This window comes from Pseudomonas sp. PDM14 (genome assembly GCF_014851905.1).
In the GTDB taxonomy this organism is placed as follows: domain Bacteria; phylum Pseudomonadota; class Gammaproteobacteria; order Pseudomonadales; family Pseudomonadaceae; genus Aquipseudomonas.
The window spans coordinates 1-57671 of record NZ_JACVAQ010000001.1 but is presented as its reverse complement, the minus strand read 5'-3'; the positions used below and the strand labels follow the sequence as shown (position 1 = coordinate 57671).

Below are 57671 nucleotides of genomic sequence, written 5' to 3'. Positions count from 1 at the left end.
AGAATGGGAGATGCCGCCTGCCAGTTGCAGCATTTGGCCTTACGAGGAAGTGTACAAAGATGAAGTTAAGCTGCCACATGGTGGCTATGATCCAGTAAAGCGATTGGCTGCGGTACAAGCATTTTTCTCCAAGGTGGAGGTCGATCGTAGTTTGGTTTTTTACTATACCAGCTACGGTAATCCTTTTAGTGAGGAGGATAACAAGTGCTATGTGCTAGTTGGTGTCTCGCGGGTGAAGGCGTTAGGAGAGGAACTGCATTACGAAGGGTGCAGCCAGGAAACCATTGATCGATTTGGGGGCTTTGTATGGCAGCGGGTGGTGTCGAGTCACTACCCCGATCAGGGTTTTCGGATCCCTTATCACCGCTACATGGATAGACCGGAGGTCCTGGAACAGATTCTTGCAGTGCCGGCAAACCCACGAGTCTGTAAGTACGCAGCAAGGCATGTATCTGACGATGACGCCCTCATTCTGGTTGAGCAACTACTTGGAGTTGCTTGCCGTCTGCGCGAACTGGGTGACGATAGTGAAAACTGGGATAGCCGGATCAGCTGGCTGCAATCAGTGATTGCCGAGCTTTGGAAGGGGCGGGGGCTATATCCTGGGTTGCCGGCAGTGCTTGATGTCATCGGCTTTCAGGCCGCCATTCCTGGCTTCGTCAAGGCACAAGCCGAGGAGGCCATCGCAATCAAGGATGCTGTTTATGCCTTTCTAGATGGTACTTCCGAGACGCCTGAAGGGCTTGGCCTTAGCGGCGATGAAGCCCGTAAAGTCAAGCGAAAGTGGCAGCTAAGGACCGATGAGGAGCGAGCACTCTGTCGAGATCTACTACCCAGGTTCGGTTTGGATGGCACTCAGGTAAAGCGCTTGCTTGGAGAGGACCGAGCGACTTATGGCCTGCCTGCCAATTTGAGCGAGATCATCGATAACCCCTACATCCTTTGTGAGTCATTTATCGGCGATGGACCAGATGACACCATTGGCATCAGCAAGATCGAGCACGGAATTTTTCCATCCCCTGATATCGCGCCGGCATTCTTGTATGAGGTGGATGACTGGAGGCGTCTGCGTGCTTTCACGGTCGGTCAGTTGCTCATCAAGTCGACGCAAACATTCCTCGAGCTCACTCAGGTCTTGCATGACGTCAATCATGCACTGAGTTTCGTGCCTGAGTGGAAGAGACACCAGTTTACAGAGCGCTACTACGAGGTCGATAAGGAGTACATGCTTGGTGCTCTTGAGTTCCGGGAGCACGAAGGGCAACGCTACGTTTACCTGCGCTCAGCCTGGGAGGATGAGCAACTGGTTTCCAAGAGCCTGCGTGAGCTCAACAAGCGGGCCGATATCAGTTTTAAGGTCCCTCTTACTGAGGCGCATTGGGGCGATTATCTTCGCGATGACAGCAGCATCCTGAGCCGTATGGACTCCGGACAGTACCTGGAAGCGATTGATGGCCAGATTGCGGTCTGTCAGCAGATTTTTGTCAGGCCATTATGTGTGCTGGCCGGCTCTGCTGGGACCGGGAAAACAACCGTCATTCGCTCATTGATTCATGCTGTTGAAAGGGTCCACGGCAGTGGCGCATCTTTTCAGCTTTTGGCGCCAACAGGTAAGGCGGCAGATCGCATCCGTGAGAAAACAGGTAAGACTGCCTCAACCATCCACTCATTTCTGGCTCAGCGTGGCTGGTTGAATGACAACCTGACCTTCAAGCGGCAGGGAGGTATGCGAGAGGAGGGTATCGAGACTTACATCGTCGATGAATCCTCCATGCTGGATCTTACGCTGGTCGCCGCGTTATTCCGAGCCATCAATTGGAATTCGGTGAGGCGACTCATTCTGGTCGGTGATCCAAACCAACTGCCACCAATAGGTCGCGGCAAGGTGTTTGCGGATTTGATCGATTGGCTGGGTAAGGACTATCCCGAGTGCCTAGGGACTCTGCGCACCAATGTGCGGCAAATGGAAAACCGTCTCCAGAAGACGGGCACCGGAATTATTGACCTAGCCTCGATGTTCATTCTGCGTAACAGTTGTGGCGAGGAGGAGCACCAGAAGGCCAATGCCGAGCAGATACTTGCCCGGGTTCAAGAGGGAGGGAAGGTCGACGAGGATTTGCGGGTTATCTATTGGAGCGGCCAGCAGGATCTCGAGAAAAAGCTGGTGTCTAGTCTGCAATCAGATATGCAGGCTGATACGGGCCTGACGCTGAACAACGAGAGGCCATATGAGCTATGGCGAGCAGCTTTCAGGGATAAGGAAGGGGTAGATCGGCCTGAGCGCTCCCAGGTTATCTCGCCGTATCGCGGCGAATTTTTCGGTACTGATCATCTCAACGGGCTGCTTCAGGTCGCCAGTAAGGGGCGGCGGCCGGACCCGCATCGGTTGATTGATGGGGTCGCGCTGTTCGATAAGGTCATGCAAATCCGAAATCGTTCGCGCTCCAAGCCTCTTTGGGCTTGGGATACCAATGGGCGATTAAACAAACCAGTAGAGGTTTTCAACGGGGAGCTCGGGTTTGTCAAAGCTCATGCGTTAGATGGCAAAAGTGCGTTTGGTCCCTGGTTCCGAATAAAGCATTTTCAAGTCATTTTTTCCCGCAAGGAGAGCTTCTGGATTGGCTATGGGCGTTCTCTGGGAAAAACACCCGATGGAAAGTGGATTGGGGATGAGAAGGTGGAGGATAACCTGGAGCTTGCCTACGCCATTTCGGTGCACAAATCGCAAGGTAGCGAGTTTGAGCGTGTTTACTTCGTGCTACCTAAGAGTAAGCAGGCACTGCTTTCGCCTGAGTTGCTTTACACCGGCCTGACGCGTGCTAAGAAGCACTGCACTCTGCTAATCGAAGAAGACCTTTCCCCACTGCTCACTCTGCGTCGCCCTGAAGCATCGCATTTGGCAGTTATCAATTCCTCACTGTTTGACATGAGGCCTGTTTCGCAACTGCTTAGCAGAAAGCGTGACTGGTATGAGGAGGGCAAGATTCATCGGACGCTTGCCCAGTTCATGGTTCGATCGAAGTCAGAGGTCATCATCGCGAACATGCTGTTCGAGCGTGAAATTCCCTTCGAGTACGAACAGCCTCTATACGCTAAGGATGGGACGTTCTATCTGCCCGACTTCCTAGTTCATTGCCAGGGAGAGACATTCATCTGGGAGCACTGGGGAATGTTGAACGACGAAGGCTACCGCAACCATCGGGAAACTAAGCTTGAGTGGTATGAAAAGCATTTTCCTGGCCAGCTTGTTGAAACATTTGAAGGAGCAGACCTGAGCATTGAAGCGGATCGGTTGATTCGGAAAATTCAGGGAGCTCAGGAGTGAACATGCTGAATCCTGGTGACAAGGTCAGACTGAAAGTCAACCCGGCGCGGGTCGGTATTTTAGGTAACGAAACCGATGGCCCTACACACCGACAGCGGGTGTTGGTTACGTTTCTCGATGGCAGCGAGGATTTCGTTCTGCCATCGACGCTCGAAAAAGTAGAGAACAAGCCTTTGCGCCCCTACGAGTGTATTGAGCGGGGGCGGTTCAGTGGTGAGGATGACCTGCGGGCGGCGATTACCTTTCACCGCCTGAGCGGCAAGCTGGCCAACCTGATCTACAGCCTCAACACCACCAATACCCAGTTTTTGGCGTATCAGTTCAAGCCGGTGTTGCAGTTTCTCGATTCGCCCTGCAACGGCATTCTGATTGCGGATGAAGTGGGCCTGGGTAAAACCATTGAGGCAGGTTTGATCTGGACTGAGTTGCGCGCGCGATTGGATGCGAAGCGATTGTTGATCGTTTGCCCGGCAATGTTGCGGGAAAAGTGGCGTGACGAGCTGGCTAACCGTTTTGGCGTGCAGGCGGAGATGGTTGATGCGGGAGATTTACTGAAGAAGCTTCAAACAGTGCGGGAGCGACCACAGGATGGCTTCGCGGTAATCGCCAGCATGCAAGGGTTGCGCCCACCTCGTGGCTTCAATTCACCGGATCGAGTCAGTCAGCGCTCCGTTGCCAAATTGGCCAGGTTTCTCGAAGATGCAGAGGTGGACGAGCCGCTGCTGGATATGGTCGTGGTCGATGAGGCGCACTATCTGCGCAACAAAGGTACTCAGACCAACCTGTTGGGGCGATTACTTCGCCCGGTTGCCTCAAATCTGGTCATGCTTTCGGCCACACCGATCCAACTACGCAGTTCGGACTTATTCAATCTGCTTAATCTGATTGATGAAGATGCCTTCCCCTACGAGGAGAGCTTTCGCTACAGCCTTGAGGCTAATGCCCCTATCGTAAGGTTGCGTGATCGCGTGTTGGCTGGGCCGATAACCCGAGCGGATTTCATCGAAGGACTGGATGAGGCGCTTGATGCGCGTTTTTTTGAGGATAACGAACAGATCACCTACCTGCGGGAGCATGCCCCTAGCAACAAGCGGTTGGCCGATCCCAAAGGGCGGGCAGAGCTGGCCGACCAGTTAGATCGAATCAACCCGCTCAGTAAAGTGGTGACCCGTACCTTGAAACGGGATGTGCACGAAGGACGAGTAGTACGTGCGCCATACGCGATTCGCGCAACCATGAGTGGTAGTGAGTCGGTTTTTTACGAGCAGGTCACCGAGGCGATTCGCGGGTATTGCGTCACGCATGCTGTATCCACTGGCTTCATGCTGACTATTCCACAGCGACAGATGTCCAGCTGCATGGCGGCAGCCTGTCGAGCCTGGCAGAAAAAACATGCTGCTCTGGAGCAGGACGAACTTGAGGAGACCTTGTACGACTTACAGGGTGATCTACTAGAAGAAGAGGGGCCGCAGCCTGACGATATAGGGTCGCTGCTCTCGGCGTTGGTGGACATAGCCCGAGAGGTGGGCGATTACGAAACGCTGAGGCGCAACGATAGCAAGTACGCTGAGCTGCTGAAGAACCTGCGCAGCTACTGGGCTGACAATCCAGGCAAGAAGGTCGTCTTATTTGCTTTCTACCGGCAGACTCTGGCCTACCTTGCCGAACGTTTGCGTGAAGATGGCTATGTCTCTGTATTAGTCCAGGGAGGCATGGATAAACAGGAGGCTTTGACGCGTTTTCGCGAACCTCAGGGTCCCAGCATTTTGTTGTCTTCCGAAGTGGCTTCAGAGGGGGTCGACTTACAGTTCTCCAGCTTGGTCATCAACTACGACTTACCTTGGAACCCGATGCGCATTGAGCAGCGAATAGGTCGAATTGACCGTATCGGCCAGGAAGCTGAGCGGATCATGATCTGGAATTTTATGTATGCCGACACCATCGACGAGCGAGTCTATGATCGCCTGCTGGATAGACTGGATATCTTCACGCGCGCATTGGGAAGTATGGAGGGGATTCTCGGGGAGCAGATTCGGGAGCTTACTCAAGATCTGCTTACCCATAAGCTGACTCCGGAGGAGGAGAGTCAGCGCATCAACCAGGCCAGCCTTGCGATTGAGAACACCAATCGGCAGCAAGAGGAGCTCGAGGCTCAGGCGACTCAGTTGATTGCGCATAGCGACTTTATCCAGAACAAGGTTCGGGCTGCCAAGGAGTTGGGCCGGTACATCCGGGGGGAGGATTTACTCAGCTATGCACGCGATTTTCTGACCGAGCACTACCCCGGCTCGCGCCTTGTGCCGACAGATCGAGTCCCGATGGAGTATGACCTTGAGCTTTCGGTGCAGGCCCGAGTCGAGTTCGCTGAGTTCGTAGACCTGTATCGTCTGCAGGGGCGAAGCCAACTGTTGAGTCAACGTGCTAAACCGTTGTTCTTCGAGAACCGCCAGGGAAATCCCTCAAATGTATTCGAGCGAGTAACGCAGGATCATCCACTGATTCGATTTGTCACCGAGCGTCTGCGCCAGGCAGGCAAAAGCACGGCAAAGTTCCCGGTTTCAGCGATCGATCTTGCAGCCTTTGAGGTGCATGGTTTTGAGCCTGGGGTGTATGTTTTTGGCGTTTACCGCTGGACCGTTTCCGGTACCCGCGATATCGAACGATTGGAATATGTTGTTCGGCCTTTTCAGGGTGACTGTTTTGTCGACGGGGAACAGGCAGAGCACCTCGTTAACACGGCAGCACTCTGTGGGTGTCAGTGGTTGAGTGTCGCCAATGAGTTGGACACCGAAACTGCAGCTGCTTATTTCGATGCGTGCCGTGACCAGCTGGATGAGCGTTTTGATGACTTTCAAAGCGCCCAAGGCCGGGAGGATCGTGATCGGCTAAAGATGATGAAAAAGGCCCTTCAATCACATTTGGACAAGCAGGTAGAGCGACTCATAGCGACAATTCAATCGCACCGCTCTTCCGGTGAGGAACGACGCATGCGCATGATTCCTGCAGCCGAGGGGAAATTGAAAAAATTGCGCAACAGGATTCAAGAGCGCATTGCTGAGCTTGAGCTGAAGAGTGGCGGAAGCTCTGACAAAAATTTCGTGACAGGTGGTGTCATTCGGCTGCTTTGAGCGCAAGGGACTGACATATGCGCGTGACATTAGAAGAAAAATTCAAAGAGGCCTTCGCCAAGATAGGGCAAGAATTGCCTGCTAGACCTTTAACAACTCAATCGTCGGGGCGTAAGCCTGAGCGTGATGGGCGACACCAGCAGGCAGAAAACAAACTCTCGCGAGTTCAGGCACCGGCCGAAGTATTAACAGAACAGGCGCCCACGCCCCGACCAGGAGCTGCAGGGAAAAAGAAAAAGGTAGCGAAGACTAGGCCGCCTCTGTCGTCAAAGCGACCCAATGCAGCAGCTAAGCATATGAGCATTGACCTGAGTGTTTACCGCCAAGGCGTCAATCCTCGAGAGACCAGAACAGTCGGGACCAGCCCTGATTCCCATTATGAAATATCACTTAGTGCTGATTCTGCACCGTGCTGGAGTCACTCTGATGGATCGAGCGCACTGGAGTTGTTGAAACTTGAGCTAACGGGGCAACAGGTTCAGCCGACACCGAAGGAGGGAATTACTGCTCAGGAGGATCGAGTTTTGGTCCTCGGCCTGGATTTCGGTAGCTCCAGTGTGAAGGCGGTTATCGGTGACAGCGCTTTGGAAAAAGCATTTGCTGTGCCATTTCGCAATGCTCCTGGATTGTCGAGCTTTTTGCTGCCGTGCCGGGTTTACAAAGAAGGAGAAGCGTTTTCGCTTGAGGCTGGGGGGCGAGCATTGGCTGATCTCAAGTTGGCTTTCCTTGCCCACCCCTCGGTCGCTACGTACCAGCGGCGAGTTGTGGCGTTTCTTGCTCTAGTCATTCGAAGAGCGCGTGCCTGGCTATTTAGCGAAAAGGAAGCAGTTTACCGCTCGAGCAATATTGTCTGGCGAATGGCATTGGGATTCCCTACGGCCAACCACTTGGATCCTGAACAAACGAAGGGATATAGGCTATTGGGTACGGCGGCCTGGATACTGGCCGGTCGCTCAGAAGAAAAGATTGAGGACGTTGGGGTTACCGCTGCCATATGCCGTGCAGAGGCGCTTGATGCGGGTGAGCTCCCGTCCGATCAGGAAGATGTTGAGCTTTCAGTCGTCCCAGAAATCGCTGCGCAGATTTATGGCTATGTCGCATCGGAGCGGTTTGATCACAAGGCTGCCAACAACTTCATGATGGTGGACGTAGGCGCGGGGACTGTAGATGCTTCGCTTTTTCATGTTAAGCGAGGGCGCGGTAAATGGGACTTTGAGTTTTATACCGCGACAGTTGAGCCACTTGGCGCGGTCAACCTGCATCGAAATCGTCTGGACTGGTGGGCTCGTGCCATTGAGGAGCGCGCATCCAATCGCGAAGATCTTTTGGAGGCTATTACAGCTGCAAGAAAGGTGACAGATGTCGAGGAAGGCATACCTGAACAGCTTGAAGCTTATTTCTCTGCAGCTAAGGTCCAGTTTTCCGATCCTCGTCAACATTCAGATCGGCAGTTTTACGGGAAGGTGTTTACGCAAGTGGGGCATGAGACCTACTGGAAGGCCTCACGAGGCCACCTGACGCGGCAGCAGCTGACAGACCTCCCTGTTTATCTCTGCGGGGGAGGGAGTCGTATGCCGTTCTACGGTCAGTTGAGAGAGACGTTGAACAACCATCCCAGCCTGTACGAGTGGATGAGAGTGAAAGTTAGGCCGCTGACGTTGCCCAAGCGGCTTGAGGCTCCTGGGCTTGCGAGAAACGATTTCGACCGTTTGTCAGTGGCTTACGGCTTGAGCTTCCTTAATCTAGGGAAGGTTTTGAAATCGGTACCTAAGTCAGTGATTCCGGTTACCGTTTCAGACAGCTGGCGAGATAACTATATCGATAAGTAGGGAATATGGCACCGCTCATGTCTTGGCATTTCGGTATCGGAAAGAAGCGGTCTACTGAGCTCCAGCAGGCGGCTTGGGGCTGATTGAAAGAATCCACTCCAGCTTCTCGCCTAACACGCGCCAGGCCTCGGTTTTCTCTTTGGCGTAGTCGTGGTGCAGGTAATGCCGACGTACCTTGGAGCCACCCAACAGGTGGTTCTGACAACGGTCGATGATTTCCAGAGTCACGCCGAGCTCCTGCATCATGGTCGCGCCCGTGCGGCGCAGATCATGTGGGGTCCATTCACCTTTGGTTCCCTTGCTCAGTACCAGTGAGTCGTCGTGATGCCGGCCGGACAGAGGCTTGCTGCGGTTCTTGAATCGGCACTGCCGGTCTCCGATGAGCTTGCTGACAGTCTTGGTGTCGACGTGGCTTTGGCCGTCCTTGCTGGGGAAGCAGAACGGTGTATTGCCGGTCTCTTTCTGCAGCCGCTGGAACTGCGCGATGGAAAACGCTGACAGGAACACATGGTGATCCTGGCGCTTGCCTTTATGACCTTTGGTGGCTTCGGCTGGGATGAACCAGGTTCCTTTCTCCAGGTTCACGTAGCGCCACTCGGCCCTAAGCAGTTCACCGATACGGCAGAGGGTGCTCAGGCAGATCCACAGAGCGCACTGGACTCGCGTGTTGACCGGGCGAATGCCTGAATACTTATGGCCAGCAGGAAGCTCTTCGTAGTCTTTCTCCAGGCGTTCGAGGATGTCACGCAGTTCTCGAATCTCTTCAGGAGAGAGCAGTCGGTCCCGCTGTTCTTCGTAGTCATGGTCGAGCAGCTTATTAACGTCAATCAGGTCGGCAGGATTACCGTCAGCCATCAGGCCACGCCATGGCTTGCGTTTCTCGGCCCAGCGCAGCATCTGACCGATATCCTTGCTGCGGATTACGACGGTACGATTCAGACCGCGAGATTTTACTGATCGCAGGACGCCGAGCAGATCTTTCTCGGTCAGGTTGCGCAGCGGCTTCTTGCCAATCAGCGGCAGGACGTCCTTCTTGAAACTGCGGATCAGCTCGGCATTGCCGTCCTGGCGGGAGACGCCGTCACGTATCCACTCATCAAACAGGTCGGACACCGTCTTATTTTCTGCGGCTTGCCGTTCGGCCTCTGCGATGGTCGCAGCGATTGCGGCTTGAGCTTCGATCCTTGCTGCTTTTCGGGCTGCGGTTGGATCAACCCCTTTCGATGCTGTGGCTTTTACCTCATCACGCTCGGCGCGAATCTGAGCCAGAGACTTTTTTGGCCAGCTACCCAGGCGGTGGTCGCGTTTGACCCCGTCCAGTTTGAACTCATAGCGAAACAGGACTGTGACTCCGCGAATGCCGGCGCGGACTTTGGCGACCAGGCCGCCGTCCTCGCGAAGTGTCTTGCCATCGTCGGCTGCGGTTAGTGCCTCCAACTGTTTCGCTGTCAGCTTTGCCACTCTCTACCCCTTGCTTCATTCGGTTGGCTTCGAATTTTGCCCCACTTTTGCCCCACCGAATTTCATGGCTGGTGGTGGATGCTATTGGACACCATTGGATGCAAGATTAGCCTGTAAGTCGCGTATTTACTAGGTATATGCCTGTCCAGCAGTGTCCGATAGGATCTATGGGAATCCACTAAATAAGCGCATGGGGTGCAAGGGGTAGAGTGTTCGAATCACTCCGTCCCGACCAAAAAACCCTAAAAAATCCAGTCACTTAGCGGTGGCTGGATTTTTTTATGGGTGATGGTTCTTAAGCTGGTTGCATCTAGGGGTAAACAAAGGGGTAAACGCGAGTGCCTACAGGTGGATTTTTGCGGCATAGGGGGGGGGGGTGAAAGCCAGGCCTTCGAGCTGAACACCGGCGCGAACCGTTTTTGAATTTCTATTACTAAACTCACGGGTTTAGTTATCTAGCTAAAATGAATGACGAACGATGCGGAATTTCCGCATCCCGGGGAGTTCGCCATCATGGCCCGCCACACAGCCCACCGCGACCGCTCAGATTCTCCGCAGCGCAAATCCAACATGCTTGCAATGATGCAAGGCGGTCTGGCGTTGCCTGCTGGCTGTACCTTAGCTAACGACGAGGAGCGGGCACTATGGGGCATGTATACGCAAGCCCGTGCGCCGGATGACTGGCGAGAGTCCGACTTACCGAGCGTGCACAAAATCGTGAAACTAGAAATGCTGATACGGGCAGAAAGTCAGTTGCTGTATGAGGAGGGCACTGTATTGCTCGGAGCGACTGGCAGAATGGTGAAAAACCCACGCTTGGCCGCCCTAGTGTCGTTACAGCAATTGCAGCTGCACTTAGCGCGAGCACTAAAAATCCATGTCGTTGACAATCCATCAAGCATGGCTAGCCGTGCGCGTGATGCGAAACAGCTTTTCGCGGCCTCAGACCCATTATGCGAGCTTTTGAATGGACGGTAGTTTAGCCAGTGCAGGTAAACAGCTACTAAGGGCTGTTCCTGGCCAGTTCCTGCTCGCCACCAAAGACTGCGCCCGGCCGATGGTATTGAAAAAGTCCCGCTGCAATTTCGGCCCGCGAAGTTGCGCGGCTGGCGTTGAGATCGAGCCAATGCCGCCCCTGAACTATTCAGAAGGGTTTATTCACAGTGAGGCTTCGACACAATAGGGGCTGAGCAAGGAGGCATGGGTGGTAGTTCAAGGATAGTCGTTGGTAGGCCATAGAATTAAAGTGCAGTACATTTGCATCACACCAAGCTACGGACCACGTTATGAAACGTTTGAAGGACGAAACCCTGTCAATCCGAACTTCGGCTGAGATCAAACAACTGCTACGCAAGGCGGCAGAGCGGGAACATCGATCTGCCGCCTCGATGATTGAAGTTCTGATCCTGGACTACGCCCAGCAGCACAATTTGCAGCCAGATCAAGCCGGCCACACAACCACGCAGAGGAAAGCCTGAATGGCTGCCGCCAAGGAAGCGCAAGCACGTATCAAAATCAACAAGCTGCTAGAGGCGGCCGGCTGGCGCTTCCTCGATGAAGGCAAAAGCAAGGCCAATATCGCGCTGGAACCCAACGTTAAACTCGACCATACCCAGATCGACGAGCTGGGTGAAAACTTCGAATCCACCAAGAACGGCTTCGTTGATTTTCTGCTGCTCGATGACAAGGGCTTCCCACTGGTAGTGCTTGAAGCCAAGTCCGAGGGCAAGAGCCCTCTAGTCGGCAAGGAGCAGGCCCGCAAGTACGCCAAGTCGCTCAACTGCCGCTTCGTGATCCTATCGAACGGCAACCTGCACTACTTCTGGGATCTACAGCAAGGCAATCCGCATATCATCACGGCCTATCCGACACCGGATTCGCTCAAGAGCTACCAAAAATTCGAGCCAGACCAGCGCCGCCTGATAGTGGAGCCTTTGGGTCGGGATTACATCGTCCAAACCCAGATGCCCGGCTACGAAAAAGAAGCAGGGTGGCTGAGTGCGGATGAGCGGCCTACTTTCATCGCCAAGAATAAGCTCCGCTTCCTGCGCGATTACCAAAAAAAGGCACTAAATGCGATCCAGGATGCGGTAGCCGATAACCAGACGCGCTTCCTGTTCGAGATGGCCACTGGCACGGGCAAGACGCTGACCTCTGCTGCAGTCATCAAGCTGTTTCTGCGCACTGGCAACGCTCGCCGGGTTCTCTTCCTCGTGGATCGTCTTGAGCTTGAAGACCAGGCAGCCAAAGCCTTTAAGGACTACTTGAGGAACGACTACAGCACGGCCATCTACAAGGAGCGCAAAGACGATTGGCGCAAAGCTGAAATCGTGGTCACCACGGTGCAGTCCCTGCTGTTCAACAACAAGTACAAGCGGCTCTTCTCGCCTACCGATTTCGATTTGGTGATTTCCGATGAAGCTCACCGCTCCATCGGCGGCAATGCCCGCGCGGTATTCGAGTACTTCGTAGGCTACAAACTTGGCCTAACCGCGACACCGCGCGACTACCTGAAGAGCTTTGATGCCAGCAAGCCCAGCACACGTGATCCGCGTGAACAGGAACGCCGCCTACTGCTGGACACCTATCGCACCTTCGGCTGCGAGTCCGGCCAACCAACCTTCCGTTACTCGCTACTGGACGGGGTCAAGGATGGTTTCCTGATTAACCCCGTAGTAGTCGATGCCCGCACCGACATCACTACCAGACTGCTCTCCGAGCAGGGTTACGCCGTCATGGCACCTGTCAGTGACGAGGGTGAGCAAGAACAGAGCTTCGTCTCCAAGGATTTTGAAAAGAAGTTCTTCTCCGAAGCCACCAACCGCGTGTTCTGCGAGACACTTATCAAGAATGGCCTGCGTGATCCGGTGACGAATGAATTCGGCAAAGGCCTGGTGTTCGCGGTCAGCCAAACTCATGCGGCCAAGCTGACGCAACTCTTGAACGAGACCGCCGACAAGTTGTGGCCTGGCAAATACCAGTCGGACTTCGCCGTGCAGGTCACCTCCAGCGTGACTGACGCGCAGCAGTACACCATCAATTTCACCAACAACAAGCTGTTGGGATCAGCCAATTTCAACGAGCTCTACAAGACCAGCAAGGCGCGTATCTGCGTCACGGTCGGCATGATGACCACGGGCTACGACTGCCCAGACATTCTCAACCTGGCACTGATGCGTCCGGTCTACTCACCGTCCGATTTCGTGCAGATTAAGGGGCGCGGCACTCGCAAACACGACTTCCTCGAACAGCTCTTTGATGACGACCTCAAACCACTCATCGCCGAGCCAGTAAAGAAGCGCTTCAAGTTCTTCGATTTCTTCGCAAACTGCGAATACTTCGAAGAGAAGTTCGACTACGACGAGGTGCTCAAGCTACCCCCTCGCACGGGTGAAGACACCGGGGGTGGTGAGCCACCGCTACCGCCCAGCGGCCTCTACGAGCACACGGGTGCCGATACCCTCCATCAAGTCGCCGAGCAGTCTATTGGCTACGAGGGCATGAAGATCGACCGCATGTTCTTCGAGAAATTCGAGGATCAGGTCAAGGCCGATGTGGCCTTGCAGCAGCAGGTCGAAAACGAGCAATGGGGGCAGGCCATCGACTACGTGGTTGCCCATCTGTTCGACAAGCCCAACGAGTACTTCAATCTCGACAAATTGCGCCGTGCTGCCGGAGTGGATCGTCGCCTGAGTCTCAAAGAAATCCTGCAGAAGATTTTCGGCCTGATTCCCTATTTCAAGAGCAAAGATGAGTTGCTGGAGGATGAGTTTCAGGAGTTCCTGCTCGCCAACCAAAGCCGACTATCTGAAGACCAGGGTAGTGCGGTGCTGGCCATGAAGTACTTCTTCAAGGCGTACGCCTCTGATGCTGCGCTGCGCGCCATCATCGACGACAAGCGCTTCACCGAACTAAACGTCAATCCGGCCTTCGGCATTGGCGACCTGAAATCCGTGCCACCCGAATGGCGCGAAGGCATCCCGGAGTACGTCAAAGACTACGTACCCCTGAACCAATTCATGTAATTACTGAGCAGACCGACCACTATGCTGGACACCGATACCAAGCGCCGCATCGACTCCTGTCGCGACATCCTCGTCGGCAAGGTGCCCGATCCGAAGAGCCAGGTCGAGCAGATCACCATTGCGCTGATCTACAAGTTCATGGACGACATGGACGCACAATCGGAAGAGTTCGGCGGCAAGCGCAGCTTCTTCGCCAATAGCTTCGAGAAGTACAGCTGGAGCAAGCTGTTAGCTCCAAGTATGGGAGGCCAAGACACACTGAACCTCTACTCCGAGGCCATCGGCAAAATGACCGAGAACACGCACCTACCTGTGTTGTTCCGCGACATTTTCAAGAACGCCTATCTGCCCTACCGTGACCCGGAAACGTTGAAGGCCTTTCTGAAGGAGATCGATGGGTTCTCCTACGATCACTCCGAGCGCCTAGGCGACGCGTTCGAGTACCTACTATCGGTGTTGGGTAGCCAAGGCGATGCCGGCCAGTTCCGTACACCGCGCCACATCATCGATTTCACCGTGCGCGTGATCAATCCGCAGAAGCACGAGCGCATCCTCGATCCAGCCTGCGGAACGGCCGGCTTCCTCATCTCGGCATGGAAGTACATCCAGGAGCGCAACAAAAAGACGCGCCCCGGCGACCTGCTCACGCCGGGCGAACGTAACAAGCTGGCGGCCAACATTCACGGTTATGACATCTCGCCGGACATGGTGCGCCTGTCGCTGGTCAACCTTTACCTGCACGGCTTCACAGACCCACATGTGGATGAGTACGACACACTGACCTCCGAGGACAAGTGGAACGAACACTTCGACGTGATCCTGGCCAACCCGCCGTTCATGTCGCCCAAGGGCGGCATCAAGCCGCACAAGCGCTTTTCCATCCAGGCCAAACGTTCGGAAGTGCTGTTCGTTGACTACATCCACGAGCACCTTAGTCCCAATGGCCGCGCCGGCATCATCGTGCCGGAAGGGATCATTTTCCAGAGTGGCACCGCTTATAACGCCCTGCGCAAGCTGCTGGTGCAGAACTCATTGGTGGCCGTGGTCTCGCTACCGGCGGGCGTGTTCCAGCCCTATAGCGGCGTTAAGACTTCGATCCTGATACTCGACAAGCGCCTAGCCAAAACAGTCCGATAAGGTGCTGTTCGTTAAGGTCAGCAACGATGGTTTTGCGCTGGGTGCGCAGCGGCGGACAATTGATCAGGATGATTTGCCACAAGCGGAGCGGGCGTTAGCCTCCTTCTTTGCTAATCCAGCAGAATTTGAAGGCTGTGAACTTGCACAAGCCGTAGATCGGGCGCGCATTTCTGAAAACGGTGAGTGGAACCTAAGCAATGAACGCTACCTAGTCACCCAACGTCGTGATTCACAATTTGACCTGCTGCCGTTTTCAGAAGTTTGCACTCTTGAATACGGAGCCAGCCTGCCGAAGGACAAGCGAATTGAGGGCCCATATCCCGTTATAGGCTCCAATGGCGTGACTGGTTTTCACAACGAGTTCTTGATTAGAGGTCCGGCAATCATCGTTGGACGTAAAGGCTCAGCTGGTGAGGTTACCTACATTCCAGAGGACTGCTTCCCAATCGATACGACGTACTATGTACAGCCAAAAGATCCCAGCAAAGTAGACTTGGTCTATCTATTTCACTTGCTGCGTAGCCTTAATCTCATCGAGCTAAAGGGCGGGGCAGGAATTCCAGGTCTTAATAGGAATGATGTCTACGAAAAGCACCTTCTGCCTCTCCCTCCCCTAAACATCCAACGTGAAATCGTCTCCGAAATTGAGGGCTACCAGAAAATCATTGATGGCGCGCGCCAAGTGGTCGAGAACTATCGACCATATATTGCGGCGAAGGCCGAGTGGCCAATGCAAAGCATTTCTGAAATCGCCGAGATCAACCCCCGGAAATCGCAGCTGATCATCAATGATGAGTCGATGTTAGTTTCTTTCGTGCCCATGGCTGACTTGCAAGAGCATGAGATGTTTTTTCAAGCAAAGGAATCCGAGCAAATAGGGAATGTCTTCAAACAGTACACCTATTTCCAGAATAACGATGTTCTACTCGCCAAGGTCACACCTTGCTTCGAGAATGGCAAGGCGGGCATTGCGCGCAACTTAATCAACGGTATCGGATTTGGATCAAGCGAGTACTACGTGATTCGCGCAGATCAACAACTTGTACTGCCCGAATGGATTTATCTGCACATTGCCACGCCTGAATTCAGGGCGCATGGTGCAATAAGAATGACCGGCACCGGGGGATTGCAACGCGTCCCGCGAGATGTTCTTGCCGAATGGAAAATTCCAGTCCCGCAAAATATCGAAGAGCAACGAACGCTCATCGAGGCAGTTGAAGCCGAGCAAGCACTGATCAATGCCAACAAGGAGTTGATCGCCTGCTTCGAAGCCAAGATCAAGGCGGTGATTGACAAAGTCTGGGTAGACTGACGATGGACTCTGCGCTGGAAATCCACGATTACCTGCCGCTGACCTATCCCTCGGCCAGTGAAGGAGAGTACGTCCGCTTTGTGTGGGAGGCGTTTGAGAGCAACTACGAGTCGGGCAAGTACCAGTTCTCGATGTTGGCTTTCCACATGCTCTACATGAGCTACGTGTATTTCTCGGTGTGGCAGATCAAGCAAGCACTACCGGGGGACTTCGCCAAGTCAGTGATCTTTCTAAAGAAGGAGGAGGAAAAGGGGCTGTGACAGGGCCGTGGCACAAACAAAATGCCCCGCACGAGGGCGGGGCTAAGGAGCATTTCGCTGTCCTGGAGTAGAGCAGTGAGTCGACCTTAAGCCCCGTACTGTGAAATGTTCGTGAAAGAAAAGCCCCGCATTGCGGGGCTTATGGGTTTCACGCCAGCGAGAACGGTGAGGCGCCGAGGACCACGCCGGTTTCTTCGGCGTAGTCCTGCCAGTGGCCGGTCAGTTCGGCGAGTTTCTCCGGGCGTTGCAGGGCAAGGTCCTGGATTTCGCCGGGGTCGTTGACCAGGTCATAGAGTTCCCAGGTCGCCGGGCCGAGTGGGCGGGGAATGTACAGGGCCTTCCAGCTGCCCTGGCGAATGGCGCGCATGCCAAACAGTTCCCAGCCGGTGACGGTGGTTTCGTCGTGGATCTGCTCGGTTTCGCCGGAGAGGTAGCCCAGCCAGGATTTGCCGCGTGGCTCGGCGACTTCGCGACCGTGCCAGCGTTTTCCTGGGTGACGCACGCCGGCCAGGTCGAGGATGGTCGGGGTGATGTCCATCACCGTGCTGAAGTCGTGGCTGATCTGCCCCTGGCGTGCCAGTTCCGGGTAGCGCACCAGTGCCGGGACGCGGATCCCGCCCTGGGTAGTGAAGCCCTTGTACAGGCGCGACGGTGCGGTCGCCGCCTGGGCCCAGCGCGGGCCGTACCAGACGTAGGAGTTGGCGCGGCCGATGTTGTCCAGGCTGTTGTCGTAGTGCTGGTCGAGGAAGGTCTGCAGGTTCGCGCCGAACTTGGGGAAGGCCTCGAGCAGCACGCCCTCGGCGCCGTTGTCGGACATGAACAGGATGAAGGTGTTGTCCAGCTGGCCCTGTTGGCGCAGGTAGTCGACGACGCGGCCGATGTTCCAGTCCATGCGCTCGACCATCGCCGCGTACACCTCCATGGTGCGCGCGGAGATGGCGCGCTTTTCGGGTGTCAGCGCATCCCACTCCTGGGTGAAGGCGCGCACCGGGTGCGGCTCGACCGATGCATCGGACAGCCCTAATTCCTGCAGTTTGGCCAGGCGCTCCTGACGCAACACGTCGGGGCCGGCGTCGTAGCGGCCGGCGTATTTGGCGACCACGTCAGCGGGTGCCTGCAACGGCCAATGCGGCGCGGAGAAGGGCAGGTAGGCGAAGAACGGCCGGCTCTGGTCGCGCTCCTTGAGGTACTGCAGCAGTTTGTCGCCGAAGGCGTCGGAGGAATAGAAATCCTCGGGCAACTGCTCGATGAACTGGTCGTCCTCGATGTACAGCGCCGGCGTGCCCTTGAGCACGGGCGGCGTGCTGTCGTCGTACGGCGGCTCGAAGCCATAGTGGTTGGCCGCACCCGGCAACAGGGCAAAGGAGCGCTCGAAACCGCGGGCGTGCGGCGCCAGTTCGGCGGTCAGGCCGAGGTGCCACTTGCCGCTCATCAGCGTCTGGTAGCCGGCTTCGCGCAGCAGCTCGGGCAGGGCGACGACGCGGTCGTTGAGGTAGCCCTCATAGCCCGGTTTGCCGATCTGCTCGGGGGCGATGGCTTCGGCCATGCTGCCAATGCCGGCGATGTGGTGGTCGGTGCCGGTGAGCAGCATCGAACGCGTCGGCGAGCAGGTTGGCGCGGTGTGAAAGTCGGTCAGACGCAGGCCGGCAGTGGCCAGGGCATCGAGGTGCGGCGTGGCGATCTCGCCACCGAAGGCGCCGAGGTCGGAGAAGCCGAGATCGTCGGCGACGATCAGCAGGAAGTTGGGGCGTGTGCTCATGGTGGTCTCGCTAAGGGGGAGGCCCGCCGGTGCAGCCCGGCGGCGCGGTTGGATCAGTAGGCGATGGCGGCCATCGGCAGGTCCTGCAGGCGCGGCGGCGGGGCGCGGTAATCGCCATCGCCGGTCAGCTCGAACAGCAGCTCTTCGCGCAGTTGGTGGAAGTCGTAGCTGCTGCGGTTGCGCGGGTGTGGCAGGTCGATGTCGACGATGCGCTTGATCCGCCCCGGTCGCGGCGCCATCACCACCACGCGGTCGGCAAGGAAGATCGCCTCCTCGACATCGTGGGTGACCAGCAGGCTGGTGATGCCGGCACGCGCGCGAATGGCCAGCAGCTCGTCCTGCATTTGCTGGCGGGTCAGGGCGTCGAGGGCGCCGAACGGTTCGTCGAGCAACAGGATGCGCGGGCTGGCGACCAGGCCGCGGGCAATCGCCACGCGCTGCGCCATGCCGCCGGAGAGCTGGTGCGGGTAGGCGCGCTGGAAGCCGTCGAGGCTGACCAGCTGGATGAACTCGTCGACCCGGCGAAAGCGCTCGGCCTGGGTCAGGTGCTCGTTGATCAGGCCGAGGTTGATGTTCTGCTCCACCGTCAGCCAGGGAAACAGACGGTGCTCCTGAAACACGATGCCGCGCTCGCGGCCGATGCCGTCGATGGGCTGGCCGTCGACGCGGATGTGCCCGGCGAATTCGGCATCCAGGCCGACCAGCAGGCGCAGCAGGGTCGACTTGCCGCAGCCGCTGGAGCCTAGGATGGCGATGGATTCGCCCTCGCGGATGTCCAGGCTGAATTCGCGGATGGCCTCCAGCTCGCCGCCGTCCACTGGAAAGTGCTTGCTGACGCCCTCGAAGCTGACGATCGGCGTGGCGGGCGGCAGGCCTTGGAAAATGCGGGTGTCGTGCAGGGTCAGGCTGTTCATGCGGTTCTCCAGCGCGTGGCGCGCGCTTCGATCACTTGTCCGAGGGTGTTGAGCAGGGCACCGGTCAGGCCTACCAGCAACATGCCGGCGAGGACCTGATCCATGCGAAACAGTTGCTGGGCGCCGATCATCAGGCTGCCGATGCCGCCGTTGGACGGCATGAAGTACTCGGCGCCGATGGTACCGAGCCAGGCGTAGATCAGCGCCAGGCGCAGGCCCGCGAAGATCGCCGGGGCTGCGCCGGGCAGTTCCAGGCGCAGCAGGCGTTGCAGGCGGTTGAGGCGCAGCACGTGGGCGGCTTCACCCAGTTGCGGCGAGAGCGTGGTGATGCCGCGCTGGGTGGCGATGAACAGCGGGAAGAAGGTGGCCAGGCCGACGAACACCAGCTTGGCGCCTTCACCCAGGCCGAACCAGGCGGTGAGCAGCGGCACCCAGGCGAAAATGGCGATCTGCCGCAGCGCCGAAAGGGTCGGGCCGAGTGTGCGCTCGGCCGGCTGCCAGAGGCCCAGCAGTACGCCGAGGGCGAGGCCCAGGCTGCCGCCGAGCAACAGGCCGCCAAGGGCGCGGCCGACGCTGCGGGCCATGGCATCCGCTAGGCTGTCGTCGAGCAGGCCCTGCCAGGTAGCCTGCAGCACGCTCCAGGGCGCGGCGAGGATGTTCGGGTCGACCCATTGGACGGTCACGCTGGCCTGCCACAGCGCCAGCAGCGCCAGCGGCAGCAGCCAGGGTTGCAGGCGTTGCCAGCCTGCACCGCCGGGGCTGCTGCGCAGCTCCGCGGTGGCCAGGTGCGGCCAGTGCAGCAGGCGCCGGTCAAGCTGCTGGATGCCGCGGTCGAGGACGATGCCGAACAGGCCGATGACCAGGATGCAGACGAAGACGATGTCGAGCATGAACAGCTGACGACCCCAGACCATCAGGTAGCCGATGCCCTCGCTGGAGGCCAGCAGCTCGACGGCCAGCAGCGAGGCCCAGCCGGTGGCCAGGGCCAGGCGCAGGCCGGCCATGAACGAGGGCAGCGCGGCGGGAATGGTCAGCCGCCACAGGCGCAGATGGAAGGGCAGGCGCAGCACCTGGGCGGCTTCGCGCAGGCGCGGTTGGGCATCGCGAACGCCGACCAGGGTGTGCACGGTGATCGGCACGATGATGGCTTTGATCAGCACCACCAGCTTAAGCGCTTCGCCGATGCCGAACAGCAGCATGAACAACGGAATCCAGGCCAGCGTCGGCACCTGGGCGAGGGCGGCGAAGGTGGGGAAGATCAGGCGTTCAGCGCGCCTGCTGCTACCGAGCAGGGCGCCAAGCAGCACGCCACTGGCTACACCGCCGAGCAGGCCCCAGGCCAGCCGTTGCAGGCTGATGCCCAAGTGCAACCAGAGTTCGTCGCGGCTCAGCTCCAGCAACGTCTGCCAGACCAGACTCGGTGCCGGCAGCACCTGCTCGCTCATCCAGCCGAAGCGGCTGGCCAGCTGCCAGAGCACAAGCAGGGCGGCAGGCAGCAGCCACGGCTGCAGTGCCTGGTAGAAGCGCCAGGGGCGCAAGGGTGGGCGCGCGATGGGCGCCAGCGATAGGGATGCGCTGCGTGCCACGGTCATTCTCCCGAGTACGGATGTTGTTTAGAAGAAATCTGCTTGGCGGATATAAAAAGCTTCATATCAATGCTTTTGAGCGATAAGAGCGCACATTAAAGAGAGCGCTCGCGCCCACAGGCCAATGCCTTTGGCGAATATTTTTTATGCTTTGCGGGCATTCCCGTTGGCGCCGGCGTCCTTGCTGGTTTATGCGTTTATCGTCTAAAAAAAGAATTTATTATTATTTAATTGAACCTTGCGCCTGTGCCTATCTTCCCGGCCATCGAGACGCCAACCCTGGCGTCATCGCGCCGATACGCCAGGAGCGTCACCGTCATGAAAAGTCTGTTTGATAGCGTGCTGCGTCTGTATGCCGCGCCAGCATTGGTAGGCCTGCTGGCCTTCTTCCCGCCCGTCGTGGTGCAGGCCGCCGCACCGCAGGAAATCCGCATCGCCGTGCCCGATCTGAGTGCCGGCAATCAGCACAGTGGTGGCGGGGTGGTGGACGTGCTGCGCAGCCAGCAGATATTCGAAGAGGAATTCGCCAAAGACGGCATCAAGGTGCAGTGGAGCTTTTTCAAGGGCGCCGGCCCGGTGGTCAACGAGGCACTGGCCAACGGCCAGGTGGACTTCGCTTACCTCGGTGACCTGGCGGCGATCATCGGCAAGGCCAATGGTCTGGACACCCGTCTGCTCAGCGCTACAGCGCGCAACGTACGCCTCTACCTCGGCGTGGTGCCGGGCTCGGGGATCAAGACCCTGGCCGACCTCAAGGGCAAGCGCGTGGCGATCTTCCGCGGCACCGCCAACCAGTTGTCCTTCGCTGCCGCACTGGCCAGCCAGGGCCTGAAGGAGCGTGACCTGCAGGTGATCAACCTGGATTTCAACGCCGCCACCGCCGCCCTGGCCGCCAAGCAGATCGACGCCACCTGGGGCGCCGCCAACCTCATCGCCCTGCAGCAGCGTGGCCTGGCCGAGCTGCCGCTGAATACCGATGACCTCAACGGCGTGGGCAGCGTGCAGGCCGTGCTGCTTGGCACCGGCGCCTTCGTCGATGAGCACCCGGATATCACCGCGCGCCTGGTCAAGGCGCAGCAGAAGGCCGTGCAGTGGCTGCGCAGCGAGGACAACAAGCAGGCCTATGTCGAACTGGTGTCCGGGCTGGCCAGCTACCCGCAGGTGCTGCTGCAGACCGACCTCGACAACGCCAGCTTCAGTCAGATCTTCGACCCGCAGCTGGACAAGGGTTTCCTCGCCAACCTGCAGGCTGGCGTAGACCTCGCGGCCCAGCAGCGCTTGATCCGCAAGGGCTTCCAGGTCAGCGACTGGAGTGAGCCGAAATTCCTCGATGCCGCGTTGCAGGCGCAGGTGGTCCCGGCCGCGCAGGTGCACGCCCAACGCTGAATCGAACAGTGGACGCGAAGGAACGCGAAACCGCGGCCCAGGCCGCGGTTTTTTTATGCCCACGATTCAGTCCCGAATCGCCGGGTGGTGTTTCGTAGGGTGGGCCACGCTGCATCAATCCACTCGGCTGGCGATCCGCGGGGGATAGACGCGTCGGCAGATACGTAAGCAGGGCGCAGAAATAGTACGAACCGATTCCGCGGGGCCTGTGTCGATACGTATGTAGGGGCGATGGCGGCATCGGGTGCAGCCGCAGATTCCACGCCATACGCCGCAACGGGCTCTGACGCCGAACGCAAGACGCATTCGGGCTGATGGGCAGATGGTATCGCTGGCGCTGCCAAACGGGCGTCGATCAATGGTCCATGGACCCTGGTCGATGTGGGATGGCATGCAAACGACAGTGTCGGGCAACCGGCCTGTCATTCGGATATGAGGAGATAGCCATGAGCTTGGGAACCATACTGTTGATCGTCCTGATCCTGCTGTTGATTGGTGTCGTGCCGGCATGGCCGCACAGCAGAAGCTGGGGTTACGGCCCCTCCGGCGGCCTGGGCGTGGTCCTGGTCGTGATCCTTGTGCTCCTGCTACTGGGGTACATCTGAGGCAGGGGCCGTCGCGGCCGTCGGTGCCTACGCATCGTTCGCCGCGGCGGCCCGGCCCGCCTGTTTTTGCCGCGGTGCCGTCCGGCACCGCGGCTCGTGCAAGCCGTCCATGTCGCGTCTCTGCGCTGCCAGACAATGCGGCGGCACGGTATGGCTATACCGGGTTACGGGAAGTCGTAGACGGCAGGGCGCTGGCGCAAGGCGCCGCGAACTGGCCTACTGCGGCACCGACTCGGTCAGCACCAGACCATTTCAACCCACACCATCGGGCCATGGCGCCCGTCTACAGGATGTTCGTGATGTCGCTGATTGAACCCCTGCTGCTGAGCGCTGCACGTATCTGCACCTTCGACGGCCAGCAGCACCTGACCAATGCCAGCGGCTTCTTCTTCGAGCGCGACGGGCGCCTGTTCATCGTCACCAGCCGGCATGTGATGAGTGACGAGCCGAGCGATCACTTCCCCGACCGTATCGAGCTGGAGCTGCACATCGACTCGGACAACGTCGCCAGCTCCATCGGCTTCTCCATGCCGCTCTATCAGGACGGCAAGAGCCTGTGGCGTCAGGGCCTGGACCCGGCGGGGGAGATCGACGTGGCGGTGCTGGAGATCGACCGTTCGGCGCTGCCGCCGAGCATGGTTTACCGTGCCTTCACCCCCGAGCACCTGACGCAGAGTTTCGAGCGTGTCGAGGTGGGGTCGTCGCTGCTGATCGTCGGCTTCCCGTTGGGCTTTCACGACACCCTGCACCATATGCCGGTGGTGCGTCAGGCGATCATCGCCTCGTCCTTCGGCCTGCGTTTCCAGGGGCAGGGCTACTTCCTCACCGATGGCCGCACCCACCGCGGTACCAGTGGTGCGCCAGTGGTGATGCGCATCGGCAACCCGCAGAGCGCCCAGTGCGATTTGCCGTGGATGCTGCTCGGCGTGCATTCGGCGCGCCTCGACGTGGGCACGCGCGATCTCGATCAGGATGAAGCGCTGGGCCTCAACTGCGCCTGGTACGCGGATATTCTGCTGACGCTGACCGAGTAGCCGGCGTAGGGCCTAAGGGCCTGCGTATTTTGCGCGTTGCCGGTTTTCAGGGCTGCTCAGCGGTGAGCGGTCACGGCGGCGATGCAGGTCAGCGGGCTCATTGCGCCTCGCTGCAGATTGGCCTTGCGCTGATCTCTGCTAGAGCGGGCTGGGGTGAGGGCGTTCTGCCCAATGGACCAGGCCATCACGACAACCCGCATCCACACGGCGTTCTCTCACGCCGCTAGCGCCTGCGCCTGCTCCTGATCCAGTTCGATCAGCAGATCGATCATCGTCCGCGCCGCCGGTGACAGCCGGTAGCCGGTGCGGGTGATGATGCCGCAGCGGGCATTCAGGCTTTCCATGTTCAGCGGCAGGTTGCGCAGGTGCAGCTGCACCAGCTCGCCGCTGGCCAGGCCTTCGCGCAGGGCTTCGCAGGTGCCGATACCGACGGCATCGCTACGCCGCACGATCTGCTCCAGCAGCGGTAACTGTTCGCACTCCACATGCAGCTCCAGGTTGGCCTTGCCGCTGAGGTTGGCCAGTACCTTGCGCGCGCCCACCGGGATGCGTGTGGCGGCCAGCGGGTAATCGAACAGGTCATTGGTCGACAGGCTTTCCTTGGCCAGCAGCGGGTGCCCCGCGCGGCAGAAGAACAGCCCGGCGCGCGGCGTCAATGGGCGGGTCTGAAAGCTGGGATCGGCCTCGAACTGGCGGATGTCGGCGACAAAGAACTCGATCTCGTCGCGACTCAAACTGCGGCTGAGGTTTTCCCAGTTGTTCACCTCGAGGCTGGCGCGCACCCGCGGATGCGCGGCCATGAAACGCAGCAGGGCGTCGGGAACCAGCCGCGCGGCCAATGCCGGGCCGGCGCCGAAGCGCACTTCACCGGCATCGAGCTTGGTCATCTGGTTGATTTCGTTGGTCAGGTTGCTGGCGCCGCGCACCAGGGTCAGCGCGTGCTGCAACACCACCTGGCCTTCGGGCGTCGGGCGCAGGTCCTTGCTGCCGCGGTCCACCAGCTGGCAGCCCAGTTCGTTTTCCAGGCCCTGGATGCTGCGGCTGAACGCCGGCTGGGTAATGCCCATGGCGTCGGCGGCGCGGACGAAACTGCGGTGTTCGGTGAGGGCTAGAAAGTAGCGAAGCTGACGCAGATCCATGATGCATTCCCGGCATTGAAAATATAGGTCGAAGGCATTTGCCGTGCCCTGGGTGCTGGTTTTAAATGCAGGCTCTTATTCCGTCAATTGAGTTAATAAATTATTATTAGACCTTAATGGAATATTGATATGGCCTTGCACCGAGAGGGGAACGACAGATGAAGCACTTCGAACTGCACATGACCGCGCCGCTGCTCCGCCAGCCCATGTGTTGCTGCCACTGATCACAGGGCGGCGTTGCGCCGCCTGACACGCGACACCCACGCCCTATTTTTCGCATCGCCACGTTCGCGTGGCGCGGATCGCTGCAGCCTTTTTTTGGCGCGGCGCGCCCTTGATCCAAGGAAACGAGTCATGAGTTCGACTGCTTTCAGTCCCCTGTCACGCATTGCCCGGCCGTTGTCCCTACAGCGCCTGGCGACACCGGAATATGCCCTGACCCTGCTGCTCGCCCTCGGTGGCCTGGGCGCCGCGCAACCGCTGCACGCCGCCGAGGTGAATGCCAGCACGCCGAGCGCCGAGGAAGACGTCGCGCTGCAGAAAGTCACCGTTACCGCCCGCCGCCGCGAGGAAGACGCGCAGGACGTGCCGACGCCGATCACCACCCTCAATGGCGCCACCCTGGAGGCGCAGAAGGTCTACAAGGTGCAGGACCTGCAGCAGGTTCTGCCCAGCGTCAACGTCGCCTATGTGCATGCCCGCCAGTCGAGCATCGCGGTGCGCGGCATCGGCAACAACCCGGCCAGCGACGGCCTCGAAGGCAGCGCCGGGGTCTACCTGGACAACGTCTATCTGGGGCGCCCAGGCATGGCCGTGTTCGACCTGCTCGACATCGAGCAGCTCGAGCTGCTGCGCGGCCCACAAGGGACCCTGTTCGGCAAGAACACCACCGCTGGCGTGCTCAACATCAGCACGCGCAAACCGACCTTCACCCCCGAGCGCAGCATCGAGATTTCCGGTGGCGAACGCGGTTACTTCCAGGGCAAGGGCACCGTCTCCGGTGGCCTCACCGAAACCCTGGCCGGACGCCTGTCGGCCTACCGTTCGCGCGACGATGGCTACATCGAGAACACCTACAACGGTGATGACCTCAACGGTGGTTCCCGCGAGGGTGTGCGCGGTCAGTTGCTGTTCGAGCCGAGCGAGGACTTCAGCCTGCGCTGGATCGCCGACTACAACGCCGAGGATTCGAGCAACGGCAGCATGGTCGTGTATGGCGCCCCACAGCGTTACTGGGATCGCGCGGCGCTGGCCGGTGCCACGCCGCACCGTGACCCGGACGACAAGAAGGTCAACATCAACGGCCGGCAGAGCGTCAGCGTGCACCAGGGCGGCAGTTCGGTGGAGGCCAACTGGAAGCTCAACGGCGGTTTCACCCTGACCTCGATCAGCGCCTATCGCTACTGGCACTTCACCCCGGCCAACGACGAGAGCCTCGACGTTGCGGCGATCAACAACACCGGCGTCGAAGTGCATGACCGCCAGTTCTCCCAGGAGCTGCGCCTGGCATCGCCCACCGATGGCGCGTTCGACTACGTGATCGGTGCCTACGTGTTCAACCAGAACCTGGGCAACAAGACCTTCACCGACTACGGCCCGCAAGCCGACCTGTTCCTCAGCGGCGCCAACACCGGGATCTTCAACAACGTCTACTCCAAGGCCAACGGCAAGATCGAAACCGACAGTTTCGCGCTGTTCGGCCAGGCGACCTGGCACATCACCGACAGGCTCGACTTCACCGCTGGCGTGCGTGGCACCTACGAGGAGAAAGAGGCCAAGGTCGAACGCTTCGCCCCGGTTGGCGGCGCCACCCTCGGGCCTGGTCTTCAGGCGGTACGCAACGCCCAGTTGGGTGCCTACGATTCCGGCGAGCTGACTCAGCACAACGCCGCGCCGTCGGGCCTGCTCAGCCTCAGCTACCGTTTCGACGACCAGTTGCTCGGCTACGCCAGCCTGGCCCACGGCGAGAAGTCCGGTGGGGTCAACCTGGCCGTGGCCAGTGCCCCGGTAGCCGGCGCCGAGTCACTGCTGGTCGGCCCGGAACGTGCCAACGATGCCGAGCTGGGCTTCAAGAGCACGCTGCTGAACAACCGCCTGCAACTCAACGCCAACCTGTTCTGGACCGGCATCCACGGCTACCAGGCCACCACCCTGTACCAGGCACCGGGCTCGCCCAACGTCGTGCAGGTCCTGGCCAACGCCGGCAGCGTGCGTTCGCGCGGCGTCGAGTTCGAAGCCAGTGCCGCGCCGCTGCGAGGCCTGACGATCAACGTCAACGGCTCCTACAACGACGTTACCTACCTGTCGTTCAAGGACGCGCCATGCCCGGGTGAGGTGGCCACGGCTCCCGGTGCACCGGCCTCCTGCGACCTCACTGGCGAGCGCGTGGTCGGCGCCTCGAAATGGATTGGCAACCTCAACGGCGAGTACACCTGGCGTCTGGCCAACGGCATCCAGCCGTACGTCAACGCCGGCTACTCCTACCGCTCGGAGGCCGAAGGCACGCTGGACAACTCCGACCTCTCGACCATCGACGGCTACGGCCTGGTCAACCTCGCCGGCGGTATCCGTACCGACCTGGGTGATGGCCAGCTCGACGCCTCCGTATGGGTCAAGAACGCCACCGACACCGATTACTACCTGGCCGCTTTCGCCTACATCAACGGTTCCTATACCGCCTCCGTTGGGCAGCCGCGTACGGCCGGGGTCTCGCTGCGTTACGACTTCTGATGTGCCGTCCGCAGCTTATTTCGCGCGCAAAGCGCCACGCTGGAACCATGAGGAATCTGATATGAGCAATGCCGCAGTCGCCTACAGCAACACCCCAGTCGAACTGGACATCCTTCCCGTCGCCGGTCGCATCGGCGCGCAAATCCGTGGCGTGAACCTGTCCGGCGAGCTGGACGCGGACACCGTGGCGGCCATCCAGGCCGCGCTGGTCGCACACAAGGTGATCTTCTTCCGCGACCAGGGTCATCTCGACGACCAGGGCCAGGAAGCCTTCGCCAAACTGCTCGGCGAGCCGATTGCCCACCCCACGGTGCCGGTGCGCGACGGCACCCACTACCTGCTCGAACTGGATGGTTCGCGTGGCCAGCGCGCCAACTCCTGGCACACCGACGTGACCTTCGTCGATGCCTACCCGAAAGCCTCGATCCTGCGTTCGGTGATCGCGGCCAAGGCCGGTGGCGATACCGTCTGGGCCAACACCGAGACGGCCTACAACGACCTGCCCGAAGAGCTGCGTGAACTGGCCGATCGCCTGTGGGCGGTGCACAGCAACGAGTACGACTACGCCGCGCTGAAGCCAGGTGCCGACGCCGCGCGCCTGGAGGAGTACCGCAAGGTGTTCGCCTCCACGGTGTATGAGACCGAACACCCGCTGGTGCGCGTGCACCCGGTGAGTGGTGAGCGCAGCCTGCTGCTCGGGCATTTCGTCAAACGCATCAAGGGCCTGTCCCAGGCCGACTCCCAGGGGCTGTTCAACATTCTCCAGGGCTACGTCATCCGCCTGGAAAACACCGTGCGCTGGCGTTGGCGCGAAGGCGACGTGGCGATCTGGGACAACCGCGCCACCCAGCACTATGCGGTGGATGACTACGGCACCCAGGAGCGCATCGTGCGCCGCGTGACCCTGGCCGGCGACGTGCCGGTGAGCGTCGACGGCCGCCGCAGCCAGACCACCCGCAAGGGCTGATCGCCTGCAGGGTAGGGTGAGTGCGCTGCATGCGCTCACCTTGGCAAACACGACTACCGGTGGAAAACGCTGCGCGGTTTTCCAGCCTACGCAGGGCCATTGCGCTAGCCCGCTTACATATTTCGAGAGAGCCTTACCATGAGTCAATCCGCCACCGCGCTCCGTGAGGAGCATGCCAATTTCGCCATCGTTCCCCTGGTCGCCCCGCTGGGTGCCGAAGTCCACGGCCTGGATGGCCGCCTCGACCCGACGCCCGAGCAGATCCTCGCCCTCAAGCAGGCGCTGCGCGACAACCACATCCTGATCTTCAAGAACCAGCAGCTGGATGACGCACAGTTCCTGCGTTTCACCTCCTGGTTCGGCTCGGTGTTCCAGCCGCACCCGGATTTTGCCGTGCTCTCCTCGGGCGCCGATGGCAAGGCGCCGAACATCGTCAAGGTGGCCAACACCGGTGATGGCGAGCTGGGCAACTTCGCCCTGCCGGCGCACACCGACCACCAGTGGACGCCGACCCCTTCGGCCGGCTCGCTGCTGTACGCACTGGAAGTGCCGCAGGACGGCGGTGAAACCAGCTGGACCAACCTGGCCTTGGCCTACAGCGCCCTGGATGGCGACACCCAGCGCGAGATCGATGGCCTGCGCCTGATCAACTACAACCCCTTCGTGCGCATCAAGAACGGCGGTTATGGCGGTGGCGGTTTCGTCACCTACCGCACGCCGGACATCGAGCCGATCCAGGGCACCGAGCACCCGCTGGTGCGCATCCACCCGGAAAGCGGCAAGCGCCTGCTGTTCCTCAGTGTGCACACCGAAGTGGAGATTCCGGGCTATGACCCGGAGCAGGGCGCCGCGCTGATCGGTCGCCTGCGTGAGCACTTGCAGAACCCGCGCTTCTCTTACACCCACAAGTGGGAAGTGGGCGACATCGTTTACTGGGACAACCAGGCCACGCTGCATGCGCGCAACGCCTTCCCGGCGACTCAGCGCCGTCGTCTGAAGCGCATCAGCCTGGCGGGCAGCCGGCCGTTCTGAGCGGCGTCTGCCTTGTCAGATGGTTCCCACGCTCCGCGTGGGAACCCCGCCAGGGACGCTCCGCGTCCCACAGACGCGGAGCGTCTGCACCTGCATTCCCACGCGGAGCGTGGGAACGATCAGCGCCCCGTGTGGGACGATCAGATACCTTCTCGGCGGCCCAGCGCCGCGTATCAGATGGTTCCCACGCTCTGCGTGGGAACCCCGCCAAAGACGCTCCGCGTCCCACAGACGCAGAACGTCTGCCACTGCGTTCCCACGCAAAGCGCGGGAACGATCAGCGCCCCGTGTGGGAGCGATCAGATCCAGGTGGTACTTGCGGCGCGTTCCTGTCTGGACGCGCCGTTTTTTTGCCTGTGCAAACAGGGAGTTGGCTGCTGCAAGGGAGCTGCATGCCTTCAGGGCATTTTTCCCATGCCTTACAGGCATTCGGTTAAAAAATATCTTTTAAATCAGATATTTATAAATTCAATATTCCAAAAAGAAATTACAAGATTATTAAAAATTACTTTATGAGATAAGCGCTAAAACCAATCATCTCCACCACGCCAACCGCTCTGGCACGCCTTTCTGGTGTGACGGGCAGGGAAGCACCTACCGAAGCGATTCGACCATGGGGGTCGAGTCCCGTAATCCAGGAGTTTTTGCCAATGGGCAATGTCCTCAAGGTCGATGGCCTGATCGACGTGCTCCCGCAGCAGCTGCGGCGCTCCGGCGAGATCCGTGACCTCGGCCAGTCGGTGCGCCAGGCGCTCGGCGTACAGCGCCTGGCCCCGGCCCGTGGCGCGCCCGTACTGGGCCGCCGTGAAGCGATCTTGCTCGGCGTGTTTGCCCTGGTGCTGCACGTGGCCGTGCTCGACTGGGTGGCCAATCGCCCCGAGCCGGTATTGCCGGACGTGCCGGTGGAAATCCCGCCGATGACCATCGAATTCGCCGCGCCGCCGCCACCGCCGGAGCCCATCGTCGAGCCGCCACCACCGGTGGTCGAGGAACTGGCCGTGAAGCCGCCGCCACCCAAGCCGGTGCCGCCGAAACCCGAACCGCCAAAGCCCAAGCCGAAACCCAAACCCGTGCCGCAACCGGTCGAGCCACCGCCACAACCGCCGAAGGTGGAAACCCCACCGGCACCGCCCGCGCCACCGGCTCCCAGGCCGATCGCCGAGACGCCGCCATCGGCCAACGCCGCGTACCTGAAAAACCCGGCGCCGGAATACCCGTCGTTCGCTCAGCGTCGTGGCTGGGAAGGCACCGTGCTGCTGCGCGTTCGTGTACTGGCCAGCGGCAAGCCGGCGGAGATCCAGGTGCAGAAGAGCAGCGGTCGCGACGTGCTCGATGAAGCCGCCGTGCGCGCCGTCAAGCGCTGGAGCTTCGTGCCGGCCAAGCGCGGCGAAGAGGCCCGCGAAGGCTGGGTCACCGTGCCGCTGGACTTCCGCCTGAACTGATCTGAACAACGCACTAACCGCATTTCGACTGACAACGTTTACGAGGACCGCACCATGAATTTGCTAACCGATTCCCCCCTGCAATCAGTCGAGCACAGCGTCATCTGGCTGCTGATCGGCTTCTCCGTCCTGACCTGGGGCCTGGCCCTGATCAAGGGCATCCAGTTCGCCCGTCAGCGCCACCAGGACCGCAAGTTCCAGAAGCTGTTCTGGTCCGCCACTAGCCTCGACTCCGCTGCCGAGCTGGGGCAAAACCAGTCCGGCGCCGTGGCCCACGTGGCCCAGGCCGGTTTCGCCGCGATCCAGGTGCCGGACGGTCAGCCGGGTGACCTGAGCCAGGCGATCAACCACCAGGACCGCCTCGAGCGCGCCCTGCGCCAGCAGATCCAGCGTGAGCGCCGCTCGCTGGAAAGCGGCCTGGCGGTGGTCGCCTCGATCGGTTCCACCTCGCCCTTCATCGGCCTGTTCGGCACCGTGTGGGGCATCATGGAAGCGCTCAAGGGCATCAGCGCCGCCGGTTCGGCGAGCCTGGAAACCGTGGCCGGGCCGATCGGCGCGGCGCTGGTCGCCACCGGCGTCGGTATCGCCGTCGCGGTGCCCGCGGTGCTGGTTTACAACTACTTCCTGCGTCGCCTGAAACTCACCGCCGCCGACCTCGACGATTTCGCCCACGACTTCTACAGCCTGGCGCAGAAAAGCGCGTTCAAGGTCATCGTGCATCCGGGCGGCAAGCGCGGCGTGAGCAACCAGCCGGTGAAGGAGGCGTCCTGACATGGCCTTTTCAACCCAGGATAGCGACGAGGTTCTTTCCGAGATCAACGTCACCCCGCTGGTCGACGTGATGCTGGTGCTGCTGGTGGTGTTCATCGTCACCGCGCCGCTGCTGACCAACTCGATCCCGATCAACCTGCCGAAGACCGAGGCCGTGGCCCCGGCGGACCAGAAGGACCCGCTGGTGGTGAGCATCGACGGCGACGGCAAGCTGTTCATCAACAAGGACGAGATCCAGCCCGAGCTGCTGGAAACCAGCCTGATCGACGCCAAGGCCAAGGACGCCGAGCTGAAGGTTCAGCTGCAGGCCGACGACCAGGTCGACTATGGCGCCGTGGCCAAGGCCATGGCCGCCATCGAACGTGCCGGAATCACCAAGCTGGCGGTGATCACCGCCCGCTGACGCTTACGGGGCCGCTTCCGTCCTGGCAGGGGAACGGCTCCTTTTTTATTGCCAACCGGCGCTGCGGCGACGATCGAACCCGAACCGCATACCGCACAGAGAAACCCGCATGAGCACCCTGTACATTTCCCCCGGCGCCTGCTCGCTGGCCGCGCACATCGTCGTTCGCGAGCTGGACCTGCCGATCCAGATCGAGAAGGTCGCGCTGCGCACGCCCGATTCGCCGATCCACCAGATCAACCCACTGGGCCGCGTGCCGGCGCTGCAGCTGGAGGAGGGCGCACTGCTCACCGAAAACAGCGCGATCCTGCCGTTCCTCGCCGACCAGAAGCCGGGCACCTCGCTGTTCGCCGAAGCCGGCAGCATCGAGCGCGCACAGATCCAGAGCTGGCTCGGCTACCTGTCTGCGGAAATCCACACCGCCTCGTTCCGCCCGATCAACCGGCCGGAGCGCTACTGCGCCGATGAAAGCGCGCATCCGGGTATCCGTGCCCAAGGCCAGGTGCAACTGCTCAAGGCGTTCGAGCACATCGAGCGCCACCTGAGCGATCGCCAGTGGCTGGTCGGCGAGCGCTACACCATCGCCGATGCCTACCTGGGCGTATTCGCCAGCTGGCTCGGTCGCCTCGGCGGGCCGTTCGACCAGCTGCAGGCGGTCAAACGTGTACGCGACGCCTGGGCCGCTCGCCCGGCTGTACAGGCTGCGCTGAGCGCAGAGGGGCTGCGCTGAAGCCGTCCCGATCAGCGCTGAGCAAAACGCTGTAGCTGCATCTCGCGCAGGCGGCTGAGGGTGCGGCGGAAGGGGAAGGCCAGGTAGCCCTCGTCATACAGCTCCTCTAGCGCCACCTCGGCTTCCAGGTAGAGCGGCACGTGGCGGTCGTAGCATTCGTCGACCAGGGCGATGAAGCGCCGCACGCTATCGTCGCCACGGGCCAGGGCCGGCAGCTCGCGGTCACCGGCCACCACGCCCGCGGCACCGTCTTCGGTGCCGCGGGCGATGCGCCCTTCGCGCTGTGGGCCACCGAGGCGCGGCACGTCGCTAAGCAGCACATGAGCGAAGCGGTCGCACAGGGCGATGAAGTCCAGCGCGGACAGCGGCTGCCCGCAGAGATCGGCATAGCGGCACCACAGCACCGAGTCGCTACGGCGCACCACGTTGATCGCCCGATGGCCCAGCTCGATGGGGGTAGTCGAGATGGTTTGACCTGCGGTGAGCCGCTCGAACACCGCCTTCAACGCGCTGGATTGCCCAGGCTGGCTCAGCCAGTAGCGCTGCTCGGCTACACCCGGATGCAGGCGATGGTCCTGCTCGCCATCCACCGCCACTACCTGCATGTGTCGCTCGATGGCGGCGATGGCAGGAAGGAAGCGCTCGCGGTTGAAACCCTCGGCATACAGCTGTTGTGGCGGCTGGTTGGAGGTGGCGACCAGCACCACGCCCTGTTCGAACATCACCTGCAACAGGCTACCGAGCAGGATGGCATCGCCGATGTCGCTGACGAACAGCTCGTCGAAACACAGCACGCGCACCTCGCTGGCCAGCTCGCAGGCCAGGGCGCGCAATGGGTCGGCGGTACCGGTGAGCTGGAACTGGCGCCGGTGCACCCACTGCATGAAGTGGTGGAAGTGCTGGCGCCGCGACGGCACGCGCAGGCTGCGGTGGAAACTGTCCATCAGCCAGGTCTTGCCGCGCCCGACCGGGCCCCACAGGTATACGCCGCGGACTGGGCCGCTGCTTTCATGCAGGGCACGATGGCAGTTGTCGAGGGCGGTGGCGGCACGCAGCTGGGCGCTGTCCGGGTGGAAACCCTGCTGCTCGATGGCCTGACGGTAGGCGGCGAGCGGGGGCAGGGGAAGGTTGGACGACGGCTCTGGCATGGGACTTCTGTGCGCGATGGACTGCGCCACTGTAGTCGCTGCTCCGCATCATGATCCAGTGCCGAATGCAGCCGAGCACGACGAGCGGGTGGCGTCGCGACTGACTGCTACGAAGCGGCTTTGCAGATCGACAACGCTGCCGCATCGCGAGTTGACGCCTGCTGCTCGCCCCCGTTTGCCTGCAGTCGTGAGGGCGAGCGGAGGCGATTCGGATCGGGTTAGGCATGTGGGAGCCGGCGCGATGACGGCTTGAGGTACCATGCCGCGCCGAATCCCTCCGCTAGCCGCTGGCCCTCTATGTCCTCCAACGCCCTGTACACAGACCTGTCCGCCTACTACGACCTGATGTGCGCCGACATCGACTACCCGGCGCAGAGCCACAGCGTACGGCGGCTGCACCAACTGTTCGGCACGGCAGGGCGCAATCACCTCGACCTCGCCTGCGGCACCGGCCCTCACGTGCGTCACTTCATCGACTACGGCTACAGCAGCGCCGGCCTGGACATCAACCAGCCGATGCTCGACATCGCCCAGCAACGCTGCCCCGAAGCCAGCTTCACCCGCCAGGACATGGCCGACTTCAGCGTGGCCGAGCCGCAGGACCTGATTACCTGCTTTCTCTACTCCATCCACTACAACCCCGGCATCGCCCAACTCACACAATGCCTAGCCAACGTGCATGCCGCGCTGGCGCAGGGCGGCGTGTTCTGCTTCAACGCCGTGGACAAACACAAGATCGACAACGCCTCCTTCGTGCGCCACACGGCCGAACACGACGGCAGCCACTTCGCCTTCGGCTCCGGCTGGTACTACCCCGGCGAAGGCGAGCGGCAGGCACTGCGCCTGAGCATCGAAAAGACCACGAATGGGCAAATCCAGGCCTGGAATGACGAACATACGATGGTCGCGCTGAGCTTTGCCGAGTTGCAGGCGTTATTAGCGCCGTACTTCGAGGTGCAGGTGTTTGAGCATGACTACGAGAAGATCACCCCGTGGGGCGGGGTGTCGGGGAATGGGTTGTTTGTTTGTGTGAAACGGTAGGGTTTTCCACGATCTGTTGATCATTTGCCGTGCGGCATGGCAGTCACGATTGTATTGGTGTTGACCAGTGTCCGTTTCCGGCCAGAAGCGGTCACTCATTGAACAAGGCTTTTCACTACATATGGATTTCCGTATATTTGAAAATCCATATGTAATGAGGCGCTGCCGTGCTGAGCCCATCTGAACTATTCAAGTGCTTATCCGACGAGACCCGCGCTCGCGCCACATTGCTGATCGCCGAGCATGGTGAGTTGTGCGTGTGTGAACTCATGTGTGCGCTGGACGACAGTCAACCCAAGATATCCCGCCATCTGGCACTGCTTCGTAGCACCGGCCTACTGCTCGACCGACGCCAGGGCCAATGGGTCTATTACCGGCTCAATCCGGAGCTGCCGGCATGGGCCGCAGAGGTTCTCAAGGTAACGCTTCACGCCAATACCGACTGGCTAGCGAGCAACTCCACCCGCCTTTGCAACATGGACGGACGCCCTGTCCGTACCTGCTGCTGATCCCTGTCTGTAAGAAATCATCATGCTGATTGCCGCTGCCGTTTTTCTGTTCACGCTCGTCCTGGTCATCTGGCAACCGAGAGGCCTTGGCGTTGGTTGGAGTGCTGCACTCGGTGCGGGCATTGCTCTCGCAATCGGAGTGGTGTCGTTGCAAGACATCCCTACCGTCTGGGCCATCGTATGGAATGCCACCGCTACCTTCATCGCGGTGATCATCATCAGCTTGTTACTCGACGAGGCCGGCTTCTTTGAGTGGGCTGCTCTGCATGTGGCGCGCTGGGCGGATGGGAATGCACACCGCCTGTTTGCCTTCTGCATACTGCTGGGCGCTGCCGTTTCCGCACTGTTTGCTAACGATGGCGCTGCGCTGATCCTCACCCCCATAGTTATCTCGATACTGCTGGCGCTACGCTTCTCTGCCGCTACCACTTTGGCTTTTGTCATGGCAGCAGGGTTCATTGCGGACACTGCCAGCCTGCCGCTGGTGGTGTCGAACCTGGTGAACATTGTCTCTGCGGACTACTTCAACCTGGGCTTCGCCGAATACGCGTCCGTGATGGTGCCGGTCAACCTGGTCAGCGTTGCCGCGACCTTGCTGGTTCTCTACCTGTTTTTCCGTCGCGACATCCCGGCGCAATACGCCCCCGACGCGATAAAGGTGCCCATCGAGGCAATTCGTGATCGCTCGACCTTTATCGTCGGCTGGTGGGTATTGCTGGTACTGCTGGTCGGCCTGTTTGCCCTGGAGCCACTTAGCATACCCATCAGCGCAGTGGCGGCAGTGTGTGCGGCCATCCTCTTTGCCGTGGCAGCGAAGGGGCATGTGATCGCCACGCGTCGGGTGCTGCGCGATGCCCCCTGGCAGGTCGTGATCTTTTCGCTGGGTATGTACCTGGTGGTCTACGGCTTGAAGAACGCAGGACTAACCGACTCCCTCACTCTGGTGCTGAACCGCCTCGCCGAGCAGGGGTTGTGGGCGGCGGCCTTGGGCACGGGGCTGCTATCGGCCGCTCTGTCCTCGGTGATGAACAACATGCCCAGCGTGCTGATCGGCGCTCTGTCCATCCAGGCCAGTGAAGCCAACGGCATCATCCGCGAGGCCATGATCTACGCCAACGTCATCGGCTGCGACCTGGGCCCAAAGATCACTCCCATCGGCAGTCTCGCGACTCTGCTCTGGCTGCATGTGCTGGAGCGCAAAGGCATCCGCATCACCTGGGGGTACTACTTCAAGGTCGGCATCCTGCTGACCTTGCCGGTTCTGTTGATCACTCTTTCGGCCCTGGCATTGCGCCTGGCCTTCTAGACGCTGCCCTCAGGGCACAGGAGCAAAACATGCGCGTTCTCTTCATGTGCACGGCCAACAGCTGCCGCAGCATCCTTTCCGAAGCGATGTTCAATCACCTGGCGCCGGAGGGTTTCGAGGCTGTCAGCGCCGGGAGCTTCCCCAAGGGGCAGGTACTGCCACGCAGTCTCACGACCTTGCAGCAAGCTGGCATTTCCATCGATGGGTTGAGCAGCAAGGGTAACGATGCGTTCGAGGCGAATCCTCCGGACATCGTTATCACCGTCTGCGACAAGGCTGCTGGAGAAGCCTGCCCGGTGTACTTCGGCCCGGCTCTGAAGTCCCATTGGGGGCTGGGGGATCCCTCTGATGTGCAAGGAGATGAACGCGAAGTGGATGCTGCCTTCCGCGCCACCCTGGCACGCATCGAACAACGTTGCCGGGCCTTCCTTGCATTGCCATTCGAGCACCTGAGCCGTGATGAACTCAAGCGTGAACTGGATAGCATCGGAACCCTGTGAGCGAGCGCACTAACGATGACAGACCATCTACCCAATCTCGATCAAACACTGTTCGACGAGAAGTCCGAGGCCCGTGGCGATATCCACCCAAAGCCCCGCATCTTGCTGCTCTACGGTTCGACGAGAGAGCGCTCTTTTAGCCGCTTGCTGACGGAGGAAGCGGCGCGACTGCTGGAACATTTCGGCGCAGAAACCCGCATCTTCAACCCGTCCGGTTTGCCGCTGCCAGACGATGTTCCGGTGGAGCATCCCAAGGTTCAGGAATTACGTGATTTGGTGCTGTGGTCGGAAGGCCAGGTCTGGTGCTCGCCTGAGCGTCATGGCGCGCTATCCGCCGTGTTCAAAGCTCAGATCGATTGGATTCCTTTGGCCCTTGGCGCCATTCGTCCAACTCAAGGAAAAACGCTGGCGGTGATGCAGGTTTGCGGCGGCTCGCAGTCATTCAACGTCGTCAACCAGCTGCGCGTTCTTGGCCGCTGGATGCGTATGTTCACCATCCCCAACCAGTCCTCGGTGCCGAAGGCCTACATGGAATTTGACGAGGCTGGCCGCATGAAACCCTCGGCTTACTATGATCGCGTCGTCGATGTGATGGAGGAGCTTGTGAAGTTCACCCTCCTACTGCGCGAACGGCCCGACCTGGTCGACCGTTACTCCGAGCGCAAGGAGGCAGCCGAGGAGCTTTCAAAACGGATGAATCAGCGTTCGATTTAGCCCGACGCGCAGTGTCTGCTATTGGCCGGAAGCAGGCGTAGATTAACGCCGATGCAATAGATGATTGGCTTCGGGCGCGAGACCGCACTCTGGATAAGCAGGCCCCAAGAGCCTGCTCTTATCTCTACTGACCCAGCCTCAGTGCTGCACAAACCGTTCGCGCGTTGCGCGCAAGCGAGGCAGTGGCAGGCTGACCAGGATGACTATCGCCAGCAGGCCGACGCCGAGTAGTGGCAGGTTGGCCAGGCCGAGGTTGACGCTCAGCCACAGGCCGCCGAAGTAGGCGCCGCTGGCGTTGCCGAGGTTGAAGGCGGCGTGGCTGAGGGTGGCGGCCAGGCTGGCGGATTCGCCGGCCTGTTCCACCAGCAGCAGTTGCAGCGGCGAGGAAATGGCGAAGCTGGCCACGCCCCAGACGAACAGGAACGCCAGCGCCACCGGCGCCACATCCATGAACAAGTACAGGCCGAGCAGGCACAGCGTGCTGCAGGCGAAGGCCATCGGCAGGGCGAAGCGGAAGCCCTTGTCGGCCAGGCGCCCGCCGAGCAGGTTGCCCAGGGTCAGGCCGATGCCGAACAGCAGCAGCGCGCCGTTGCTGTGCGAGGCGCTGAAGCCGCCGACATCGCGCAGCAGCGGGCTGATGTAGGTGAACACGCCGAACAGCGCCACCGACGACAGGCAGCAGACGAGCAGGGCGTGCAGCACCGGGCGGCGCATGATGCCGGCCCAGGCGCTGGCTTCGCTGCGTGGCGGCACCGGCGTGTTCGGCAGCCACAGTGCCTGGGCGAGCAGGGCGAGCACGCCGAAGCCGGCGACGGCGAAGAAGGTCATGCGCCAACTGGTGGCCTGGCCGAGCCAGGCGCCGAGCGGTACGCCGAGCACGTTGGCGATGGTCAGGCCGCTGAGTACCAGGGCCATGGCCGAGGCGCGTCGATGCAGCGGCGCCAGTTCAGCAGCGAGCAGCGTGGCGCAGCCGAAGAAGCCGGCGTGGCTCACGGCCGTGAGCATGCGCATGACGATTAGCCACAGGTAGTCCGGGGCGAGGGCGCAGCCTAGGTTGCCCAGGGCGTAGGCGCCCATCAGCCAGAGCAGGGCCTGGCGGCGTGGCAGGCGCCCGAGCAACGGGCCGAGCAGTGGCGCACCGATCACCACGCCCATGGCATAGGCGCTGACCAGCAGGCCGGCGTCGGCCAGGCTCACGTTGAGGTCGGCGGCGACTTCGGGCAGCAGGCCCATGATGATGAATTCGCTGCTGCCGACAACGAAGCCGCCAAGGGCCAGCGCCAGCAACGGCAGGGAAAGCAGGGTGCTCGGGTTCATGCAGCGGGGTATTCCGGTTGGCGGCGGTGCCGCGAATGAATGGCTACGCGCGACGCGCTTCGCGAGGAAGGCATCGAGGCATGGGCATGTAGTAGGTAGTTGGGTTTTTCTTATGAGGGATGCAGCGCCGCCATTATCCACATCACGGCGCTTCGGCGCAGCCCGAATCAGACCCACACGGAAGGATGCCTTGATCGCACGTTCCGGCTCAGTGGCACAGCAGGCCGTCGCTGAGGAATATGCGGAGGAACTGCCGCGTGTGCTCTTCCCGGGGGACGATCACCCCGGAATCGCCCGGTGGCCACGTCGCGGGCGAAGCTCATCTCGTGGGTGACGGTTGCGTATCGTGCGCTTTTCTTCGGCCCGGCTGCGGATGGTGGCGAGCACCTCGCCGACCGGCTCCGGGTCGAGCGCCGAGGTTGGCTCGCCGAACAGGATCACATCCGCTTGCATGGCCAGCGCGTGCGGCCGCGGTCGGTGGTGCTGGCGCGCGACTGCCTCTTCATCACCAGCGGGCCTTCATCTCTGGCGGCACGGGGGCTTCCGCAGGGCGCGCCATGCGCGTCAGCAGGCTCGTACCTGACCTCCGGTGCGCGCGGCGCACCCTAGGGCCGTCGACCCGTAGCGGCAAGGCTGTAAAGTGCAGGTAGTTGTTCCAAAGGGCCTAAACCTCGGGCTTGCAACGTAAGCAGTGCGTGCCTCGCTTGGCATGCTGCGCCCTGAACACGCGCAATGAGGCAGCGAGCGCCGTCGTAGCCTCGCTCAAGCCAAAAGCCTGAACATTTCGCCACCCCCAGAGATCCATGTATCCAGGTGCTCTCCTGTCCACGGGTGCCATTTCCACACTGCTACGCAGCAGGGCGCGCCCAGCTGAGCCGGGATCCCGCGCCGCTATTGGCTAGCCCGAGCGCTGTCACGTGCTCGTTATTCAATTAAGTTTTGTCCGTGAAAGAATTAGTTATTTTTTCGCGATATTGAGGTGGCATTACAGTGGCGCCAGCGCGGCGCCGCAGCCCTCTGCCAGCCCGACTCGCCAGCCCGAGGTTCGACCATGTCCGCCGTGGAAATCCTTTCGCCTCCCCTCAGCACGCAGCGGCCTCTGAACATGCGCGCCGTACTCGGTGCCAGCAATGACGAGTTGCTCGCGCGTGGTCGTGCGCGGGCCGGCGAACACGGGCTGAGCTACGCCGGCAGCCTCTACCCGCCGGAAGCCTGGGCGCTGATCGAAGCCGGCGCGGTGCGCCTGGTCGATGTGCGCACTGCCGAGGAGCTGCAGTTCGTCGGCCAGGTGCCGAATGCGCTGCACGTGCCGTGGCAGGTTGGTGCGACGATGCTCGACAACCCGCATTTTCTCGACGAACTGGCACGCCGCGTCGGGCGCGATGCGGCGCTGGTACTGCTGTGTCGCAGCGGCAAACGCTCTGCGGCGGCGGCAACTGCCGCCACGGCGGCCGGTTTCTCCCAGGTGTTCAACGTGCTGGAAGGCTTCGAGGGCGATCTCGATGCCCAGCAGCAGCGCGGCGAGCGCGGTGGCTGGCGCCTCTGGGGTTTGCCCTGGATCCAGGACTAGACTCTCTTCATCAACTTCTTCGGGCGGGCCACCCTTGCATGGCCGTAAAGGATCGCGCATGTCCAACAAACTCACAGCGGGCCTTACCGGCCTGACGCAGACGCCGAGCGATGTGGTATCGCGGCCGGTCAACTGGCAGCTCGAACAGATCGTCGAGCAACTGCGCGCGGCGCGTGCCGAATGGCGCAGCAGCACCGGGCGTGCCCGCGAGCCGGGTGGCCGCGAACTGCCGTCGCGTGCGGCCATGGCGGATATCCTTGAAGCGCTGTGCGGCGCGCTGTTCCCCATGCGCCTGGGGCCAACCGACCTGCGCGCGGAAAGCGAAGACTTCTACGTCGGCCACACCCTCGACACCGCACTCAACAGCCTGCTCGCCCAGGTCCGCCTGGAACTGCGTCACGCCGCTCGCCAGCGCGGCGAAGCGGAGCCGCAGGGCGAGCAGGAAGCGATCCGCATCGTGCGCGATTTCGCTACCGCGCTGCCGAGCCTGCGTTACCTGCTCGACAGCGACGTGATCGCTGCCTACAACGGCGACCCGGCGGCGCGCAGCGTCGACGAGGTATTGCTGTGCTACCCGGGCATTCTCGCGGTGATTCATCATCGCCTGGCCCATCACTTGTACCGTGCCGGGCTGCCGTTGCTGGCGCGCATCGCCGCGGAAATCGCCCACTCGGCCACCGGCATCGATATCCATCCGGGGGCGCAGATCGGCCACAGCTTCTTCATCGATCACGGCACCGGCGTGGTCATCGGCGAGACGGCGATCATCGGCAACCGAGTGCGCATCTACCAGGCGGTGACCCTGGGCGCCAAGCGCTTCACCGCCGACGAAACCGGCCAGTTGCACAAAGGCCAGCCGCGTCACCCGATTGTCGAGGACGATGTGGTGATCTACGCCGGCGCGACCATTCTCGGGCGCATTACCATCGGTCAGGGCTCGGTCATCGGTGGCAATGTCTGGCTGACCCGCAGCGTGCCGGCCGGCAGCAACGTCAGCCAGGCCAGTGTGCAGAACCAGTGCGGTGGCAGTATCTGACTGCTCCCGCCATCGCTTCGCGCAAGGATGCGAACGCCACGGACCGCTTGCCGGTCCGATGGTCGTAGAGAGGGGAAGCTGTTTGCCCGGACAGTTTTTTTTCCAGTAAATTGGCGTCCCTTCGCTTCTCGCCGGCATTTGCTGGCGCCGTTCAGCCTCCTGCCACAGGCCCCGTCGTGACCGCTACTTCCGCCGCCGTACCCGCTTCGATCTACCGCCAGCCCGGTTTCCTGCCATTCCTCGCCAGCCGTGTGCTGGCCATGTTCGCGGTGCAGATCCTCGCCGTGGTGGTCGCCTGGCAGGTCTACGACATCACCCGCGATCCGCTGTCGCTGGCCTATGTCGGCCTGGCCCAGTTCATCCCCATGCTGTTGCTGCTGATGCCGGCCGGCGACCTGATCGACCGCTACGACCGCAAGCTGATCCTCGGCCTGAGCTGGGCACTGGAGGCGCTGTGTGCTGGTGCGCTGCTGTGGCTATCGGCAACTCACGGCGGTTCGGTCACGGCGTTCTACGGCGTGCTGGTGGTGTACGGCTGCGCGCGGGCGTTCACCGGGCCGGCGCTGTCCAGCCTGTTGCCGCAGATCGTGCCGCGCGAGCGGCTGGCCGCGGCCATCGCCGCCAACGCCATGATCGTGCGCGTTTCGACCATCACCGGCCCGGTGCTCGGCGGCGGCTTGTACGCCCTGGGTGGCGGTGAGCTGACCTACTTCGTCTGCCTGCTCTGCTTTCTCGGTGGCGCGGCAATGCTGGCCTTCGTACGTGTGCGCTATGCCGAGCAGCGCCAGGCCCTGGAGGCGACGGCGTGGAAGCGCTTCACCGCCGGCATCCACTTCATTCGCAGCCGGCCGATCATCCTCGGCACCATTTCCCTCGACCTGTTCGCCGTGCTGCTGGGCGGTGTGGTGGCGCTATTGCCGATCTACGCCCAGGAGGTGCTGAACGTCGGCCCGACCGGGTTGGGCATCCTGCGCAGCGCCATGGCCATTGGCGAGGTGACGGTGGGCTTCTACCTGAGCGTGCGGCCGTTCAACCGCAATGTCGGCAAGGTGATGTTCATCGCCGTTGCCATTTTCGGCCTGGCCAACCTGCTGTTCGCCCTGTCGACGCTGTTCTGGCTGTCGTTCGCGGCGTTGCTGGTGGCGGGCGGGGCGGACATGGTGAGCATGTACATCCGCTCCTCGCTGGTGCAGTTCTCCACCCCGGACACCATGCGTGGCCGGGTCAACGCGGTGAACATGCTGTTCATTGGCTCTTCCAACGAACTCGGCGAGTTCCGCGCCGGCAGCAGCGCGGCGTGGTTCGGCGCGGTGCCGGCCGCCGTGCTCGGCAGCCTGTGCACCCTGGGCGTGGTGGGCGGCTGGGCGTGGGGCTTCAAGACGCTGCGCCAGGTCGATCGTTTCGAGGATGCGTCGCCGAGCAAGCAGGCCTGATCGCTCGGGGGGGGGCGATTTATACGGTCGCGCGTTGATCGTGATGAGTGGTCAGATGCGACGTTACCCAGCAAGGGCAGTGGTCGGGCCTGCCTGGTGGGTTACGTGACGCGCGGGCCATCTGGCTGGCCGATGCTCCGTGCGTTGCGTCACTAACCCACCCTACAAAAGCACGCTCACGTCGCCAAACGATCAGACCGGCACGTCGCCGAGAATGGTGGCGCGGTGCATTACCCGGCGCACCGGGCGGTAGTCGTCCACGGCGTAGTGCTGGGTGATGCGGTTGTCCCAGAAAGCCACGTCGTTTTCCTGCCAGCGCCAGCGGATGGTGAACTCCGGGCGTGTCGCGTGGGCGAACAGGAAGCGCAGCAGCGCGTCGCTTTCCGCCGGCTGTAGCTCGTTGATCCGGGTGGTGAAGCCTTCGTTGATGAACAGCCCCTTGCGCCCGGTGACTGGGTGCGTGCGCACCACCGGGTGCGACAGCGGCGGGTGCTTGCGCTGCACCTCGTGGTAATGCTCCAGGTCTTCGGCGGTGGTACCGAAACGCTCCAGCGGGAAGGAACGGGTGAAGTCGTGGGTCGCGGTGAGGCCGTCGAGCAGCGTCTGCAGTGGTTTCGACAGCGCCTCGTAAGCGGCGCTGCTGCTCGCCCACAGGGTGTCGCCACCAAAGGCGGGCAACTGCTTGGCGGCCAGCACGGCGCCGAGTGCCGGGGTGGGCAGGAAGGTCACGTCGGTGTGCCAGATGGCGTTGTCGGTGACATCGGTGACGGCGGTGTCCAGCACCAGAACTTCCGGCTGCTCGGGGATGTTCGGGTAGATCGGGTGAATGTGCAGGTCGCCGAAACGCGCGGCGAAGCGCGCCTGCTGTTGCGGTTCGATTGGCTGGGCGCGGAAGAACAGCACCTGGTGCTGCAGCAGGGCGTTCTCGATGGCCTGCTGGTCGGCGTCGGACAGCGGCTGGCGCAGGTCGATACCGCCGATCAGGGCGCCTAGGGCCGGGCTCAGGGGTGTGATGTTGAGAGGCATGCAGTGACTCCTTGACGAGGGGGAGGACGACGCCCTCACCCCAGCCCGCTCCCGAAGGGAAAGGGGGTTGTTCGATGTGTGTGGTCAGCGCCGATCACGTCGGCAGCTCCGGCAATCCCCGCACGCTTCGGAGCGGGGCGCGTAACCTGGGTTAGGGTGAGAGGCTTGGCCGTCTCAGCCGCGTCTCAATGGCTCTGCCCGTGCCACGGCACCAGCCTGCGCTGCAGGGCGCGCAGGCCGAGTTCCAGGGTGCAGGCGATCAGGGCGATGACCAGGATGCCGAGGATCACCACGTCGGTGACCAGGAACTGCGCCGCCGACTGCACCATGAAGCCCAGACCGCTGGTGGCGGCGATCAGCTCCGCGGCAACCAGGGTCGACCAGCCCACGCCGAGGCCGATGCGCACGCCGGTGAGAATGTCAGGCAGGGCGCTGGGCAGGATCACGTGGCGAATCAGCTGCACAGGCGTGGCGCCCAACGACTGCGCGGCACGCAGCTTGGCCGGGTCGACATTGCGCACGCCGGTGGCGGTGGCGATGGCGATCGGCGCGAAGATGGCCAGATAGATCAGCAGCACCTTGGACAGCTCGCCGATGCCGCACCAGATGACGATCAGCGGCAGGTAGGCCAGCGGCGGAATCGGCCGGTAGAACTCGATCAGCGGGTCGAAGATGCCGCGGGCGATGCGGTTGCGGCCGATGGCGATACCCAGCGGGATTGCCGTCAGCACGGCGGCGAGCAGGCCCAGGCCGATGCGTCCGAGGCTGGCGCCGAGGTGCTGCCAGAGGCTGGCGTCCATATAGCCGACGGTGATCAGTTGCCAGCCGCGCGCCGCTACGGCCTGCGGGCTGGGCAGGAACAGCGGTTCGATCAGCCCGGCGCTGGTCACGGCCCACCAGAGCAGCAGCAGGCTGCCGATACTCAGCGAGCTGATCAGCGTCAGGCTCACTTCGCGCTTGGCCGGGATAGGCTGCCTGTCGCGGCTGACGCGGGGCAGAAGGGGCAATTCCAGGCTGCTCATGCGCTTCTCCTTTGCCGTTCGGCGAATACCTGGGCCAGTACGTGTTCACGGGTTTCGATGAAGCGCGGGTCGGACTTGATCGCCCGTGCGCTCTCACCAGCGGCGTAACGCTGGCCGAAGTCCAGGCGCAGGCGCTCGCTGATGCGTCCGGGGTTGGGTGACAAGAGAATCAGGTCGCTGGCGAGGAACACCGCTTCCTCGATGTCGTGGGTGATCAGGAATACCGGCTTGGCGGTGCGTTGCCAGACCTGCAGCAGCAGCTCCTGCATCTGTTCACGGGTGAAGGCATCCAGCGCGCCGAAGGGCTCGTCCATCAGCAGCACGCGCGGGTCGGCAGCCAGGGCGCGGGCCAGGCCGACGCGCTGTTTCTGCCCGCCGGAGAGTTCCCAGATGCGCCGTTGCTCGAAGCCCGCCAGGTCGACCAGTGCCAGCAGTTCGCGGGCACGGGCTTCGCGCTGGCTACGCTCGACGCCGGCCAGTTGCAGGCCGAAGGCAACGTTGTGCAGCACGTTCTGCCAGGGCAGCAGGGCGTCGTCCTGAAACACCACGCCGCGCTCGGCGCTGGGCCCGCGCACGGGGCGCTGGTCGAGGGTGATGCTGCCGGCGCTGGGGGCGACGAAGCCGGCGATCAGGTTGAGCAGCGTGGTCTTGCCGCTGCCGGAAGGACCAAGGGCCACCAGCAGTTGCTGTGGCCCCAGGGTCAGGGAAATGTCGGTCAGTACCGGCTCGGCCGTGCCGGGGTACTGTGCGCTGATGCGCTCCAGCTGTAATAAGGCCATGGGTTCTCTGCTTGTGTTGAATAAGCGAAAGGTGGCGTCCGTGCGACCCCTCGACATCCTGCCCGCGAAGGGGCAGGGGCCCGATGCTCGATCCGGGGCGCGTGGCCTCAGCGGCTGCGCGCACCCGGCACAGCTGACTCAGTTGGTGATGAACTGGTTGCTGACGTAGGAGGTGTAGTCCGGCAGCACGGCCTCGACCTTGCCCTGTTCCTTGAGGAAGGTGGCGGTGTCGGTGATCGCCTGGGTGGTCGGCGCACCGAGTGCGGTGACCTGGTCGGCGGCCAGCGGGAAGACGTTGCCCTGCAGCAGCAGTGGAATGTCCTCGGCCTTGGCGCCGGAGAGTTTCACCACCTTGGCGATGTTGTCTTGATTGGCCAGCCAGGCTTGTGGGTCCTTGCGGTAGTCGGCGTAGGCGTCGAGGGTGACCTTGGCGAAGGCACGGACCACGTCCGGGTGCTTCTCGGCGAAGTCCTTACGTACGATCCAGGCGTCGAAGGTCGGCGCGCCGAGCGTGCTCAGCTCGCCGGAGGTGATCAGCACCTTGCCGTTTTCCTTGGCCACGCCCAGCGCCGGGTCCCAGACGTAGGTGGCGTCGATGTCGCCGCGCTTCCAGGCGGAGATGATCGCCGGTGGCGCCAGGTTGAGCACCTGTACCTTGGACGGGTCGATGTTCCAGTGCTTGAGCGCGGCGAGCAGGCTGTAGTGGCCGGTGGACACGAACGGCACGGCGACTTTCTTGCCGATCAGGTCTTCGGGTTTGCTGATGCCGCTGCCGTCACGGGCGACCAGGGCTTCAGCTGCGCCGATCTGGGTGGCGATGAGAAAGGTCTGCACCGGCAGCTGGCGGGTGGCGGCGGCAGCCAGCGGGCTGGAGCCGACGTAGCCGATCTGTACGTCGCCGGACGCTACGGCGGTGATCACTTCGGCGCCGCCGTCGAATTTGCGCCAGTCGATCTCGGACTTGCTGGCTTTCTCGTAGGCGCCATCGGCCTGGGCGACTTTGGCCGGGTCGACAGTGGTCTGGTAGGCAACGGTGAAATCGGCGGCCTGCGCGCCGAACGCCAGACCGGCGAAGGTCAGCGTGGCCAGCAGGCGGCGGGGAAAGAGGGTGTTGATCATGACAGTTGCTCCTAGCAGCGCCCGGCTGAAAGGAGCCGGATCACGGGACAGATTCTTGGTTTTGATGAATGTCCGGTGGTCCGGTGGAGAGAAGCTAAACGATCTAAGAAAATTAAAATAAATACTTTTTTGATATTAGCTTAGGCGCGATTGCGTGGCCGTGAGGGCGCTGCAGCCGCCGCGGTATCTGGCCTGCAGGCAAAAACGCAAAAGTCCCGCGAATTGCTTGGCGGGGCTTCTGGCGAATCGGCTCGGATTACGCGGTCTGTGCAGTGTCGACCTGATCGAGGAGCAGCTTGCGCGTGGTCTTGAGCAGGCGATCGGACAGCTCGGGATCGCTGACGCTGCGCGACAGACTCAGCGCACCGACCATGGCGCAGAACATCAGCACGCTTTGCTCGTCGGCATCGTCGTTCGCCAGTTCGGCCGCGATCATCTCCAGGCGGTTCCTGACCATCTCGTCGGTGATCGGGCTTGGCTGCCCACGCTGGCCCAGTTCGGAGGACATGGTCGGCAGTGGGCAACCGGCACCGGGATCGTTGCGGTGCGCGCTGGACAGGTAGAACTTGATGAAACCGGCCAGGGGCTTCGGGCCGCTGGCGTTTTCGCCAGCGCTGACCCGTAGCGTATCGACCGAGTGGCGTAGCGCCGTTTCCACCAGCTCGTCCTTGGACTTGAAGTGCGCGTAGAAACCGCCGTGGGTCAGCCCCAGGGTTTTCATCAGCGGCTGCAGCCCGGTGGCGCCGACACCGTCGCGGCGAAACAGGCGCGCGGCCTCCTCGATGATGCGTTGGTGGGTCTTGGCTTTGTGGTCTTCCGAGTAGCGCATGGCTGGGTTCCGTCGAGTGCTTTGGAATGCTGGGCGTCATCTTACCTGCTTACAGGCTCAGACTCGTCGTTTCTGTGAAAGTGCCGGGCTGCCTCTTGCGCGCGAGAACCAGTGTGCACAGCGCCGGCAGGAACAGCAGGGTGAGCAGCGTGCCCACCAGTACGCCGCCAATCAGTACGTAGGCCAGCGACGACCAGAACACCGAGAACGTCAGCGGGATGAACGCCAGTGCGGCGGCCAGCGCAGTGAGGATCACCGGGCGCGCGCGGCGGACCGTGGCCTCGATGATCGCCTCGCGTATCGGCATGCCGTGATCCTGGTTCTGGCGAATCTGGTCGGTGAAGATCAGCGTGTTGCGCATGAGAATGCCGCCGATGCCGATCAGCGCGAGGATGGCGTTGAAGCCGAACGGCTGGTTGAACAGCAACAGGCTCGGCACTGCGCCGATCAGGCCGAGCGGTGCGGTGGCGAAGACCATGAACATCACGCCGAACGAGCGCACCTGGAACATGATCACCACCAGCATCAGCAGGATCATGATCGGGAACAGCACGGCAAGCGCCTTGTTGGCCTTGCCGCTTTCTTCCACCGGGCCGCCGATGGCCAGGTGATAGCCGGCGGGCAGGGCGGCGATCAGCGGCTGCAGGTCGGCATAGGCGGACAGTTCGGCGTCCGGCGGCTGGGTGCCATCGATGATGTCGGCGCGCACTTCGAAGGTGATCTCGCGGTTGCGTCGCTTGAGGATCGGCTCCTCCATCACCGGCTGGAAGTGCCCGACCTGTTGCAGCGGCACGGACAGGCCGGCGGCGTTGGTGATGGTCAGGTCGTCGATGCTGCCCAGCTGTTCGCGCTGCACGCCGAGGGCGCGAACCATCACCGAAACGCTGCGCGTGCCTTCGCGAACCTGGGTGATCGGGTTGCCGCTGAGCAGGGCATTGACCTGGGATTTAACCTCCGCCGGGGTAAAGCCGAGCAGGCGCAGGCGGTCCTGGTCGAGCACCAGGCGGTAGCCACTGCTGCGCTCGCCCCAGTCGATGAAGGTGTCGCGGGTGAGCGGGTTGGCTTCGACGATGGTGCGTGCCTCGGCGGCGATGCCGCGCAGCACGTCGACGTCCGGCCCGGAGAGGCGGAAGACCACCGGGAAGGGCACGGGCGGACCGAACAGCAGCTGTGTGACCCGCACCCTGGCCGAGGGAAACTCACCGGCGGCGATGCGTTGGCGCATGCGCAGCTTGAGCGCTTCGCGCTCCGTGGCACTGTCGGTCTGCACCACCAGCTTGGCGAAGGCCGGATCGGGCAGTTCCGGGTTGAGCGAGAGGAAGAAACGCGGCGGGCCGCCACCGATGTAGGCATCCACCAGCTTGGCCTGGGGTTCCTGGCGCAGGGCCTGTTCCAGCTGTTCGACCACCGCTTCGGTGGCCTTGAAGGCGCTGCCCGGTGGCATGTAGACCTCGAGCATCAGCTCGGAGCGGTCCGAGTTGGGGAAGAACTGCTTCTTCACCACGCCCATGCCGAGGATGCACAGCACGAATGCACCGACCACCAGGCCGGTGACCAGATAGCGATGGCGCACGCAGGCCTCGACCATGCGGCGCAGCCGGGCATAGCCGGGGCTGGCGTAGATCGCGTCGTGGCCGCCGGCTACCGGCTTGATGGCGGGTAGCAGCTTCACCCCCAGGTAGGGCGTGAATACCACGGCCACCAGCCAGGAGGCGATCAGGGCGAAGCCGACGATCCAGAAGATGTTGCCGGCGTACTCGCCGGCGCCGGACTTGGCGAAGCCCACCGGCAGGAAGCCGATGATGGTCACCAGGGTGCCGGTGAGCATCGGTGCGGCGGTCGAGCTCCAGGCGTAGGTGGCCGCGGAAATGCGGTCGAGGCCTTCCTCCAGCTTCACCACCATCATCTCGATGGCGATGATGGCGTCGTCCACCAGCAGGCCGAGGGACAGGATCAGCGCGCCGAGGGTGATGCGGTCGAACTCGCGGCCGCTCATCAGCATGATCACGAAGACGATCGACAGGGTCAGCGGTACCGCCGCGGCGACCACCAGGCCGACGCGAAAGCCCAGCGCGAGCAGGCTGATGAACATGACCACGGCGAGGGCGACGAAGAACTTGATCATGAACTCGTTGACCGCCAGGCGAATCTTGCTGGCCTGGTCGGCGACCTTGTCGAAGGTCACGCCCAAAGGCAGTTGGGCATGGAGGCGCGCTTCCTCGTCCTTGAGCGCCTTGTCGAGGTCGAGGCCGTTGAAGTGCTTCTGCATGATCACGCCGAGCATCAGCGCCGGCGTGCCCTGGTGGCGAATGCGGTAGGTGGGCGGGTCTTCGTAGCCGCGCCGCACGCTGGCGACATCGGCAATGCGCAAGACCTTGCCGTTGGCCAGCAGTGGCACGTTTTCGATCTGCGTCAGGCTGTCGAAGGCACCGTCGAGGCGGATGTAGGCACGTGGCCCGCTGGTTTCGACGAAGCCGGAGGGCGCCACGTTGTTTTGCTTGGCCAGCGCCTCGAAGATCTGCTCGGGCTTGATGCCCAGCGTGGCCAGACGCTCGTAGGAGAATTCGACGAACACGCGTTGGGCCTGCTCACCAAGGATGTTGACCTTCTTCACCCCGGGCAGGTGCAGAAATCCCTGGCGCAGTTCCTCGGCCATGCTGACCAGTTGCCGGTGCGGTAACTGCTCGGCTTCCAGGGCGTAGAGGGCGAAGTACACGTCGGAATATTCATCGTTGAAGAAGGGGCCGGCCACGCCCTGCGGCAGGCGGCTGGCTTCATCGCCTAGTTTCTTGCGGGTCTGGTAGAACACGTCCTGTATGGCACCGGGCGGGGTCGAGTCGAGAAACATCACCTTCATCGAGACGAAGCCCGGTTGGGCGATGGTTTCGACGCGGTCGTAGTAGTCCAGCTCCTGCAGGCGCTTTTCCAGGCGGTCCGCCACCTGTTCCTGCATCTCCCGGGCTGTGGCGCCGGGCCAGGCGGCGGTGACGGTCATCACCTTGACGGTGAAGGACGGGTCTTCGGCGCGCCCCAGCTTGCCGAAGGCGAAGATGCCCGACGCCAGCACGGCGATGATCAGGAACAGGGTGACCGCCGGATTGCGTACCGCGATTTCCGAAAGGTTGAGGCCGCGCATGTCAGGGTTTTCCTTGTGCGGCATTGGCCAGGGCGAGTGCCTGGCCGGGCAGCAGCCGAACCGGGTCGCCCTCGTGCAGCAGGTGCGCGCCGAGCGCGACAACGCGCTGGCCGCTGTTCACGCCCGCGCCGAGCAGCGCGTGTTCCTGTTCCAGACGCACGACCTGCACGGGCTTGAAGTGCACGCGGTCCTCATCGTCGATCAGCCACACACCGCTTCCCTTGCCTGCGTCGTACAGCGCGCCGAGCGGCACCCGGACCTGCTGCGTGGCGCTGTCGCTGGCCAGGCGCAGGGTGATGGTCGAGCCAATAGGGAACGGCTCGCTGGCACCGTCGAGAATGTAGCGCGCGCGAAAGGTACGGGTCGCCGGATCGGCCGCGGCAGACAGCTCGCGCAGCCGCGCGGCAACGCTCACCGCCGGCGTGCTGAACAGCGCCGCCTGGGCTGCGTTGCCGGCCAGTTCGCGCTGGGTTTCCGGGATGTCGATCACCGCCTCGCGGGCGCCGTCATGGGCAAGACGGGCGACGATCTGCCCTTCGCCCACGACCTGGCCACGGTCGACCTGCACCTCGGTGATCACCCCGTCGGCGTCGGCCTTGAGGGTCGAGTAGCTGCGGCGGTTCTGCACCTGGTTGGCATCCGAGCTGGCGGCTGCCAGGTCGGCCTCGGCGACCCGCAGGCGCGTCGCCGCCTGGTCGAAGATCTGCTTGGAGATCGCACCGCTGCTGACCAGTCGCTGATAGCGCCGGGCATCGTCACGGGCCTGATTCAACTCGGCCCGTGCCGCCTGTACGCGGTTGTTCGCCGCGCGCAGGGCCAGCTCGAAATCCTCGATGTCCAGCACCAGAAGCGTATCGCCCCGGCGCACGCGCATACCTGGATCGACCTTGCGTTCGATCACCTTGCCGGCGACCCGAAAGCCGAGGTTGCTCTCGGTCCGCGCGGCGACCACGCCGGTATAAACCGCCGCATGCTGCGCGGCGGGCTCCACCGGGGCGGCGAGTACCAGCCGCGGCGCGGTTGTGGTATTCGCCGTGCTATCGGCCTGGCTGTTGCAGCCGGCAAGGGCGAGCAGGGCGATCAGCGGCAGCAGCCTGCTGAGGCGACGTGGGGGCATGCGCATGAGCCGGGCTCCTGTGTTCACTGGTCGACCGCTTCCAGCAGCGTGGCGACGCCCTGGCCACCGGCGATGCACTGGGTGGCGATGGCGTAGCGCCCGCCGGTGCGCTTGAGCAGCGAAGCCGCCTTGCCGGTGATGCGCGCACCGGTTGCACCCAGCGGGTGGCCGAGGGCGAGGGCGCCGCCATCGATGTTGACCTTGGCCATGTCCAGGCCCAGTTCACGGACGCAGGCGATGGATTGGCTGGCGAAGGCCTCATTGATTTCCACCAGGTCGATGTCGTCGATGCTCAGGCCGGCACGTTCGAGCACCTTGCGGGTGGCTACGACCGGGCCCACGCCCATGATGTCCGGCGCACAACCGCCGACCGCGACCGCCTTGACTCGCGCGAAGATTTCCAGATTGCGGCTGCGGGCAAATTCCTCGGTGCACACCAGCACCGCGGCGCTGCCATCGGTCAGCGGCGAGGAGGTGGCTGCGGTGACGCTGCCGCCGAATGCTGGTTTCAACCCGGCCAGGGCTTCGGCGTTGGTGCCGGGGCGGATGCAGCCGTCTTCCTCGACACGGCCATCCGGGGTGTCGATGGCGACGATCTCATCGACGAACAGGCCGCGCTCACGGGCGCTGGCGGCCTTGGCGTGGGACTCCACCGCCATGGCTTCCTGCTCTTCACGGCTGACCTCGAAGCGCTTGGCGACTTCCTCGGCGGTATGCCCCATGGCCATGTACACCTGCGGGAAGCTGCTCATCAGGCTCGGGTTGGGCGAGATGTTGAAGCCGCCCATGGGCACGCGGGTCATCGACTCGATGCCAGAGCAGATGAAGGCCTCGCCAGCGCCGAGCATGATCTGCCCGGCGGCGAAGTGAATGGCGGTCATCGAGGAGCCGCAGAAGCGGTTCACCGTGGCGCCGCCCAGGGTTTCCGGGAAGCCGGCACGGAAGCTGGCGATGCGCGCGATGTTCATGCCCTGTTCGGCTTCGGGGTAGGCGCAGCCCATGATCACGTCCTCGATCTCACTGGGATCGAGGTCGAGCTTGTCGACCAGACCCTTGAGCACCTGCGCGGCCAGATCGTCGGGACGGATATTGATCAGCGAACCCTTCTTGGCGAAGTGGAAAGGGGAGCGGGCGTAACCGGCAATCACGATGGAAGTCATGGCAATCAGTCCTTGGCGGGTGGTGGTCGACGGGGTGATTCGGATGTCACCGTCGAGAAAGATGATAGGTGTAATTCAAACGATCGTATAGATTGCGATCATAATTTAAATGCATCGCAGCAGCGGTCGTTCTCTATGGATGCGAGGTGCTCAGCCCTGCATGTTGAGGATCAGGCAGGTGGTCGAACCGACGGCATACAGACGGTCGTCGACGTCATAGATACGCCCTTCAGCCAATGCGGTGCTACGACCCAGGTGCACGATACGGCCTTCGGCGCGCACCGGGCCGATGTCGCCCCGCAGGGCGCGCACGTAGCTGATGCGCAGGTCGGTCGTGGTGTAGCCCTGGCCGGGCTTGAGCAGCGTATGAACGGCGCAGCCCATGCACGAGTCGAGCAGCGTCGCGGCGTAGCCACCGTGCACGCTGCCCAGCGGGTTGTAGTGGCGCGCGTCCGGTGTGCCTTGGAACACGAACAGGCCGGCAGACCATTCGATCGGCACGAAATCCACCAGGTCGCCAAAAGGCGGGCAGGGCAGTTCGCCCTTGCCGATGCGGTCGAAGAACTCCTGCGGCGCCAGTTCGGCAACCTGGGCCAGGGTCAGCGTGCCGGGGGCTGCCAGCGTGGCGCGCTGGCTTTGTTCGGCGGCCAGCCAGCTGGCGAGTTTTTCTTCACGGGTAAGCACGGGCATGACAGATCTCCATCGGGAAAGGTCGGCAGAATCGTTTGATTGCAGTCGTAATCTAATTATATATTACGACCTAAATATTAAATCCAGCCCTGATTGCGGAGTCGCCATGCGCCCTGTCCCCATTCCTTCTCGAAGCCTGTTGCTGCTCCTGATCGTGCTGACCGCATTGGGTGAGATTTCCACCCAGCTGATCATTCCCAGTCTGGGGGGTATCGAGGTGGCATTCGATGCGCGTCCCGGCAGTAGCCTGGTGGCGCTGTCCGCGTTCGTCGCAGCCTTTGGTGTCGGCCAGTTGGTATTGGGGCCGCTATCGGATCGCATCGGTCGGCGTCCGGTGCTCATCGTCGGGTTGCTGGCCTATCTCGCCGCCACGGCCTGGATGCTGTTCGCCAGCAACATGGGCGAGTTCATCGCCGCCCGCGTGCTGCAGGGGTTGGGGGCGTGTGCGGCGCTGGTATTGGCGCGAGCCATCGTGCGTGATGTTTGGCAGGCGCAAGCGGCTCCCGCTCTGGCTCTGACTGTGATCGGCATGCTGTGCGCCATCGTCATTTCCCCCATGCTGGGAGGCCTGCTCACCGTTCTGGGTGGCTGGCAGGCGCCGATCATCGCCGCTTTGCTGGTTGGCGCCAGCGCGTTGCTGGCGGTTGTCCTTCTATATAAGGAGAGCAACGCGCATCTCGATCCGCAGGCCGGCCAGCTTCGGCACCTGGCGGGCAATTACCTGGACTTGCTGCGCTCGCGTGCCAGTCGCGCGTTCGCCATCGCGCTGTTGCTCACCTATGGCGCGATGTTCGCGGTGATCGCCGGCTCGTCCTTCACGTATATAAAGCTGCTGCAGCTGACGGCTACGCAGTACGGCTTGACGTTCGGCCTGATCGTCTCCGGTCTTATCGCTGGCGCGGTGTTCACACGGCGCAACATTCTCGGCCTTGGTCCGGTACGCATCGTTGGCATTGGCGTCGCCCTGGTGGCTGTCGGTGGCCTGTTGAGCCTGGTGGTCTACAAGTTGTTCGGTTTGTCGATTCTCGGTCTGTCCCTGCCGCAAGTGTTGGTGACGCTGGGTGGCGGGATGGTGCTGCCGGCGTCGGTGGCGGGCGTGGTGATGCCCAATGCCCATCGTGCAGGGCTGGCGTCCGGGTTGATGGGGTTCGCTCAGATGCTCGGTGCTACCTGTGCAGGCCTGTTGCTCAGTGCCCTGCAGGATGGATCTGCATGGCCTATGGTGCTTCTACACGCGATTTTCGCCGTGGCAGCTTTCGTGCTGTTTCATCTGTTGCGCGCGCCGCATCCGGCTGCAGCCCAGGCGGCTGCCAAACTTCCCTGACTTCGGAGACTTCGCATGAGTGCATACGACGTTGTGATCATTGGTGGCGGTCCGGGCGGCTATAACGCAGCCATTCGCGCTGGCCAGTTGGGGCTGAAGGTAGCCTGCGTCGAAGGACGGGAAACCCTCGGCGGCACCTGCCTCAACGTCGGCTGCATGCCATCGAAGGCGCTGCTGCATGCATCGGAACTGTACGAAGCCGCAGCGGGCAAGGAGTTCGCCAACCTTGGTATCGAGGTCAAGCCTTTGCTCAATTTGTCGCAGATGATGAAACAGAAGGCGGAGAGCGTTGACGCACTCACCAAGGGCATCGAGTTTCTCTTTCGCAAGAACAAGGTCGACTGGATCAAGGGGTGGGGACGCATCGATGGAGTGGGGCGCGTCATGGTCACTGCTGCCGATGGCAGTCAGCTGGAGTTGTCAGCGAAGGACATCATCATCGCCACCGGTTCAGAGCCAACACCGCTGCCGGGCGTGACCATCGATAACCAGCGCATTCTCGATTCGACGGGCGCGTTGTCGCTTCCCGAGGTGCCCAAGCACCTGGTGGTGATCGGAGCGGGTGTGATCGGGCTCGAACTCGGTTCGGTCTGGCGGCGCCTAGGCAGTGAAGTGACTGTGGTCGAGTATCTCGACCGGATTTGCCCCGGACTCGATCTGGAAACGGGCAAGACGCTGCAGCGCTCACTGTCCAAGCAAGGGATGGCGTTCAAGCTGGGCAGCAAGGTGACCAGCGCCGTTGTCGATGGCAAGTCGGTGTCACTCACGCTCGAGCCGGCGGCAGGCGGTGCGGCTGAGTCGTTGCAGGCAGACTACGTGCTGGTGGCCATCGGTCGCCGTCCTTATATAGAAGGGCTTGGCCTGGAGAGCGTGGGTCTTGCACCGAACCAGCGTGGGATTGTCGAGAATGAGCACTTGAAGACATCGGTTGGCGGCGTCTGGGTCATTGGCGATGTCACCTCGGGGCTGATGCTGGCGCACAAGGCTGAGGAGGAAGCGATCGCCTGTATCGAGCGGATTGCGGGTCATGCCGCCGAGGTCAACTACGAGGTCATCCCCAGCGTCATCTACACCAAGCCGGAAGTGGCGAGTGCAGGGAAGACCGAAGAACAGCTCAGGGCGGAAGGACGGGCTTATAAGGTGGGCAAGTTCCCGTTCACGGCCAATAGCCGAGCGAAGATCAATCACGAAACAGAAGGCTTCGCCAAGGTGCTTGCGGATGAGCGCACCGATGAGATCCTCGGTGTGCATCTGATCGGGCCAAGCGTTAGCGAGATGATCGGTGAGTATTGCGTTGCGATGGAGTTCGCCGCGTCCTCTGCAGACATCGCCCTCATCTGCCACCCACACCCAACCCGTTCCGAAGCGCTGCGCCAGGCTGCAATGGCCGTGGAAGGCTGGACGATGCAGGCTTGAAAGCGCGCGATTACGGGGTGTAAGAACTTCTTTCCATATTTCCTTCACAAAGGTGTTGACGCCGTTTCTGTCTCCCCTATAATGCGCACCTCTTCCGGTGCAGCCGGATCCGAAAACTCCTTAGTAAACAAGAAGTTAGACGAAAATAAAGGTTGCAACGGTGGCGGATTCGAGTAGAATTCGCCGGGCTGACAAGGTGGTGGTTTGATCTTGTTAGCGCCTCAGTCGGAAGCGACTGAGGTAGTGTGAAAGAGGTGGTTGACAGCGAGTTTGAACGCTGTAGAATTCGCCTCCCGCTGATGTGAAGCGAAAGCAGATCGGAAGCGCAAGCGGTTGAGAAGAAACGAAAAATTCTTCAAAAACAGCTTGACAGATTTAAAGGCTGCTGTAGAATGCGCGGCCTCGGTTGAGACGAAAGACTTAATCGAAACGCTCTTTAACAACTTGAATCAAGCAATTCGTGTGGGTGCTTGTGAGGTAAGACTGATAGTCAACTGATTATCA

46 protein-coding genes and 1 pseudogene (1 of these 47 running past the window's edge) are annotated in these 57671 nt (G+C 61.7%); 30 read left to right on the top strand and 17 right to left on the bottom strand.

Annotated elements, in window-relative coordinates; translation table 11 throughout:
• The 3 genes in view from IB229_RS00225 to IB229_RS00215 are tightly spaced (at most 17 nt apart) and all read left to right on the top strand, a layout consistent with a single transcriptional unit that may run on beyond the window.
• On the top strand, positions 1-3325 hold the 3' portion of the coding sequence (locus IB229_RS00225) for an AAA family ATPase (RefSeq protein ID WP_225578879.1). The gene continues 68 nt to the left of window position 1, outside the view; the window shows 3325 of its 3393 coding nt (coding positions 69-3393); its start codon lies off the left edge, out of view; it ends in the stop codon at positions 3323-3325.
• Between the two features lie 2 nt (positions 3326-3327).
• Positions 3328-6453 (top strand): SNF2-related protein, encoded by a 3126-nt coding sequence (locus tag IB229_RS00220; RefSeq protein WP_225578966.1) that lies wholly within the window; start codon positions 3328-3330, stop codon positions 6451-6453.
• Between the two features lie 17 nt (positions 6454-6470).
• Complete coding sequence (locus IB229_RS00215) at positions 6471-8282, top strand: hypothetical protein (RefSeq protein ID WP_192323769.1); 1812 nt, start codon at positions 6471-6473, stop codon at positions 8280-8282.
• A 51-nt stretch (positions 8283-8333) separates the two neighbouring features.
• Here IB229_RS00215 and IB229_RS00210 read toward each other — a convergent pair whose 3' ends face one another.
• Complete coding sequence (locus IB229_RS00210) at positions 8334-9743, bottom strand: tyrosine-type recombinase/integrase (RefSeq protein ID WP_192323767.1); 1410 nt, start codon at positions 9741-9743, stop codon at positions 8334-8336.
• A 513-nt stretch (positions 9744-10256) separates the two neighbouring features.
• Between IB229_RS00210 and IB229_RS00205 the strand changes: the two genes are divergently transcribed.
• The 7 genes and pseudogenes from IB229_RS00205 (at position 10257) to IB229_RS00185 (ending at position 16477) form a co-directional block, all read left to right on the top strand.
• Positions 10257-10721, top strand: coding sequence for a hypothetical protein (locus IB229_RS00205; RefSeq protein WP_192323765.1), 465 nt, complete (start codon positions 10257-10259; stop codon positions 10719-10721).
• Between the two features lie 308 nt (positions 10722-11029).
• Entirely contained in the window at positions 11030-11221 is a 192-nt protein-coding gene (locus IB229_RS00200) for a hypothetical protein (protein ID WP_192323763.1), read from the top strand.
• Positions 11222-11575, top strand: a pseudogene (locus IB229_RS22140) (type I restriction endonuclease); the annotation flags it as partial.
• A 132-nt stretch (positions 11576-11707) separates the two neighbouring features.
• Positions 11708-13768 (top strand): DEAD/DEAH box helicase family protein, encoded by a 2061-nt coding sequence (locus IB229_RS00195; protein ID WP_412547779.1) that lies wholly within the window; start codon positions 11708-11710, stop codon positions 13766-13768.
• 21 nt (positions 13769-13789) lie between these two features.
• Entirely contained in the window at positions 13790-14905 is a 1116-nt protein-coding gene (locus IB229_RS21790; protein WP_225578878.1) for a class I SAM-dependent DNA methyltransferase, read from the top strand.
• 1 nt (position 14906) lies between these two features.
• Entirely contained in the window at positions 14907-16217 is a 1311-nt protein-coding gene (locus IB229_RS21785; protein ID WP_318652067.1) for a restriction endonuclease subunit S, read from the top strand.
• 2 nt (positions 16218-16219) lie between these two features.
• Positions 16220-16477, top strand: coding sequence for a hypothetical protein (locus tag IB229_RS00185; RefSeq protein WP_192323759.1), 258 nt, complete (start codon positions 16220-16222; stop codon positions 16475-16477).
• Positions 16478-16625: 148 nt separating this feature from the next.
• Here the strand turns inward: IB229_RS00185 and IB229_RS00180 are convergent, their stop codons facing one another.
• The 3 genes from IB229_RS00180 to IB229_RS00170 are packed head-to-tail and all read right to left on the bottom strand — an operon-like array spanning position 16626 to position 20736.
• Entirely contained in the window at positions 16626-18236 is a 1611-nt protein-coding gene (locus IB229_RS00180) for an arylsulfatase (RefSeq protein WP_192323757.1), read from the bottom strand.
• Between the two features lie 53 nt (positions 18237-18289).
• Entirely contained in the window at positions 18290-19150 is an 861-nt protein-coding gene (locus tag IB229_RS00175; protein ID WP_192323755.1) for an ABC transporter ATP-binding protein, read from the bottom strand.
• Positions 19147-20736: an ABC transporter permease gene (locus IB229_RS00170; protein ID WP_192323753.1), complete on the bottom strand. Its 1590-nt coding sequence runs from the start codon at positions 20734-20736 to the stop codon at positions 19147-19149. Before IB229_RS00170 ends, IB229_RS00175 begins: the two co-directional genes overlap by 4 nt.
• A 318-nt stretch (positions 20737-21054) precedes the next feature.
• Here IB229_RS00170 and IB229_RS00165 point away from each other — a divergent pair, with 318 nt between their 5' ends.
• The 3 genes from IB229_RS00165 (at position 21055) to IB229_RS00155 (ending at position 23761) form a co-directional block, all read left to right on the top strand.
• Entirely contained in the window at positions 21055-22122 is a 1068-nt protein-coding gene (locus IB229_RS00165; RefSeq protein WP_192323751.1) for an ABC transporter substrate-binding protein, read from the top strand.
• A 446-nt stretch (positions 22123-22568) separates the two neighbouring features.
• Positions 22569-22727, top strand: coding sequence for a DUF3309 family protein (locus IB229_RS00160; protein ID WP_192323749.1), 159 nt, complete (start codon positions 22569-22571; stop codon positions 22725-22727).
• Between the two features lie 299 nt (positions 22728-23026).
• Entirely contained in the window at positions 23027-23761 is a 735-nt protein-coding gene (locus IB229_RS00155; protein WP_225578876.1) for a S1 family peptidase, read from the top strand.
• A gap of 215 nt (positions 23762-23976) precedes the next feature.
• On the opposite strand, the gene IB229_RS00150 is transcribed toward IB229_RS00155, so the two are convergent.
• Complete coding sequence (locus IB229_RS00150; RefSeq protein ID WP_192323747.1) at positions 23977-24900, bottom strand: LysR family transcriptional regulator; 924 nt, start codon at positions 24898-24900, stop codon at positions 23977-23979.
• Between the two features lie 354 nt (positions 24901-25254).
• Between IB229_RS00150 and IB229_RS00145 the strand changes: the two genes are divergently transcribed.
• The 7 genes from IB229_RS00145 to IB229_RS00115 all read left to right on the top strand — a co-directional run bounded on the left by IB229_RS00145 (position 25255) and on the right by IB229_RS00115 (position 32975).
• Positions 25255-27630 carry a TonB-dependent receptor gene (locus IB229_RS00145; RefSeq protein WP_192323745.1) on the top strand — a complete coding sequence of 792 codons (2376 nt, stop codon included), beginning with the start codon at positions 25255-25257 and terminating at the stop codon, positions 27628-27630.
• A gap of 61 nt (positions 27631-27691) precedes the next feature.
• A complete protein-coding gene (locus IB229_RS00140; protein ID WP_192323743.1) occupies positions 27692-28597 on the top strand; it encodes a TauD/TfdA dioxygenase family protein in 906 nt (301 codons plus the stop codon).
• Between the two features lie 138 nt (positions 28598-28735).
• Positions 28736-29629, top strand: a complete 894-nt coding sequence (locus IB229_RS00135; protein ID WP_192323741.1) for a TauD/TfdA dioxygenase family protein — start codon at positions 28736-28738, stop codon at positions 29627-29629.
• A 650-nt stretch (positions 29630-30279) separates the two neighbouring features.
• A complete protein-coding gene (locus tag IB229_RS00130; RefSeq protein ID WP_192323739.1) occupies positions 30280-31071 on the top strand; it encodes an energy transducer TonB in 792 nt (263 codons plus the stop codon).
• Positions 31072-31125: 54 nt separating this feature from the next.
• Positions 31126-31842, top strand: a complete 717-nt coding sequence (locus tag IB229_RS00125) for a MotA/TolQ/ExbB proton channel family protein (protein WP_192323737.1) — start codon at positions 31126-31128, stop codon at positions 31840-31842.
• A gap of 1 nt (position 31843) precedes the next feature.
• Positions 31844-32245 (top strand): ExbD/TolR family protein, encoded by a 402-nt coding sequence (locus tag IB229_RS00120; RefSeq protein ID WP_192323735.1) that lies wholly within the window; start codon positions 31844-31846, stop codon positions 32243-32245.
• Positions 32246-32354: 109 nt separating this feature from the next.
• Positions 32355-32975, top strand: coding sequence for a glutathione S-transferase C-terminal domain-containing protein (locus IB229_RS00115; RefSeq protein WP_192323732.1), 621 nt, complete (start codon positions 32355-32357; stop codon positions 32973-32975).
• 11 nt (positions 32976-32986) lie between these two features.
• On the opposite strand, the gene zapE is transcribed toward IB229_RS00115, so the two are convergent.
• Positions 32987-34123, bottom strand: a complete 1137-nt coding sequence (zapE, locus tag IB229_RS00110) for a cell division protein ZapE (protein ID WP_192323730.1) — start codon at positions 34121-34123, stop codon at positions 32987-32989.
• A gap of 297 nt (positions 34124-34420) precedes the next feature.
• Here zapE and IB229_RS00105 point away from each other — a divergent pair, with 297 nt between their 5' ends.
• The 5 genes from IB229_RS00105 to arsH all read left to right on the top strand — a co-directional run bounded on the left by IB229_RS00105 (position 34421) and on the right by arsH (position 38193).
• On the top strand, positions 34421-35164 hold the full coding sequence (locus IB229_RS00105) for a class I SAM-dependent DNA methyltransferase (RefSeq protein ID WP_192323728.1): 744 nt from the start codon (positions 34421-34423) through the stop codon (positions 35162-35164).
• 167 nt (positions 35165-35331) lie between these two features.
• Positions 35332-35673 carry a metalloregulator ArsR/SmtB family transcription factor gene (locus IB229_RS00100; protein ID WP_192323726.1) on the top strand — a complete coding sequence of 114 codons (342 nt, stop codon included), beginning with the start codon at positions 35332-35334 and terminating at the stop codon, positions 35671-35673.
• Positions 35674-35695: 22 nt separating this feature from the next.
• Entirely contained in the window at positions 35696-36979 is a 1284-nt protein-coding gene (locus tag IB229_RS00095) for an arsenic transporter (protein WP_192323724.1), read from the top strand.
• Positions 36980-37008: 29 nt separating this feature from the next.
• Positions 37009-37479, top strand: a complete 471-nt coding sequence (locus IB229_RS00090; RefSeq protein ID WP_192323722.1) for an arsenate reductase ArsC — start codon at positions 37009-37011, stop codon at positions 37477-37479.
• 15 nt (positions 37480-37494) lie between these two features.
• The gene (gene arsH, locus IB229_RS00085; protein ID WP_192323719.1) at positions 37495-38193 is read left to right on the top strand and encodes an arsenical resistance protein ArsH; all 699 of its coding nucleotides are present in this window, start codon (positions 37495-37497) and stop codon (positions 38191-38193) included.
• A 138-nt stretch (positions 38194-38331) separates the two neighbouring features.
• On the opposite strand, the gene IB229_RS00080 is transcribed toward arsH, so the two are convergent.
• The gene (locus IB229_RS00080) at positions 38332-39510 is read right to left on the bottom strand and encodes an MFS transporter (RefSeq protein ID WP_192323717.1); all 1179 of its coding nucleotides are present in this window, start codon (positions 39508-39510) and stop codon (positions 38332-38334) included.
• Positions 39511-39789: 279 nt separating this feature from the next.
• Complete coding sequence (locus IB229_RS00075) at positions 39790-39963, bottom strand: hypothetical protein (RefSeq protein WP_412547761.1); 174 nt, start codon at positions 39961-39963, stop codon at positions 39790-39792.
• Between the two features lie 598 nt (positions 39964-40561).
• Here IB229_RS00075 and IB229_RS00070 point away from each other — a divergent pair.
• The 3 genes from IB229_RS00070 to IB229_RS00060 all read left to right on the top strand — a co-directional run bounded on the left by IB229_RS00070 (position 40562) and on the right by IB229_RS00060 (position 43549).
• Complete coding sequence (locus IB229_RS00070; protein WP_192323715.1) at positions 40562-41080, top strand: rhodanese-like domain-containing protein; 519 nt, start codon at positions 40562-40564, stop codon at positions 41078-41080.
• A 58-nt stretch (positions 41081-41138) separates the two neighbouring features.
• Positions 41139-42116 (top strand): serine O-acetyltransferase EpsC, encoded by a 978-nt coding sequence (epsC, locus tag IB229_RS00065; RefSeq protein WP_192323713.1) that lies wholly within the window; start codon positions 41139-41141, stop codon positions 42114-42116.
• 176 nt (positions 42117-42292) lie between these two features.
• Positions 42293-43549 (top strand): MFS transporter, encoded by a 1257-nt coding sequence (locus tag IB229_RS00060; RefSeq protein ID WP_192323711.1) that lies wholly within the window; start codon positions 42293-42295, stop codon positions 43547-43549.
• A 192-nt stretch (positions 43550-43741) separates the two neighbouring features.
• Here the strand turns inward: IB229_RS00060 and tauD are convergent, their stop codons facing one another.
• The 9 genes from tauD to IB229_RS00015 all read right to left on the bottom strand — a co-directional run bounded on the left by tauD (position 43742) and on the right by IB229_RS00015 (position 54427).
• Positions 43742-44575 (bottom strand): taurine dioxygenase, encoded by an 834-nt coding sequence (gene tauD, locus IB229_RS00055; protein WP_192323709.1) that lies wholly within the window; start codon positions 44573-44575, stop codon positions 43742-43744.
• Positions 44576-44760: 185 nt separating this feature from the next.
• Entirely contained in the window at positions 44761-45597 is an 837-nt protein-coding gene (tauC, locus tag IB229_RS00050) for a taurine ABC transporter permease TauC (protein ID WP_192323707.1), read from the bottom strand.
• The gene (gene tauB / locus IB229_RS00045; RefSeq protein WP_192323705.1) at positions 45594-46376 is read right to left on the bottom strand and encodes a taurine ABC transporter ATP-binding subunit; all 783 of its coding nucleotides are present in this window, start codon (positions 46374-46376) and stop codon (positions 45594-45596) included. The genes tauC and tauB overlap by 4 nt, the downstream gene beginning before the upstream one ends.
• A gap of 138 nt (positions 46377-46514) precedes the next feature.
• Complete coding sequence (gene tauA / locus IB229_RS00040) at positions 46515-47495, bottom strand: taurine ABC transporter substrate-binding protein (protein ID WP_192323703.1); 981 nt, start codon at positions 47493-47495, stop codon at positions 46515-46517.
• Positions 47496-47751: 256 nt separating this feature from the next.
• Complete coding sequence (locus IB229_RS00035; RefSeq protein WP_192323701.1) at positions 47752-48324, bottom strand: TetR/AcrR family transcriptional regulator; 573 nt, start codon at positions 48322-48324, stop codon at positions 47752-47754.
• A gap of 49 nt (positions 48325-48373) precedes the next feature.
• On the bottom strand, positions 48374-51460 hold the full coding sequence (locus IB229_RS00030; RefSeq protein ID WP_192323699.1) for an efflux RND transporter permease subunit: 3087 nt from the start codon (positions 51458-51460) through the stop codon (positions 48374-48376).
• 1 nt (position 51461) lies between these two features.
• Positions 51462-52577 (bottom strand): efflux RND transporter periplasmic adaptor subunit, encoded by a 1116-nt coding sequence (locus IB229_RS00025; protein WP_192329146.1) that lies wholly within the window; start codon positions 52575-52577, stop codon positions 51462-51464.
• Positions 52578-52600: 23 nt separating this feature from the next.
• On the bottom strand, positions 52601-53737 hold the full coding sequence (locus IB229_RS00020; RefSeq protein ID WP_225578875.1) for a thiolase family protein: 1137 nt from the start codon (positions 53735-53737) through the stop codon (positions 52601-52603).
• 150 nt (positions 53738-53887) lie between these two features.
• Positions 53888-54427, bottom strand: a complete 540-nt coding sequence (locus IB229_RS00015) for a PaaI family thioesterase (protein WP_192323696.1) — start codon at positions 54425-54427, stop codon at positions 53888-53890.
• 106 nt (positions 54428-54533) lie between these two features.
• Between IB229_RS00015 and IB229_RS00010 the strand changes: the two genes are divergently transcribed.
• Entirely contained in the window at positions 54534-55751 is a 1218-nt protein-coding gene (locus tag IB229_RS00010) for an MFS transporter (protein WP_192323694.1), read from the top strand.
• A 15-nt stretch (positions 55752-55766) separates the two neighbouring features.
• On the top strand, positions 55767-57167 hold the full coding sequence (gene lpdA, locus IB229_RS00005; RefSeq protein ID WP_192323692.1) for a dihydrolipoyl dehydrogenase: 1401 nt from the start codon (positions 55767-55769) through the stop codon (positions 57165-57167).
• Positions 57168-57671: the final 504 nt, after the last annotated feature.

What these genes read in the sequence shown, in the direction of transcription:
- zapE (WP_192323730.1), bottom strand. Translation starts at nt 34,123, where the DNA reads ATGCCAGAGCCGTCGTCCAACCTTCCCCTGCCCCCGCTCGCCGCCTAC.
- tauC (WP_192323707.1), bottom strand. Translation starts at nt 45,597, where the DNA reads ATGAGCAGCCTGGAATTGCCCCTTCTGCCCCGCGTCAGCCGCGACAGG.
- IB229_RS00215 (WP_192323769.1), top strand. Translation starts at nt 6,471, where the DNA reads ATGCGCGTGACATTAGAAGAAAAATTCAAAGAGGCCTTCGCCAAGATA.
- IB229_RS00030 (WP_192323699.1), bottom strand. Translation starts at nt 51,460, where the DNA reads ATGCGCGGCCTCAACCTTTCGGAAATCGCGGTACGCAATCCGGCGGTC.
- IB229_RS00160 (WP_192323749.1), top strand. Translation starts at nt 22,569, where the DNA reads ATGAGCTTGGGAACCATACTGTTGATCGTCCTGATCCTGCTGTTGATT.
- IB229_RS00150 (WP_192323747.1), bottom strand. Translation starts at nt 24,900, where the DNA reads ATGGATCTGCGTCAGCTTCGCTACTTTCTAGCCCTCACCGAACACCGC.
- IB229_RS00205 (WP_192323765.1), top strand. Translation starts at nt 10,257, where the DNA reads ATGGCCCGCCACACAGCCCACCGCGACCGCTCAGATTCTCCGCAGCGC.
- IB229_RS00120 (WP_192323735.1), top strand. Translation starts at nt 31,844, where the DNA reads ATGGCCTTTTCAACCCAGGATAGCGACGAGGTTCTTTCCGAGATCAAC.
- lpdA (WP_192323692.1), top strand. Translation starts at nt 55,767, where the DNA reads ATGAGTGCATACGACGTTGTGATCATTGGTGGCGGTCCGGGCGGCTAT.
- IB229_RS00130 (WP_192323739.1), top strand. Translation starts at nt 30,280, where the DNA reads ATGGGCAATGTCCTCAAGGTCGATGGCCTGATCGACGTGCTCCCGCAG.
- IB229_RS00155 (WP_225578876.1), top strand. Translation starts at nt 23,027, where the DNA reads ATGTCGCTGATTGAACCCCTGCTGCTGAGCGCTGCACGTATCTGCACC.
- tauD (WP_192323709.1), bottom strand. Translation starts at nt 44,575, where the DNA reads ATGCCTCTCAACATCACACCCCTGAGCCCGGCCCTAGGCGCCCTGATC.
- arsH (WP_192323719.1), top strand. Translation starts at nt 37,495, where the DNA reads ATGACAGACCATCTACCCAATCTCGATCAAACACTGTTCGACGAGAAG.
- IB229_RS00140 (WP_192323743.1), top strand. Translation starts at nt 27,692, where the DNA reads ATGAGCAATGCCGCAGTCGCCTACAGCAACACCCCAGTCGAACTGGAC.
- IB229_RS00185 (WP_192323759.1), top strand. Translation starts at nt 16,220, where the DNA reads ATGGACTCTGCGCTGGAAATCCACGATTACCTGCCGCTGACCTATCCC.
- IB229_RS00220 (WP_225578966.1), top strand. Translation starts at nt 3,328, where the DNA reads ATGCTGAATCCTGGTGACAAGGTCAGACTGAAAGTCAACCCGGCGCGG.
- tauA (WP_192323703.1), bottom strand. Translation starts at nt 47,495, where the DNA reads ATGATCAACACCCTCTTTCCCCGCCGCCTGCTGGCCACGCTGACCTTC.
- IB229_RS00195 (WP_412547779.1), top strand. Translation starts at nt 11,708, where the DNA reads ATGCCCGGCTACGAAAAAGAAGCAGGGTGGCTGAGTGCGGATGAGCGG.
- IB229_RS00080 (WP_192323717.1), bottom strand. Translation starts at nt 39,510, where the DNA reads ATGAACCCGAGCACCCTGCTTTCCCTGCCGTTGCTGGCGCTGGCCCTT.
- IB229_RS00035 (WP_192323701.1), bottom strand. Translation starts at nt 48,324, where the DNA reads ATGCGCTACTCGGAAGACCACAAAGCCAAGACCCACCAACGCATCATC.
- IB229_RS00180 (WP_192323757.1), bottom strand. Translation starts at nt 18,236, where the DNA reads ATGAGCACACGCCCCAACTTCCTGCTGATCGTCGCCGACGATCTCGGC.
- IB229_RS00165 (WP_192323751.1), top strand. Translation starts at nt 21,055, where the DNA reads ATGAAAAGTCTGTTTGATAGCGTGCTGCGTCTGTATGCCGCGCCAGCA.
- IB229_RS00175 (WP_192323755.1), bottom strand. Translation starts at nt 19,150, where the DNA reads ATGAACAGCCTGACCCTGCACGACACCCGCATTTTCCAAGGCCTGCCG.
- epsC (WP_192323713.1), top strand. Translation starts at nt 41,139, where the DNA reads ATGTCCAACAAACTCACAGCGGGCCTTACCGGCCTGACGCAGACGCCG.
- IB229_RS00075 (WP_412547761.1), bottom strand. Translation starts at nt 39,963, where the DNA reads ATGCAAGCGGATGTGATCCTGTTCGGCGAGCCAACCTCGGCGCTCGAC.
- IB229_RS00105 (WP_192323728.1), top strand. Translation starts at nt 34,421, where the DNA reads ATGTCCTCCAACGCCCTGTACACAGACCTGTCCGCCTACTACGACCTG.
- IB229_RS00115 (WP_192323732.1), top strand. Translation starts at nt 32,355, where the DNA reads ATGAGCACCCTGTACATTTCCCCCGGCGCCTGCTCGCTGGCCGCGCAC.
- IB229_RS00145 (WP_192323745.1), top strand. Translation starts at nt 25,255, where the DNA reads ATGAGTTCGACTGCTTTCAGTCCCCTGTCACGCATTGCCCGGCCGTTG.
- IB229_RS21790 (WP_225578878.1), top strand. Translation starts at nt 13,790, where the DNA reads ATGCTGGACACCGATACCAAGCGCCGCATCGACTCCTGTCGCGACATC.
- IB229_RS00015 (WP_192323696.1), bottom strand. Translation starts at nt 54,427, where the DNA reads ATGCCCGTGCTTACCCGTGAAGAAAAACTCGCCAGCTGGCTGGCCGCC.
- IB229_RS00020 (WP_225578875.1), bottom strand. Translation starts at nt 53,737, where the DNA reads ATGACTTCCATCGTGATTGCCGGTTACGCCCGCTCCCCTTTCCACTTC.
- IB229_RS00090 (WP_192323722.1), top strand. Translation starts at nt 37,009, where the DNA reads ATGCGCGTTCTCTTCATGTGCACGGCCAACAGCTGCCGCAGCATCCTT.
- IB229_RS00200 (WP_192323763.1), top strand. Translation starts at nt 11,030, where the DNA reads ATGAAACGTTTGAAGGACGAAACCCTGTCAATCCGAACTTCGGCTGAG.
- IB229_RS00135 (WP_192323741.1), top strand. Translation starts at nt 28,736, where the DNA reads ATGAGTCAATCCGCCACCGCGCTCCGTGAGGAGCATGCCAATTTCGCC.
- IB229_RS00010 (WP_192323694.1), top strand. Translation starts at nt 54,534, where the DNA reads ATGCGCCCTGTCCCCATTCCTTCTCGAAGCCTGTTGCTGCTCCTGATC.
- IB229_RS00125 (WP_192323737.1), top strand. Translation starts at nt 31,126, where the DNA reads ATGAATTTGCTAACCGATTCCCCCCTGCAATCAGTCGAGCACAGCGTC.
- IB229_RS00070 (WP_192323715.1), top strand. Translation starts at nt 40,562, where the DNA reads ATGTCCGCCGTGGAAATCCTTTCGCCTCCCCTCAGCACGCAGCGGCCT.
- IB229_RS00025 (WP_192329146.1), bottom strand. Translation starts at nt 52,577, where the DNA reads ATGCCCCCACGTCGCCTCAGCAGGCTGCTGCCGCTGATCGCCCTGCTC.
- IB229_RS00095 (WP_192323724.1), top strand. Translation starts at nt 35,696, where the DNA reads ATGCTGATTGCCGCTGCCGTTTTTCTGTTCACGCTCGTCCTGGTCATC.
- tauB (WP_192323705.1), bottom strand. Translation starts at nt 46,376, where the DNA reads ATGGCCTTATTACAGCTGGAGCGCATCAGCGCACAGTACCCCGGCACG.